51 protein-coding genes (2 of these 51 cut by a window edge) are annotated in these 56758 nt (G+C 72.7%); 31 read left to right on the top strand and 20 right to left on the bottom strand.

Features of this window, described 5'->3' with window-relative positions:
• From fmt to JSY14_RS01015, 7 genes are all read left to right on the top strand, one after another.
• Positions 1-600, top strand: partial view of a methionyl-tRNA formyltransferase gene (fmt, locus tag JSY14_RS01045; RefSeq protein WP_259556878.1) — the 3' portion only. It extends 351 nt beyond the left edge of the window; the window shows 600 of its 951 coding nt (coding positions 352-951); its start codon lies off the left edge, out of view; it ends in the stop codon at positions 598-600.
• A complete protein-coding gene (locus JSY14_RS01040) occupies positions 597-2267 on the top strand; it encodes an RsmB/NOP family class I SAM-dependent RNA methyltransferase (protein WP_259556877.1) in 1671 nt (556 codons plus the stop codon). Before fmt ends, JSY14_RS01040 begins: the two co-directional genes overlap by 4 nt.
• A complete protein-coding gene (gene rpe, locus JSY14_RS01035; RefSeq protein ID WP_259556876.1) occupies positions 2264-2938 on the top strand; it encodes a ribulose-phosphate 3-epimerase in 675 nt (224 codons plus the stop codon). The genes JSY14_RS01040 and rpe overlap by 4 nt, the downstream gene beginning before the upstream one ends.
• Positions 2939-2987: 49 nt before the next feature.
• A complete protein-coding gene (gene pnuC, locus JSY14_RS01030) occupies positions 2988-3689 on the top strand; it encodes a nicotinamide riboside transporter PnuC (protein ID WP_259556875.1) in 702 nt (233 codons plus the stop codon).
• 74 nt (positions 3690-3763) lie between these two features.
• The gene (locus JSY14_RS01025) at positions 3764-4027 is read left to right on the top strand and encodes a phosphoribosyl-ATP diphosphatase (RefSeq protein ID WP_259556874.1); all 264 of its coding nucleotides are present in this window, start codon (positions 3764-3766) and stop codon (positions 4025-4027) included.
• A 126-nt stretch (positions 4028-4153) separates the two neighbouring features.
• The gene (gene hisG / locus JSY14_RS01020) at positions 4154-5011 is read left to right on the top strand and encodes an ATP phosphoribosyltransferase (protein ID WP_259556873.1); all 858 of its coding nucleotides are present in this window, start codon (positions 4154-4156) and stop codon (positions 5009-5011) included.
• Positions 5011-5589: a PH domain-containing protein gene (locus JSY14_RS01015; RefSeq protein ID WP_259556872.1), complete on the top strand. Its 579-nt coding sequence runs from the start codon at positions 5011-5013 to the stop codon at positions 5587-5589. Before hisG ends, JSY14_RS01015 begins: the two co-directional genes overlap by 1 nt.
• 38 nt (positions 5590-5627) lie before the next feature.
• Here JSY14_RS01015 and JSY14_RS01010 read toward each other — a convergent pair whose 3' ends face one another.
• The gene (locus JSY14_RS01010) at positions 5628-6875 is read right to left on the bottom strand and encodes a DUF3866 family protein (protein WP_259556871.1); all 1248 of its coding nucleotides are present in this window, start codon (positions 6873-6875) and stop codon (positions 5628-5630) included.
• Positions 6876-6939: 64 nt separating this feature from the next.
• On the opposite strand from JSY14_RS01010, the gene JSY14_RS01005 reads away from it, so the two are divergent.
• The 9 genes from JSY14_RS01005 (at position 6940) to JSY14_RS00965 (ending at position 18448) form a co-directional block, all read left to right on the top strand.
• Positions 6940-9072 (top strand): WYL domain-containing protein, encoded by a 2133-nt coding sequence (locus JSY14_RS01005; RefSeq protein WP_259556870.1) that lies wholly within the window; start codon positions 6940-6942, stop codon positions 9070-9072.
• A 95-nt stretch (positions 9073-9167) separates the two neighbouring features.
• The gene (gene tatA, locus JSY14_RS01000; protein ID WP_259556869.1) at positions 9168-9563 is read left to right on the top strand and encodes a Sec-independent protein translocase subunit TatA; all 396 of its coding nucleotides are present in this window, start codon (positions 9168-9170) and stop codon (positions 9561-9563) included.
• A gap of 143 nt (positions 9564-9706) precedes the next feature.
• Positions 9707-10612: a twin-arginine translocase subunit TatC gene (gene tatC, locus JSY14_RS00995; protein ID WP_259556868.1), complete on the top strand. Its 906-nt coding sequence runs from the start codon at positions 9707-9709 to the stop codon at positions 10610-10612.
• Entirely contained in the window at positions 10609-11556 is a 948-nt protein-coding gene (locus JSY14_RS00990) for a diacylglycerol/lipid kinase family protein (RefSeq protein ID WP_259556867.1), read from the top strand. Before tatC ends, JSY14_RS00990 begins: the two co-directional genes overlap by 4 nt.
• A complete protein-coding gene (locus tag JSY14_RS00985) occupies positions 11553-14456 on the top strand; it encodes a DEAD/DEAH box helicase (protein ID WP_259556866.1) in 2904 nt (967 codons plus the stop codon). The genes JSY14_RS00990 and JSY14_RS00985 overlap by 4 nt, the downstream gene beginning before the upstream one ends.
• Positions 14457-14518: 62 nt before the next feature.
• On the top strand, positions 14519-15388 hold the full coding sequence (locus JSY14_RS00980; RefSeq protein WP_259556865.1) for a hypothetical protein: 870 nt from the start codon (positions 14519-14521) through the stop codon (positions 15386-15388).
• Positions 15385-17079, top strand: a complete 1695-nt coding sequence (lnt, locus tag JSY14_RS00975) for an apolipoprotein N-acyltransferase (protein ID WP_259556864.1) — start codon at positions 15385-15387, stop codon at positions 17077-17079. The genes JSY14_RS00980 and lnt overlap by 4 nt, the downstream gene beginning before the upstream one ends.
• Positions 17076-17891, top strand: a complete 816-nt coding sequence (locus JSY14_RS00970; protein WP_259556862.1) for a polyprenol monophosphomannose synthase — start codon at positions 17076-17078, stop codon at positions 17889-17891. The genes lnt and JSY14_RS00970 overlap by 4 nt, the downstream gene beginning before the upstream one ends.
• Complete coding sequence (locus JSY14_RS00965; protein WP_259556861.1) at positions 17888-18448, top strand: FxsA family protein; 561 nt, start codon at positions 17888-17890, stop codon at positions 18446-18448. The genes JSY14_RS00970 and JSY14_RS00965 overlap by 4 nt, the downstream gene beginning before the upstream one ends.
• Positions 18449-18586: 138 nt before the next feature.
• On the opposite strand, the gene JSY14_RS00960 is transcribed toward JSY14_RS00965, so the two are convergent.
• From JSY14_RS00960 to JSY14_RS00940, 5 genes are all read right to left on the bottom strand, one after another.
• Positions 18587-18934, bottom strand: coding sequence for an RNA polymerase-binding protein RbpA (locus JSY14_RS00960; protein ID WP_259556859.1), 348 nt, complete (start codon positions 18932-18934; stop codon positions 18587-18589).
• 111 nt (positions 18935-19045) lie between these two features.
• Positions 19046-19858 (bottom strand): glycerophosphodiester phosphodiesterase family protein, encoded by an 813-nt coding sequence (locus JSY14_RS00955; RefSeq protein WP_259556858.1) that lies wholly within the window; start codon positions 19856-19858, stop codon positions 19046-19048.
• Positions 19836-20738 carry an SURF1 family cytochrome oxidase biogenesis protein gene (locus tag JSY14_RS00950; protein WP_259556857.1) on the bottom strand — a complete coding sequence of 301 codons (903 nt, stop codon included), beginning with the start codon at positions 20736-20738 and terminating at the stop codon, positions 19836-19838. The genes JSY14_RS00955 and JSY14_RS00950 overlap by 23 nt, the downstream gene beginning before the upstream one ends.
• Positions 20738-21223, bottom strand: a complete 486-nt coding sequence (locus JSY14_RS00945) for a hypothetical protein (protein WP_259556856.1) — start codon at positions 21221-21223, stop codon at positions 20738-20740. Before JSY14_RS00945 ends, JSY14_RS00950 begins: the two co-directional genes overlap by 1 nt.
• A complete protein-coding gene (locus JSY14_RS00940) occupies positions 21220-22179 on the bottom strand; it encodes a hypothetical protein (protein ID WP_259556855.1) in 960 nt (319 codons plus the stop codon). Before JSY14_RS00940 ends, JSY14_RS00945 begins: the two co-directional genes overlap by 4 nt.
• A 158-nt stretch (positions 22180-22337) precedes the next feature.
• Here JSY14_RS00940 and JSY14_RS00935 point away from each other — a divergent pair, with 158 nt between their 5' ends.
• Entirely contained in the window at positions 22338-23066 is a 729-nt protein-coding gene (locus tag JSY14_RS00935) for a beta-ketoacyl-ACP reductase (RefSeq protein WP_259556854.1), read from the top strand.
• 72 nt (positions 23067-23138) lie between these two features.
• Complete coding sequence (locus tag JSY14_RS00930) at positions 23139-23663, top strand: SixA phosphatase family protein (protein WP_259556853.1); 525 nt, start codon at positions 23139-23141, stop codon at positions 23661-23663.
• A 43-nt stretch (positions 23664-23706) separates the two neighbouring features.
• Here the strand turns inward: JSY14_RS00930 and serB are convergent, their stop codons facing one another.
• Entirely contained in the window at positions 23707-24366 is a 660-nt protein-coding gene (serB, locus tag JSY14_RS00925) for a phosphoserine phosphatase SerB (RefSeq protein WP_259556852.1), read from the bottom strand.
• Positions 24363-25607, bottom strand: a complete 1245-nt coding sequence (gene glgC, locus JSY14_RS00920) for a glucose-1-phosphate adenylyltransferase (RefSeq protein WP_259556851.1) — start codon at positions 25605-25607, stop codon at positions 24363-24365. Before glgC ends, serB begins: the two co-directional genes overlap by 4 nt.
• Before the next feature lie 151 nt (positions 25608-25758).
• On the opposite strand from glgC, the gene glgA reads away from it, so the two are divergent.
• The gene (gene glgA / locus JSY14_RS00915; protein WP_259556850.1) at positions 25759-26955 is read left to right on the top strand and encodes a glycogen synthase; all 1197 of its coding nucleotides are present in this window, start codon (positions 25759-25761) and stop codon (positions 26953-26955) included.
• Between the two features lie 83 nt (positions 26956-27038).
• Here glgA and JSY14_RS00910 read toward each other — a convergent pair whose 3' ends face one another.
• Positions 27039-28526: an RNB domain-containing ribonuclease gene (locus tag JSY14_RS00910; protein ID WP_259556849.1), complete on the bottom strand. Its 1488-nt coding sequence runs from the start codon at positions 28524-28526 to the stop codon at positions 27039-27041.
• Between the two features lie 104 nt (positions 28527-28630).
• On the opposite strand from JSY14_RS00910, the gene JSY14_RS00905 reads away from it, so the two are divergent.
• The 6 genes from JSY14_RS00905 to JSY14_RS00880 all read left to right on the top strand — a co-directional run bounded on the left by JSY14_RS00905 (position 28631) and on the right by JSY14_RS00880 (position 37982).
• Positions 28631-29437, top strand: a complete 807-nt coding sequence (locus tag JSY14_RS00905; protein WP_259556847.1) for an ABC transporter ATP-binding protein — start codon at positions 28631-28633, stop codon at positions 29435-29437.
• A gap of 73 nt (positions 29438-29510) precedes the next feature.
• Entirely contained in the window at positions 29511-30329 is an 819-nt protein-coding gene (locus JSY14_RS00900) for a TrmH family RNA methyltransferase (protein WP_259556846.1), read from the top strand.
• Positions 30330-30334: 5 nt separating this feature from the next.
• The gene (locus JSY14_RS00895; protein ID WP_259556845.1) at positions 30335-31708 is read left to right on the top strand and encodes an MFS transporter; all 1374 of its coding nucleotides are present in this window, start codon (positions 30335-30337) and stop codon (positions 31706-31708) included.
• A gap of 176 nt (positions 31709-31884) precedes the next feature.
• The gene (imuA', locus tag JSY14_RS00890; protein ID WP_259556844.1) at positions 31885-32769 is read left to right on the top strand and encodes a DnaE2-dependent mutagenesis accessory factor ImuA'; all 885 of its coding nucleotides are present in this window, start codon (positions 31885-31887) and stop codon (positions 32767-32769) included.
• A complete protein-coding gene (locus JSY14_RS00885) occupies positions 32766-34451 on the top strand; it encodes a DNA polymerase Y family protein (RefSeq protein ID WP_259556843.1) in 1686 nt (561 codons plus the stop codon). The genes imuA' and JSY14_RS00885 overlap by 4 nt, the downstream gene beginning before the upstream one ends.
• Before the next feature lie 57 nt (positions 34452-34508).
• Positions 34509-37982: an error-prone DNA polymerase gene (locus tag JSY14_RS00880; protein ID WP_259556842.1), complete on the top strand. Its 3474-nt coding sequence runs from the start codon at positions 34509-34511 to the stop codon at positions 37980-37982.
• A 33-nt stretch (positions 37983-38015) separates the two neighbouring features.
• On the opposite strand, the gene JSY14_RS00875 is transcribed toward JSY14_RS00880, so the two are convergent.
• The 4 genes from JSY14_RS00875 to JSY14_RS00860 form a co-directional block, all read right to left on the bottom strand.
• The gene (locus JSY14_RS00875) at positions 38016-38531 is read right to left on the bottom strand and encodes a PKD domain-containing protein (RefSeq protein ID WP_259556841.1); all 516 of its coding nucleotides are present in this window, start codon (positions 38529-38531) and stop codon (positions 38016-38018) included.
• Between the two features lie 632 nt (positions 38532-39163).
• Positions 39164-39916: a DUF6318 family protein gene (locus tag JSY14_RS00870; protein ID WP_259556840.1), complete on the bottom strand. Its 753-nt coding sequence runs from the start codon at positions 39914-39916 to the stop codon at positions 39164-39166.
• Positions 39917-40054: 138 nt separating this feature from the next.
• On the bottom strand, positions 40055-43030 hold the full coding sequence (locus JSY14_RS00865) for a YhgE/Pip domain-containing protein (RefSeq protein ID WP_285892237.1): 2976 nt from the start codon (positions 43028-43030) through the stop codon (positions 40055-40057).
• Entirely contained in the window at positions 43027-45738 is a 2712-nt protein-coding gene (locus JSY14_RS00860; RefSeq protein WP_259556839.1) for an MMPL family transporter, read from the bottom strand. Before JSY14_RS00860 ends, JSY14_RS00865 begins: the two co-directional genes overlap by 4 nt.
• Positions 45739-45901: 163 nt before the next feature.
• Here JSY14_RS00860 and JSY14_RS00855 point away from each other — a divergent pair, with 163 nt between their 5' ends.
• The 3 genes from JSY14_RS00855 (at position 45902) to JSY14_RS00845 (ending at position 48311) form a co-directional block, all read left to right on the top strand.
• Positions 45902-46594 carry a TetR/AcrR family transcriptional regulator gene (locus JSY14_RS00855; RefSeq protein WP_259556838.1) on the top strand — a complete coding sequence of 231 codons (693 nt, stop codon included), beginning with the start codon at positions 45902-45904 and terminating at the stop codon, positions 46592-46594.
• A gap of 65 nt (positions 46595-46659) precedes the next feature.
• Entirely contained in the window at positions 46660-47490 is an 831-nt protein-coding gene (locus JSY14_RS00850; protein ID WP_259556837.1) for a GH25 family lysozyme, read from the top strand.
• 29 nt (positions 47491-47519) lie between these two features.
• Positions 47520-48311 (top strand): queuosine precursor transporter, encoded by a 792-nt coding sequence (locus tag JSY14_RS00845; RefSeq protein WP_259556836.1) that lies wholly within the window; start codon positions 47520-47522, stop codon positions 48309-48311.
• A 44-nt stretch (positions 48312-48355) separates the two neighbouring features.
• On the opposite strand, the gene JSY14_RS12430 is transcribed toward JSY14_RS00845, so the two are convergent.
• The 5 genes from JSY14_RS12430 to JSY14_RS00825 all read right to left on the bottom strand — a co-directional run bounded on the left by JSY14_RS12430 (position 48356) and on the right by JSY14_RS00825 (position 53013).
• Entirely contained in the window at positions 48356-49045 is a 690-nt protein-coding gene (locus JSY14_RS12430; protein ID WP_349773615.1) for an amidohydrolase family protein, read from the bottom strand.
• Positions 49046-49263: 218 nt separating this feature from the next.
• The gene (locus JSY14_RS12425) at positions 49264-49575 is read right to left on the bottom strand and encodes an amidohydrolase family protein (protein WP_349773572.1); all 312 of its coding nucleotides are present in this window, start codon (positions 49573-49575) and stop codon (positions 49264-49266) included.
• A 274-nt stretch (positions 49576-49849) separates the two neighbouring features.
• Positions 49850-51001 carry a winged helix DNA-binding domain-containing protein gene (locus JSY14_RS00835; protein ID WP_259556835.1) on the bottom strand — a complete coding sequence of 384 codons (1152 nt, stop codon included), beginning with the start codon at positions 50999-51001 and terminating at the stop codon, positions 49850-49852.
• A 44-nt stretch (positions 51002-51045) separates the two neighbouring features.
• Complete coding sequence (locus tag JSY14_RS00830) at positions 51046-51708, bottom strand: 4a-hydroxytetrahydrobiopterin dehydratase (protein ID WP_259556833.1); 663 nt, start codon at positions 51706-51708, stop codon at positions 51046-51048.
• Between the two features lie 57 nt (positions 51709-51765).
• Positions 51766-53013: an ATP-binding protein gene (locus JSY14_RS00825; RefSeq protein WP_259556832.1), complete on the bottom strand. Its 1248-nt coding sequence runs from the start codon at positions 53011-53013 to the stop codon at positions 51766-51768.
• 119 nt (positions 53014-53132) lie between these two features.
• On the opposite strand from JSY14_RS00825, the gene JSY14_RS00820 reads away from it, so the two are divergent.
• Entirely contained in the window at positions 53133-53975 is an 843-nt protein-coding gene (locus JSY14_RS00820) for a TSUP family transporter (protein WP_259556831.1), read from the top strand.
• A gap of 132 nt (positions 53976-54107) precedes the next feature.
• Entirely contained in the window at positions 54108-55058 is a 951-nt protein-coding gene (locus JSY14_RS00815) for a PAC2 family protein (RefSeq protein WP_259556830.1), read from the top strand.
• Positions 55059-55062: 4 nt separating this feature from the next.
• On the opposite strand, the gene JSY14_RS00810 is transcribed toward JSY14_RS00815, so the two are convergent.
• Positions 55063-55869: a transglutaminase-like domain-containing protein gene (locus tag JSY14_RS00810; protein WP_259556829.1), complete on the bottom strand. Its 807-nt coding sequence runs from the start codon at positions 55867-55869 to the stop codon at positions 55063-55065.
• 183 nt (positions 55870-56052) lie between these two features.
• On the opposite strand from JSY14_RS00810, the gene JSY14_RS00805 reads away from it, so the two are divergent.
• Positions 56053-56700 (top strand): TIGR03085 family metal-binding protein, encoded by a 648-nt coding sequence (locus JSY14_RS00805; protein WP_259556828.1) that lies wholly within the window; start codon positions 56053-56055, stop codon positions 56698-56700.
• Between the two features lie 56 nt (positions 56701-56756).
• Here JSY14_RS00805 and JSY14_RS00800 read toward each other — a convergent pair whose 3' ends face one another.
• Positions 56757-56758: a 2-nt sliver of a methyltransferase domain-containing protein gene (locus JSY14_RS00800; protein WP_259556827.1), read on the bottom strand. Its footprint extends 1060 nt past the window's final position; only 2 of the gene's 1062 nt are visible here; its start codon lies beyond the right edge, outside the window; only part of the stop codon is in view: it crosses the right edge, with 2 bases visible at positions 56757-56758.

Raw genomic sequence — 56758 nt, 5'->3', positions numbered from 1 at the left:
GCCCCCGTGCAGCACGCCGTCCTCGCCGGCCAGGACCACACCGGGGTGAGCGTGTTCCAGCTCGCCGAAGGACTCGACACCGGAGACGTGCTGGTGCAGGAGGAGACGCCGATCGGCCCGTTCGAGACCAGCGGGGACCTCTTGGAGCGCCTGGCCGAGCACGGCGCCGGAACGCTGCTGACGGCCCTGGCCCGGCTGGAGGACGGCACCGCCGATCCACGGCCCCAGGATGATGCGGCCGCCACCGCCGCCCCGAAGCTGACCACCGCCGGCGCCGCCTTGGACCCCCGTCGCCCCGCCGGAGAGGTCTCTGCCCACATCCGGGGCATGAGCCCCCGCCCCGGCGCGTGGGCGCTGTTGGACGGGCAGCGGATCAAGATCCTCGGTGTCGCACCACTGCCGACCGACGCCCCCGACGACCTGCCGCCCGGGGCACTGCACGCCACCCGGCGGGCTCTGCTGCTGGGCACCGGCACCACCCCGATCGCGCTGGGCACCATCGCCCCCGCCGGGAAACGGCCGATGCCCGCCGCCGACTGGGCCCGCGGCGCCTCCCTCGGCCCCGACGCCACCCTGACCCTCCCGGAGGAGACCCGATGAGCGAGCATCATTCCCGCCGCGGCGACGACCATCGCCGGTCCGAGGGCGGGTCCGAGCGTCGCCGGTCCGACGGCGGCGACCGCCGCCGGGGCGAGGGCGACGATCGCCGCCGCTCCGAGGGCGGCGACCGCCGCCGGGGCGCCTCGGGCCATGAGCGCTCGGGGTCCCGCGGCCGCGGAGAGCAGCGCCGCGGCTGGTCCTCCCAGCGCCCCTCGGAGCGTCGCCGCACCACCACCTCCAGCCGCGCCGTCGCCTTCGAGGCGCTCGAGGCGGTGCGGGAGGACGACGCCTACGCGAACCTGGTGCTGCCGCAGGTGCTGCGCCGCCACCGCCTGGCACCGCGCGACGCCGCCTTCGCCACCGAACTCTTCTACGGGTCCCTGCGGGCCCGCGGCCGCCTCGACGCGGTGCTCGCCGCCTGCGTGGACCGGCCGTTGGAGAAGATCGACCCGGCCGCGCTCGACGTGCTGCGCCTGGGCGCCTACCAGCTGCTGGACATGGCCGTCGCCCCACACGCCGCGACCAGCGAGACCGTGGCGCTGGCCCGTCAGCGTCTCGGTTCTGGCGCCGGCGGCTTCGTCAACGCCGTGCTGCGCCGCGTCGGGGAGCGGAGCCTTAAGGAGTGGCTGCAGGAGATCGCCCCGTCCCGCGAGAGCGACGAGGTCGGTCACCTCGCGGTCGTCCACTCCCACCCGCACTGGGTGGTGCGGGCCCTGGGGGATGCTCTCGTCGCCCACGGACGTGACCGGGCCGAGCTCGATGACCTGCTGGCGGCCCAGAACACCCCGCCGGCGGTGTCGCTGGTAATGCGACCGGGCCTGACGGACCTCGACGAGATGATCGACGCCGGGGCCACCGAGGGGCACCTGTCGGTGTTCGCCGCGTCGTGGCCCTCCGGGGACCCCGGCGGCGCCGACCCGGTGCGCGAGGGTCGCGCCGCCGTGCAGGACGAGGGCAGCCAACTCATGGCCCTCGCCCTGGGCCTCGGCGCCGACGACCTGGTGCAGGACGAGAACGGCCGCTGGCTGGACCTGTGCGCCGGGCCCGGCGGGAAGACCGCCCTGCTGGCGGGACTGACCATCGACCATGACGCCGAGCTGCTCGCCAACGAGGTGCAGGAGCATCGCACCCGCCTGGTGGAGCGGGCCGTGGCGTCCCTCGTGGACGCCGGCGCCGAGGTGGAGCTGCGCACCGGCGACGGCCGCGACATCGGCCGTGAGATGCCCGACACCTTCTCCCGCATCCTCGCCGATGTGCCCTGCACCGGGCTCGGGGCGCTGCGCCGACGGCCCGAATCCCGCTGGCGCCGCAGCCCCGCCGACGTCGGACAGCTCGGTGACCTGCAGCGGCAGCTGCTGCACAGCGCCCTGGATGCCACCGCCCCCGGTGGCGTCCTCGCCTACGTGACGTGCTCCCCGCATGTCGCCGAGACCCTGCTGGTGGTCAAGGACGTGCTGCGTCGTCGCGACGATGTCGAGCAGCTCGACGCCCGCGACGCCGTCCGCGCCGGGCTGCGCCCCGAAGCCGTCGACACCGACCTGGGGGACGGACCGAGCGTGCAGCTGTGGCCCCATGTGCACGGCACCGACGCCATGTTCCTGGCGCTGCTGCGCCGCCGCCCCGCCGAGGCATCTGCCACCCCCACCGAGGAGACCGGTCCGCGATGAGCACCACCCGCCCCGTCACCATCCACCCGAGCATCCTCAACGCCGATTTCCTGCGCATCGGCGCCGAGGTCGAACGCATCGCCGGTGCCGACGCCGTGCACGTCGACGTGATGGACAACCACTTCGTGCCGAACCTGACCTTCGGCGCCACGATGGTGGAGCAGATCGCCCGCCAGGGAACCCTGCCCGTCGATGCCCACCTCATGATCGAGAACGCCGACCGGGAGGCTCCCGCCTACGCCGAGGCCGGGGCCGCCTCGGTGACGTTCCACCTGGAGGCCGCCGCCGCCCCGATCCGCCTTGCCCGGGAGCTGCACCGGCTCGGCACCCGTGTCGGCGTGGCGCTGCGCCCCGCCACCCCGGTCGAACCGCTGCTGGACATCCTCGGCGAGTTCGACATGGTGCTGGTGATGACCGTGGAGCCGGGCTTCGGCGGGCAGAGCTTCCTGGAGGGGATGCTGCCGAAGATCCAGCGGGTGCGGCAGGCCGCCGCCAGCGCCGACGTCGACCTCAGCGTGCAGGTGGACGGCGGCGTCAGCCGCGAGACCATCGCCCGCGCCGCCGAGGCCGGGGCCGACTGCTTCGTCGCGGGATCCGCGGTGTATCGGGCCGACGACGCCGCCGCCGAGATCACCGCCCTGCGCGACCTCGCCGCCGCCCACCGCCACTGAGCGGCCTGATCTGCTTCCCCCTCCCATCCCCCCCCGGTAAGGACCTCCGATGCCCTGGTTGCAGTGGCTCTTCGATGCTCGCCTCGAGTTCGGCAACGGCCAGTTCCTGCTGTGGCGGGAGGTGCTCGGCAACCTGTTCGGGCTGCTCAGCGCCCTCGGGGGCATGCGGCGCAAGGTGTGGGCGTGGCCCGTCGGGATCCTGGGGAACCTGCTGCTGCTGACGGTGTTCCTCGGCACCGTGTTCGGGTCCCCGAACCCTGTGAACCTGCTCGGCCAGGCGGGGCGGCAGGTCATGTTCATCCTCACCAGCATCTACGGCTGGTACCGCTGGAGCCGCGCCCAGCACGAGGGCGGCACCGCGGTGGAGCCGCAGTGGGCGAGCTGGGGCACCCGCGCCCTGTTGGTGGTCGCGATGGTCGCCGGCACCGCGCTGCTCACCCCGCTGTTCTCCGCGCTGGGTTCCTTCCCGCCGGTGTGGGCCGACGCGTGGATCTTCATGGGGTCGCTGCTGGCCACCTACGGCATGGCCAAGGGCTGGGTGGAGTTCTGGTTGATCTGGGTGGCGGTGGACCTGGTCGGGGTGCCGTTGCTGATCTCCGCCGGATACTGGGCCAGCGCCTTCATGTACGTGTTCTACGGGGCGTTCACCCTCACGGGGTTCTTCGTGTGGTGGCGGGCCCGGTGGCGCCAGGACGGCGAGCATGTCGCGGTGGAGACCGCCCACCTGGACCCCACCATCAGCCGCCGCTGAGCACGCCGCGCTCGTCCACGCCCTCGCTGCGGACACTCACCCGCCCTCTCCGCGCTGCCGCGTAGGCTGGCGGGGTGAAGGATTTCGAAGCGCTGTACGCAGAGCTGTCCGAGAAGCTGCGCACCCGCCCCGAGGGGTCGGGCACGGTGGCGGAGGCCGATGCCGGTGTCCACGCGATCGGGAAGAAGATCGTGGAGGAGGCCGCCGAGGTGTGGATGGCCTGCGAGCACGAGTCGCATGACGACGCCGCCCTCGAGATCTCCCAGCTGCTGTACCACCTGCAGGTGATGATGCTGGTCAAGGGCATCACCCTGGAGGATGTTTACCGCCGCCTCTGAGGCGTCGCTGCCCGTCTCCCACGGGCGCCGGACGACGCCCCGGGAGCCCCGCGGCGCCCGACCCTGAGGACACCCCCGCCCCCTCCGATCCCACCCTGTCATCCCCCCGGCCACCGAGGACTCCCCATGCTGCGAATCGCCGTCCCCAACAAGGGCGCCCTGTCCGAACCCGCCGCCGAACTGCTGCAGGAGGCCGGGTACCGCCGCCGCGGCACCGCCAAGGAACTCGTGCTGGTCGATGAGGAGAACGGCGTCGAGCTGTTCTTCCTGCGCCCCCGCGACATCGCGGTGTACGTCGGCTCCGGCACCGTCGATGTCGGCATCACCGGGCAGGACATGCTGCTGGACTCCCGTACCCCCGCCGATGTGCTGCTGGAGCTCGGCTTCGCCCGTTCCACCTTCCGCTACGCCGCCGCGGCCGAGCAGCAGCGCGACCTCGCCTCCCTGCAGGGCAGCCGCATCGCCACCAGCTACGAGAACCTCGTCACCGATCATCTGGCGCAGCACGGCGTGTCCGCGACCGTGGTGCACCTGGACGGCGCGGTGGAGAGCGCCATCCGTCTGGGTGTCGCCGATGTGATCGCCGATGTGGTCGAAACCGGCACCACCCTGCGGCAGGCGGGCCTGGCGACCTTCGGCGAGCCGATCATGACCAGCCAGGCGGTGCTGTTCTCGCGCCCGGGACTGGAGCTCGACGCGGGGGCCACCCACACCCTCGAGGTGCTGATCCGGCGCCTGCGGGGAGTGCTGGTGGCCCGCCAGTACGTGCTGCTGGACTACGACATCCCCGCCGAGAAACTGGAGGCGGCCGTGGCGATCACCCCCGGATTCGAGGCACCGACGATCTCCCCGCTGCACGGCGGCACCTGGTCGGCGGTGCGCTCGATGGTGGAGCGCTCCCAGATGAACCGGGTGATGGACGAGCTGTACGAGGTGGGGGCCCGCGCCATCCTCGTCACCGCGATCCAGGCCTGCCGGATCTGATGCGCTCCCGGAACACGCCCGACGACATGCCGGAGAACCCGCCCGGGGAGGCACCGGGCACGCCCGGTGGCCCGACCCCCGGCAACCCGGCGCCCGGCCCATCAACCCCCGGCGGCCCCACCCCTGAGGACCCGGCACCCACGGAGCAGACCGTGGTGCTGCGACCGCGTCTCGCCCGGATCGCGGGGTACACGATCGGCACTCTGGTGCTGCTCGCCTCGATCGTGATGGCGCTGGTGGTCTCCGGCGGCCCCGTCAGCGCGCCCAACCGGGTCCTGTACGTGCTGTTCGGTGCCGCGATCTTCTGGTTCTGCCACCGCGAGGCCTCCGTCGCGGTCACCGCCCGACCCGACGAGCTGGTGGTGCGCAACCTGTTCACCACCCGGCGCCTGGCATGGGCGCAGGTGGTGGGTGTGAGCTTCCCCGCCGGGGATCCGTGGGCGCATCTCGACCTCGCCGACGGCGAGACCCTCTCCACCATGGCCCTGCAGCGCACCGACGGGGACCTCGGTATCACCCAGGCGCGACGTCTGGCGCGCCTGGTGCAGGAGCGCGGCACCGCCGCCGTCGACTCCTGAGCGGACACAACCCGGGGCGCGGCTGTGCGCGCCGCGGATCACGCGATCGTCGCCGCCCCCGAGGGCACGAGGTGCCGCGCCGCGAAGCGCCCGGCGGCTGCCGCCGTCACGAACGACTCGGGTTCCTGCGCGAGCCCGCGCCCCATCGTCGACAGTCGTACCGGCAGCGCCTCCAGGGCCGCGAGCAATCCGTCGTCCCCCACGTCGTGGACGCGATGGTCGACTCCCCGTCCCGCCGCTACCGCGACAACAGCACTATTCACCTGTTCACGGATCAACGCCCGAAAAACGGCGTTACCGGGTCGAGGGCCAGAGGTGTCGCGGGACTGGGGGCGCTCCGCCGCGTCGCCCGACACGGACCCCGCCCCCGCGGTGGGCAGCGGGATGTCCACGGGGCAGAACACCGCACGCCCCAGCACCGTCGCGCTGTGGTGGGAGAGCCCACGGTGCCGCTCCCGCGGATCCGCCTGGGACACCCGCAGTGCGGCGATCGACCGGCCGCCAAGGGCCGCGGCCGCATGGAGACACTCCGCCGCCTGCATCCCGGAGAACCCCCACGGGGTGCCGCTGCCCAGATTCCCCGGCCCCTGCACCGCCACCACCACATCGGCCCGGAGCACATGCCGCGCGGCGAGCAGACCGGAGTGGATGGTCACCGCCTCCGCATCGCCCCCGAAGGACTGCCCGACGGTCACCGTCGCCGCCATCAGACCGGCATCCCGCAGCTGCGCGGCGGTCCGGGAGTAGGCACCGGGCAGGGCCGCGGCATCGGTGTGCAGGTGCACGATCCGCGCCCCCGGGGACGTCGCGAGAATCCCCGCCACCACCGCCGGCAGGGCGGAGTGCAGGTCGGCCACCACCACCGGCATGCCCTCCAGTGACTCTTGCCGGGTGAGCACCTCGTGGGCGTCGGTGCCGGGTTCATCCACCGCGTCGACCATCACCTGCAGTGGGGAGTAGCGGGCCTTCACCAGATGCCCGGCGGCGGTCGGAGGCTCCGGGTCCGCATCGGGCCGCGCCACCACCAGCGCGTCACCACCGGTGCCGAGTCCGCGCCGCAGCGCATTGGTGTTCAGCAGCACGACCTCACCCTCGGCCGGCTCACCGACCAGATCGGTGTACGCAAGGGCGCTCACGCGCTCGAGCTCCGCCGCCGGGATGTCCTCCTCCGCGACCGGTGGCTCCGGGGGAGGAGTCTTCGCCGCCGCCATCTCCACCTCGACGCGCACGATTCCGCGCCGCCGCTCGAGGACCCGCCGCACCGTGCCCCGTTCCCACCTGACCATGCCCGTCAGCCTACGGGCCGTGCCGTTGCCACGGTCCGGGCCGCGCGGTGCCTACGCTGGCCCGGTGAGCACCCGTGAATCGGTCGAGCGTCTCCTCAACGTCATCATGACGGTCGGCTCCCGCCGTCGGATCGACCGGTCGGCCCTGTTCGCGGTGATCCCCGAATACCGCAACGCCACCAGCCCCGGTGCCGCGGAGCGGATGTTCGAACGGGACAAGGCCGCGATCATCGAGCTGGGTATCCCGCTGGTGTCCGAGGTCGACCCCTTCGACGACACGGTGGTGCAGTACCGGATCGACGCCGAGCTCGGCCGCCGTACCGCCTTGGATCTCACCCCGCAGGAGTACACGGTGGCGCTCGCGGCCTCCCGCGCGTGGGACGACACCGCCGGGGGCACCGCCCGCCGCCTGCGCGCGAAGCTGCTGGGCCTGGGCCAGGAGGCCGACCCCGACCTCGCGCGGCGCACCCCCCGTGCCGCCCTGGAGTCCCTGCCGGTGCTGAGCCCGTTGCTGGAGGCCGTCACCTCCGGCAGGGCCGTCTCCTTCAGCTACCGCACCGCGAGCGGCAGGGTGGGGGAGCGCCACGTGGAACCGTGGATCGTGGGCGTGCACCGCGGCGCCTGGTACGTGGGCGGATACGACCGGGACCGCGACGCCCCCCGAGTGTTCCGCGCCTCCCGCCTGGAGTCCTACCCCCGGGTGACCGGTGCGGCCGTCGCCGAACGCCCGGCGCAGCTGCGGCTCGCGGAGATGCTGGAGACCGACACGAGCGGCCGCGAGGAGCAGCCCGTGCTGCTGCAGATCGAGCCGTACAAGGCGCTCGGTCTGCGCCGTCGTGTCGGCGCCGACGCGCAACAGCGGGAGGTGCGGATCCCGCGGATGCGCCGCACGGACGCCCTGCGAGAGGTGCTCTCCGCCGCGGCCTGGGTCACCCTGCGTGAGCCCGAGACCTGGCGCACCGAACTCGCCAGCGTCCTGGAACGGATCGCCGACCGCCACGACGGCGCCCCGTCGGCCGACCCCGAGCAGCTGCGACGCACCGCGCCGCCGCGGGAGCGCGCCCGGATCCGCAACGCCAGCAGCGGGGCCGACCGGCTCTCCCGCCTCATCACCGAGGCCGCGTACGTCATGCGCCGCGGCGAGGTGCCCGTGGACGACATGGCCCAGGAGTTCGGGATCACCACCCGCGAGCTCATCGCCGACCTGCAGGTCCTGTTCCTGTGCGGAGACCTCGGCTCCGGCTGGGAGGACCTCATCGAGGCCGAATGGGAGGGCGGCATCGTGCGGGTGCGCAATGCCGCCCCGCTGCGCCAGCCGCTGCGGCTCAGCGCCGCCGAGGCCACCGCGCTGCTGGCGGGCCTGGCCGCCCTCGGGCCCGTCGAGCCGGCCGAGCAGAACCTGGTCGACGCGGTGCGCACCAAACTGGAACGCAGCCTGCGCGCCTCCGCCCGCACCACCGACACCGACAACGACACCGCCAACGACACCGGAGGCGCCGAAACCGCCGCCGACCCGTCGACGACGGCTCCCGACGCAGCGTCGACCCCCCTCGGGGCGGCATCTGCCGGGGGCCGGACCGGGACGATACTCACCGCTCCGGTCGAGGACGCCGGCGACCCCGCCACCCGGTTCGACACCGCCCTGGTGGCGGCCCTGCGCAGTGCCGTCGCCGAGGACCGATCGGTGGTCGTGCGGTACTCGCCCCCCGACCGGCCGGGTACCTCGGTGCGTCGGGTGCTGCCGCGGGAGATCACCTCGAAGGGCGACCGCTGGTACCTGCGGGCGCACTGGGTCGCCGCCGACCAGGAGCGCTCCTTCCGCCTGGATCGCATCGTCGAGGTCCTCGACGATCTGCCCCCCGGGGAGAGCGAACCCGAACCCCAGAGCGCTCCCGACCGCGCCCCGCTCGGCCCGGTCGACCTCCTGCTCGACGCCGCAGGCGCATGGATCGCCGACGTCTTCGACGACCCCGAGACCGCCGAGCTGCCCGGGGGCGGACTGCACGCCCGACTGGTCGACCCGGTGCCGCAGGCGCTGCTCGACGCGGTGCTGGAAGCGGGGGGTGCCGCGGAGGTGCTGGCCCCGGCCGGATTCAGAGACAGGATCGTGACCGTGGCGCGCGCCGCAGCCGGGCGTCACCGCGAGGGGTCGGGCGGTACCCTGGACGCACCCGATCCGATCGGCCCACCGTGCTGATCAGGTCCGGCTCCGCATGTTCTCATCGGACGCCGACCCGGATTATGGGACGATGGACCGGCCGCGAACGGCGGCCCTGAGGAAAGGACCTGCACATGGGTGCGATGAAGCCGTGGCACTGGGTCGTTCTCGTGCTGGTGGTGCTGCTGCTCTTCGGCGCGGGCAAGCTGCCGAGTCTCGCCCGGAACCTGGGCAAGTCGATGCGCATCTTCAAGAGCGAGGTCGAGGAGCTGCGTGCTGACGACCGCCGCCGCGACGAGGACGACGAGGCCGACTACCGCGACGAGCGCCCGCGCCGCCGCGACCGCGACGTCGATGAGCGCGATGTCGTGCGGACCCGCGAATACGACGTGCGCGACCGCCGCGACCGCGAGTACGACGTGCGGGACCGTGACGAGGATCTGCGGGACCGCAGCTACGAGGTGCGCGAGCGCGAGACGTACCGCGAGCCCGCGCGGGTGCGCGAGGACGACGGCTACCGCCGCGACTGACGGCACGGTCCCCGAGCACAGGTCCCCGCAGCGGGTGACGGTGCCCGGGGGAGCGGCCGCTGGGCCGCGTCGACAGAACTGACGGGAGGCGAGGGTCCGGGCGAGATCGTCCGGGCCCTCGCGCACGAAGGGTGAGGGCGCACGTGGCGCGTGAGAAGAAGCCGAAGAAGGTGAAGGACCCCGAGGGCCGTATGTCCCTGGGCGAGCACCTGGTGGAGCTGCGCAACCGCATGCTCATCTGTGCCCTCTCGGTGCTGCTGATGAGCATCGTCGGCTGGGTGTTCTACGACCAGATCTTCGCGTTCATCGACCAGCCCTTCCAGCGGGCCCGTGCCGACGGCGTCACCGCCTACATCAACCTCGGCACCGTCGGCTCCCCGCTCGACGTCCAGCTGCGGGTCTCCGCCTACGTCGGGCTGATCCTCGCGGCGCCGATCATCCTCTACCAGGCCTGGGCGTTCATCATGCCCGGCCTGCACAAGCACGAACGGCGCTACGCGCTCGGCTTCTTCTTCCCGGCGGTGTTCCTGTTCATCGTCGGCCTGCTGGCCGGGTACTGGGTGATGGACAAGGCCGTGCCGTTGCTGCTCGGTTTCGCACCCGACGGGCAGACCGTCCAGAACATCGACATCAACAAGTACCTGCAGCTGTTCGTGAAGACCATGCTGGCCTTCGGCATCGCCTTCGTGATGCCCGTGGTGCTGGTGCTGCTGAACTTCCTCGGGCTCATCACGGGTCGATCCATGCTGAAGGCGTGGCGCTGGGTGGTCTTCGTCTGCTTCCTGTTCACCGCGATCATGGTGCCGACGCCCGACCCGTTCACCATGATTTTCATGACGATCCCGATGGTGGCCCTGTACTTCATCGCCGTCGGCATCTCGATCTGGAACGATCGCCGCCGCGGCATCCGCGAGGGCGAGGACCTCGACGACGACGAGGCCAGCGTGATCGATGACGCCCCCGAGGCCATCGACGCCCCGGAACGTCTCGACAGCCTCCGCGGCGATGCCCTGGATCGCGACCTGCGGGACCGGGCGGAGGAGCGGTGAGCCGACTTCGCGTCGGCCTGCTCGTCAATCCCTCCGCAGCGCGCGGGAGCGCCCAACGCACCGGCCGACAGGTGGCGCATCTGCTGCGCCTCGCGGGCATCTCCGTGGTCGAGGTCTCCGGTTCCAGCGTGCACGTGGCCCGGGCCCGGGCCCAGCAGGTGCTCGACACCCTCACCGCACTGGTCGTCGTCGGCGGTGACGGCACCGTCTCCCTCGGCGCCGAACTGGTCGCGGGAACCCCGGTGCGGCTGGGTGTCGTCCCCGCCGGTTCCGGCAACGATTTCGCCCGCGCCCTCGGCATCCCGACGGACTCGCCCGAGGCGGCGGTGAAGCATCTGCTGCGCTCCCTGTCGCGTCCGGTGGTCACCGTCGACGCCCTGGAGATGACCTCCCTCGACGAGGACGTCCCGCCGCACCGGTCGCTCGCCCTCGGCAGTGTGGCCCTCGGGTTCGACGCCATGGTCAACGCCCGGGCGAACGCCTCCCGACGCGGCCCCCGCACCCGCTACGCCGTCGCCGCGCTGCGGGAGCTGCCGCACTTCACGCCGATCCCGTTCCGCCTCACCGTCGACGGCCAGGAACCCCGGGATGTCGATGCGACCGTCCTGACCGTCACCAACACCGGCATGTTCGGTGGGGGCATGCGACTGTCCCCGCAGTCCCGGCCCGATGACGGGGTGGCCGAACTGGTCACCGTCACCACCGCCCGCAAACGCGTCCTCGCCCGCAACCTGCGACGGGTCTTCCGGGGCGCCCACACCGGGGTGGAGGGGTTCCACGTCGAGCCTGTCCACGAGCTCACCGTGGAGCTGCGGGACACCCGCATGCTGCGCGCCCACTCCGACGGTGAGGGCCGGGCCCTGCTGCCGGTGCAGGTGCGGGTGCTGCCGGGGGTGGTGCGGGTGCTGACCCTGGCCCCGAGCATGGGAGCGAACGACCGATGACCTCACCGTCGGAGGCCTACGCCGCCTGGCAGCGGGAGAAGCGCCGCGCCGGCACCCCGCTGGCGTCCTTCCGACAGCGGTTCCCCTTCGAGCTCGACCCCTTCCAGCTGCGGGCCTGCGAGGCCCTGCAGGAGGGCCGGTCGGTGCTGGTCGCGGCCCCCACCGGCGCCGGGAAGACGGTGGTCGGGGAGTTCGCCGTGCACCTGGCGCTGACGGCCGGGAAGAAGGTGTTCTACACGGCACCGATCAAGGCCCTGTCGAACCAGAAGCACGCCGAACTCAGCCGCTGGCTGGGTGCGGAGCAGGTGGGGCTGCTCACCGGTGACCTCTCGGTGCGTCCCGACGCCCCCGTGGTGGTGATGACCACCGAGGTGCTGCGGAACATGCTGTACGCCGGGTCCGACACCCTCGAGGGCCTCGGCCACGTGGTGATGGACGAGGTCCACTACCTCGCCGACCGGCTGCGCGGGCCGGTGTGGGAGGAGGTCATCCTGCATCTGCCTCCGGAGGTGCGCCTGGTGGCGCTGTCGGCGACGGTCTCCAACGCCGAGGAGTTCGGGGCCTGGCTGCAGGAGGTCCGTGGCGAGACCGACACCATCGTCTCCGAGACCCGCCCGGTGCCCCTGTGGCAGCACGTCGCGATCGACGACGAGATCCTCGACCTGTTCGTCGACGAGGACGGTGACCCGGTCGTGCTGCACGGCCCCGGATCCCGCGGGGACCGGGAGATCAACCCGGTGCTGCTGGACCGACGCCGGGCCGCCCTCGACACCGTCCCGTCCTCGCACGGCCCCCGGGGCCGCGGACGTGGCCGCCGTGACCGCTCCGGCACCGGAGGCGCGCATCGGCCCCGCGGCGGCCACCGAGCACCGGACCCCGGTCGGCATGGCGGGCACCGGGATTCCCACCGCGGGGGCCACGGCGGATACCGATCCGGCGGGGGAGCCGGCGCGATCCGCCCGGTGCGCCGCACCGACCTGCTGCGCCACCTGGACCGTGAGGCGCTGCTCCCGGCGATCGTGTTCATCTTCTCCCGCAGTGGGTGCGAGAAGGCCGTCGCGCAGTGCCGCCAGGCCCGCCTGGAACTGACCACCCCGCAGGAGCGTCGGACCATCCGGGCGGTGCTCGATGAACGCCTGGCGGTGATCGGCGTCGAGGACGAGGACGTCCTCGGGATCCCCGCCTTCCGCGCCTCCGCCATGGCGGGGCTGGCCGCCCACCACGCCGGCATGCTGCCGCTGCTGAAGAGCGTGGTGGAGGAGCTGTTCGCCGAGGGCCTGATCAAGGCCGTGTTCGCCACCGAGACCCTCGCCCTGGGCATCAACATGCCGGCCCGGTCCGTGGTGCTCGAGCGGCTCGTGAAGTTCAACGGCGTCGAGCACGCGGACCTCACCCCCGGGGAGTACACGCAGCTGACGGGCCGGGCCGGTCGCCGCGGCATCGACACCGAGGGGCATGCGGTGGTCGTCGCCGGCCCCGGGTTCGATCCGGAGGCGGTCGCGTCCCTTGCCTCGAGGCGCACCTACCCGCTGCGCTCCGCCTTCCGGCCCACCGCCAATATGGCCGTCAATCTGCTGGGCCGCGTCGACGCCTCCCGCGCCCGGGAGATCCTCGAGATGAGCTTCGCGCAGTTCCAGTCGGACCGCTCCGTGGTGGGGCTCGCCCGCCGTGCCCGGGAGCTAGAGGACACCGCCGCTGACTATGCCTCCGCCGTGCACTGCGACCGCGGTGACGCCCACGAGTACGCGCAGCTACGGGACCGCATCGCCCAGCGGGAGAAGGAACTGTCGCGCCGCCGCGCCCAGCAGGACCGCGACCGCACCGGCGCCGCCCTGCGATCCCTGCGTCGCGGCGAGATCGTGGCCCTGCCCGGGGGGAAGCGTCAGGGGTACGGCGTGGTGATCGACGTCGACAAGGCGGTGCTGCACGGGCCACGGGTCACGCTGCTCGACGTGCAGGGACGACTGCGGACCGTGATGCCCGCGGACGTCCCCTCCCCGCCGGCGGTCATCGACCAGATGCGGCTGCCACGGCCGGATCGGTTGGGCAGCGCCAAGGTCCGCCGCGACACCGCCTCCGCTCTGCGGCAGCGCCTCGCGGGGCATGACGACGACCCCCGCCGCGAGGTGCGGCGCCGCGCCGAGCGAACCCCCTCGACCGCTGCGGAGGACCCGGAGCTGCAGCAGCTGCGGGCCGCCCTGCGGGAGCACCCCGTGCATTCCTGCCCGGACCTGGAGCAGCACCTGCGGTGGATCCGCCGCGAGGAATCCACCCGCAAGGAGCTGCGGCACCTGCAGCACCGCATCGAGGGGCGCACCTCCAGTCTGGCGCGGCGCTTCGACCGGCTGTGCGGCCTGCTCGTCGAGCTCGGCCACCTGCAGCGGGAGGGGGAGGACCTGGTGCCGACCGAGCGCGGACTGCGGCTGCGGCATCTGTTCTCCGAACGCGACCTGCTGATCTCCGAGTGCCTGGAGCACGGCGACTGGGCCGGCCTCGATGCCCCGGGGCTGGCCGCCGTGGTGTCCGCCGCCATCCACGAACCCCGCCGTGACGAACGCGGCGCCGCCGAGCTGCCGCCCGACCCGGCCGTCGCCCGGGCCCTGGATCGCACCCTGCAGCGGGCTGAGGCCCTGCACGCCGCCGAGGTGCGGCACGGCCTGGAGCCGACCGATCCGCCCGACCCGGGACTGTCAGCGATCATCCACCGTTGGGCCCGCGGCCTGCACGTCGCGGCGGCCCTCGGGGACAGCGACCTGCCCGCCGGGGACTTCGTGCGTCACTGCCGCCAGGTGATCGACCTGCTCGAACAGCTCACCGCACTGCCGGACATCGGCCCGGCCGCGCGGGAGGCCGTGCAAGCGGTGCGCCGCGGTATCGTCGCCCAGGACATCGACCGCTAGGCATCGCCTCACCGCGTCACAACCCATCCGACCGTCACCACCCCAGGGAGAGGACCAGCACCGTGACCAGCACCCCGCACGCCCAGGGACCGCACCAGCCGCAGCAGGCGCCGGGCACCGGGGGCGGCCGTTCGGGCGGGGACGCCGAGGGGTCGGGGGCCGTCCTCTACACCGGCGTGGTGCTGTACTCCACGCAGGACCCGGAGGCCTCCGCCGTGGTGGTGGAGGACGGCACCATCGTGTGGATCGGCCCCGAGGACTCCGCCGCGGTGCTGTTCCCCGAGGTGCCGCGGGTGGAGGCGACCGGCAGCCTTGTGACCCCCGGGTTCGTCGACGCCTGCGCCGGCACCGCCGGAGGCGTCACCACCGAGGATCCGACGCCGGAGGACGCCCGCCTCGGGATCATCGCCCGGTTGCCGTGGGAGCCCGGCACCCACGAGGGCATGCGGGTGGTCGCCCCTCTGCAGGGTGAGCCCGTGCCCTACCTCGACCTCGCCGGGCAGGGGGTCCCGATCGCCCTGGGCTCTGGCGGGGACCTCGCCCGCAGCCCCTGGGAGTGGGTGCGGGCCGTCGCTCACGAGGGGGATCCCGACCAGCGCCTGAGCGACCGCGCCGCGTTCCTCGCGGCCAGCCGCGCCGGTCAGCGCCTGCGCGGCCGCGCCCACCCGGGCTCGCTGCTGCCGGGGGTCGAGGCGACGTTCGTGGTGTGGGAGCCCTGGGATCTCACCGTCCGCGGGCAGGATGAGCGCATCCAGACCTGGTCCACCGACCCTCGATCCCGCACCCCGATGCTGCCGGACCTCACCGAGGGCGCCCCGGCGGCGCTGCGCACCGTCGTGCGCGGCCGCGTCGTGCACGACCTGCTCGGCAGCGATGCCCAGCCGGAGTCGACAGGCGGCCCGGACGCGACGACCCCCGGACAGCGCGGATGACCTCCCGCGTCACCGGCCGGGATGCCCGCAGCCGTCATCGTGAGCAGCGTCCTGCCCCCACGCCGGGCGGCCGCTTCGCCACGACCCCGGCGGGGCCGGCACTGCTGGCGGCCCTCGCCGCCGGGCTGTGCCTGCTGCTGGCGTTCCCCCCGTACGGGCTGTGGGCGCTGTTCCCCGTCGGACTCGCCCTGCTGACCCTCGCCGTGCACACTCGCACCGCCCCGGTCGCGCTGGCGGCCGGGGTGGTCGCCGGTCTGGCGTTCTTCCTGCCGCTCACGGAGTGGGCGAACATGTACGCCGGGGCCACCCCGTGGGTGGCCCTCGCGGTGTTCGAGGCCCTGTACCTGGTGGTGTACGCCGCCCTGGCCCACCTGGTGCTGCGCCGGCGCGGCCCTGGTCTGGTCAGTGCGCTGATGCTGGCACTGCTGTGGGGCGCAGTCGAGGTGCTCCGTTCCACGGTGCCGTGGGGCGGCCTGTCCTGGGGCATCGCCGCGTTCTCACAGTCCGCCTCACCGTTGCTGAACCTCGGCCCGTGGACGGGCGTCTTCGGCCTCGGAGTGGTGGTCGCCCTGCTCGGTCAACTGCTCGGGCTCGGTCTGTTCGCGCTGCTGGGGCGAGTCCGGGGCGGCGACCGGTTGCGGGGACTGTGGCCGGTGTCGGCGGTGATCGCTGTGGTGCTCGCCTGCCTGCTGGTGCCGCATCCGTCGCTGGAGCGCACCGGGAGCCTGCGGATCGCCGGGGTGCAGGGCAACGTGGATCCCATCGAGCCGCAGCAGCTGGTGATGCCGGAGACCACCTTCTCCCACCACCTCGACGTCACCGACCAGGTGATCGCTGAGGCGCGCGACGCCCGAGAGCCGCTGGATCTGATCGTGTGGCCGGAGGACTCCGTCGGCTGGGATCCCCGGCAGGACACCGCGCGGGGAGACGCCCTCGCACAGCGGGCGCGGGATGCCGGCGCTCCGTTGATCGTCGGCACCCAGTCCCTCGATGCGCAGGAGCGTCGCTGGAATCTCGCCCTGCAGTACGACGCGGACGGCCGCGTCGTCGACTCCTACGCCAAACGCCATCCGGTGCCGTTCGGGGAGTACATCCCGGCACGGGATGTCTTCCGGCGCCTGAGCGACAAGGTGGAACTGGTGCCGGTGGACATGAGCGCCGGCAGTGAGCCCGGGCTGATGCAGGTGCGGGGGCGGACCATCGGCGTGCTGATCTGCTTCGAGATCGCCTACGAGGAGCTGGTGCAGGACCTCGTCGACGGTGGCGCCGAGGTGATCGTCGTGCAGTCCAACAATGCTCTGTTCGGTGATTCGTACGAGTCGATCCAACAGCTGGCGCAGGCGCGGGTGATGGCGGTCGTCAGCGGACGCAGCATCGTGCACGTCTCCACCGTCGGGGAATCCGCGATCTACACCCCCGACGGTCGGCAGCTGGCCTTCGTGGACCACTGGGAGGCCGGGGCGGTGGCCGCGGACGTCCCGCTCATGAGCGGTCACACCCCCGCGATGCTCGCGGATCGCCTGATCCCGCTGGGTATCGTGGTGGGGGCGATGGCCGCGCTGGCGGCCACGCTCCTGCGGCGGCCCGTGCCGCGCAGCGGCGCCGGCAGCACACGCGGAGCGTCCGCCGCCGCGGACGGACGAGGCGGCATCGGCCCACGACGCACGACGGGGAGAGGCACACGAGGATGACCGGGCACGACATCACCCCGAGCGAGACGCCGGGGTCGGCCCCGATGGATGTGCTCGTGATCGTGCCCACCTACAACGAGGCGCAGACCCTGCCGGGCACCCTGGCGCGGCTGCGCGCGGCGGTGCCCGCCGCGCAGGTGCTGGTCGTCGACGACGGCTCCCCGGACGGGACCGCCGATCTGGCGGCCGAGCTGGGCCGCCGTGATGACCACATCCACCTGATGCGCCGCACCGCAAAGGAGGGCCTCGGACCCGCCTACCGCGCCGGGTTCCGCTGGGGCCTGGAGCGCGGCGCCGGATTGCTGGTGGAGATGGATGCGGATGCCTCCCATCGCCCCGAGCAGCTGCCGCGGCTGCTGACCGCTGCCGGGCCGCTGGATCAGGACGGCCCCGAGCTGGTGATCGGCTCCCGGTACGTCCCCGGTGGGGACGTCCACGACTGGTCCCGCCGCCGCGAACTGCTCTCCCGCGGGGCGAACCTGTACGTGCGTCTGCTCACCGGGTTGCCGGTGGCCGATTCCACCGCGGGGTTCCGTGCCTATCGGGCGGCGCTGCTGGAGCGTCTGCTGGAGCAGGACGTCGCCAGCCAGGGGTACTGCTTCCAGATCGATATGACGCGCCGCGCCCGCCGGGCGGGCGCCCGGATCGTCGAGGTGCCGATCGACTTCGACGAGCGCACCGAGGGAGCCAGCAAGATGACCGGCAGGATCGTGCGGGAGGCCCTGGTCGACGTCGCCGTCTGGGGCGTGCAGGACCGCTCCCGGCAGCTGCGTGAGAGCCTGCGCCGCAGGCGCGGAAGGAGCATCCGATGAGCACCACGATCCCCCCGATCCCCCCGTCGCCGAGCGGACCCCGTCGGCGGCGCCGCCTGCCCGGGTGGGCCTGGCCGTTGCTGGTGCTGCTGGTGGGCCTGGTGGAGCTGGCGGGCCTGGTGCTGCTGGGACGATGGGCCGGTGTGGCCTGGGCGCTGCTCGCGGTCGCCCTGGGGCTGATCATCGCCGTCGCCCTGGTGGTCGCGGCCGGACAGCAGTCGTACTCGCGCGTGCGATCTCTGATCCGCGCGGTGCGTGGACGCGGACGGGTGCAGGACCACCTCAGCCGACCTGCGTTCACCCTGCTCGCCGCGGCCCTCTTCGCGTTCCCCGGTCTGCTCACGGACGTGGCCGGCCTCGTGCTGCTGTTGACCCCGGTCCAGAAACGCACCGTCTCCCGGATCGCGGTGCCGACGGGTGTTCCGGGTGCCCGGCGGATGCTGTTCCGCGGCCCCGGCACCATCGACGGGGAGATCGTGGTGCGCCGCACCGACGACCCCTCTGATCCGTCCGGCGCCGCCTCCTCCCCGGAGACGCCACCGCAGCTGCGCCCCTGATCCGGACCCGCAGCCCCGACCGCCTGCGACCGCCGGCGGTGCCGCGCTCCGGGACACCCTCGGGGTGGCACCCGCGGCAGAAGCACGACGCCCCACCCGGGATCCCGGGTGGGGCGTCGTGCGGTTCGGGGGTGCGGGTCAGCCGCGGGTGCTGTGCAGCTTCCCGGCGCGCAGCAGCTCCAGACGCTGATCGAGCAGCACCTGCAGTTCCTCCTCACTGCGGCGCTCCAGCAGCATGTCCCAGTGGGTGCGCTGCGGCTTCTGCGGCTTCTCCTCGGGCTTCTCGGCATCGCGTAGCAGGGCGGTCGCGCCGCAGCGGCACTCCCACACGGCCGGGACATCGGCCTCGATGGAGAAGGGCAGCGAGAAGGTGTGCCCGTTGGGGCAGTCATAGACGGCGTCCTGACGGGGCGCGGCGAGCACACCCTCATCGGTCTCCATGCTGAGGGAGCCGAGGCGCGTTCCACGCAGGCTGCGGCTGTTCATCGGTGCGGACCTCCTGAGGTCGACGACGGGCTCAACGGTTCAACGCGGCGAGCGGCCCGGGCATTCCCGCAGGGAGGGGCGGCTGCTCGGCGGACGTTCAGAGCGGGGACGTCACCGCCGCGCCAGAAACCCGGCGAGCAGATCAGCCCGGTTGGTGACGATACCATCCACCCCCAACGCCAGGACCTCCCGCATGCCGGCCGGGGTGTCGATCGTCCACACGTGCACCTCACAGCCGGCGCGGTGCGCCGCCGCGACGGACCGGGGCGTGACGATCCGCCACCGACCGTGCCGCATCGGCACCTGCAGCGCCTGATACGGCCGCAGGGCACGCCGCAGCACCACCTCCGGTGCCTCGACCGACCACAGGGCGAGAGCCAGGGCGATCCCACCCCGCGAGGGGCTGCGCCGCGGCGTGCGGCCGGTGAGCCGTCGGATCTGCGCCACGGCCCGCAGCGCCACCCGATCATCGAAGGACGTGACGCACACCCTGTCGACAGCCCCCGTGCGGGCGATCGCCTGGGCGGCGGGGAGCACCGAGCGAGCGTCCTTGACATCGATGTTCACGATGACGTCACGGAAGGAACCGAGCACATCAGCGAGCGCGGCCGGAGGTTCGGCCCCGGCGATCCGCATCCGCGACAGCTGCGCGGCGGTGAGAGCGGCGACGGGCCGCGGATCACCCGCCACCCGCCGCATGGTCTCGTCATGCAGGGCGTACGCGGTGCCGTCGGAGCTGGCCCGGGTGTCGGTCTCCAGCATGTCGGCGCCGGCGGCGAGGGCGTCGGAGAAGGCCCGCAGGGTGTTCTCGGCGCCGTCGAGGGCGAGGCCCCGGTGGGCGATCACCCGCGGGCGCGGTCCCGGGCCGAACCGCGACCGGGGCGTGCGGGTGCCGTCGGTATCAGCGGCCGTCGAGAAGGGCATCCTCAGCCTCCTCGTCACTGGGGGTTCGACGGGTCGGGGCGCGCCGGCTCGGGGCTCGGTCGCGGTGGGCTGCGGAGGTGGGGGCGTCCTCCCGGTCACGGGCGTTGCGGCGGCGTGTGACGACCACCCCGACGGGGATGGCGAGAGCGAACAGCCACCACTGCACGGCGTAGGCGAGATGCGGGCCCAGCGAGGGCTCGGGCAGGGCGATCGGGCGCGGCCGGGAAGCCGGCTGCGGCGATTCCGCCTCGGCCACCAGATAGGCGTCCTCGCGGACGGGACCAGGCAGGGAGAGCCGGGAGGCGATGACCGGGGGTGTGACGGTCTGCGCCTGACCGGGAGGGTCGGAACGGGACGGCAGGGTGGGTTCGGCCGGGCGGATCCGTGCCGTAACGGTGACCTCGCCGCCGGGGATCGGCGGCGGGTCGGAGGGGATGGACCCGTCGGGGCCCTCCGGAACCCAGCCGCGCACCACCAGCACGGTGGTGCCCTGCTCGGTGCGCAACGGCACCAGTTGCCACAGGCCGACGTCGCCCTGCTCCACCCGACCACGCACATACAGCACACAGTCGGCGCTCGCGCAGTAGGTGCCACGCACCGCCACGGGCCGCCACGCCTGGTCCGTGGGCAGGGGAGCGGCGATCCGGTCCAGCGGCACGGGCGCGGCGCGGGCCATGGTCTCCAGCTGCCGGGCCTCGGCCAGGCGGTCCTGGAACCGGCCCCACTGCCACATACCCAGCAGCAGGCAGGCGATCACTGCCACGACGATCAGTGCGAGGGGACCCGCCGCGAACCGGCCGGCGGGGCGGGCGGCGCCAGAGGAACGGGCGGCATCGTCGGGAGGCACCGGCTCGTGGGCTCGGCGGGGGGTCTCGGCCATCACAGGGGGTCAGTTCCCGGCAGGGGAGCGACCGCGGCGGCGGAGGCACTGCTCGGGGTCTCCCCGGTGCCGTACCGGTAGAGCGCGCGGAAGCCCAGCACGGTCGCGGTGACCACGAGAGCCGCGAGCACGAGGACGGCGATGGAGACGGCGAGGCGCAACCGGGGACGTCGCCGCTCTTCCGGGGCGGGACCGAAACCGTGGTCCTCGGGCGGCGCGGGGGTGTCCTCCCAGCTGCCGGGCGCGGTGACCGCCACCGGGTACGACTCCGGTCGGGGCTCCGGACGGGCACCGCTGGCCGGAACTTCTGCGGAATCCCGCAGCGGGCCCTCCTCAGCGCCCACGACGTCCCCGGGGCGCGCGTACAGGCGCCACCCGGCGGGGACGTCCCCCCAGGCACGATCCGGCCGCCAGCCCTCGGGGGGTTCCCAATCGTCGGCCGGCGGCTCGGGCCAGTGCGGCGGCGGGTTGAACGTCCCGGTCACACCGACGCGACGCCCGGGATGGCGGCGGACTCGAGGACCACGCCGAGGGAGGAGGCCGCACCTTCGGAACCGCCGAGGAACAGTCCGGCCAGGGCCATCAGCGCGAGCAGCAGACCACCGAGCACCAGGCAGCCGACCCACCAGTAGCGGTTCATACCCGAGTCGTGTCCGCGCGGCGCCGGGCTGGGAGCGGGCGCCGGGCTGGCAGCGGGCGCCGGGCTGGCAGCGGGCGCCGGGCCGGGAGCGGGCGCCGGGCCGGGAGCGGGCGCCGGGCCGGGAGCGGGCGCCGGGGTCTGGGTGGTCCGCTCATCGGTGCGCACACCCGGCTCCGCGGCGATGCCCGCCTCGCGATGATCCTCCACGTGCACGCGGTCCTCGCGCGAGACAGCGGGGTGGGACTGATCGGCCCGCCGATCCTCGACGTGCACGCGATCCCGCGACGCATCGTCGACGGTCCGGCGGTCGTCGCGCAGATCGACACGGTCACCCTGAACCCCGACGGGCTCCGCCCGATGGGTGGGGCCGCTCTCGTGCACGGGCGCAGGCTCCGTGGGGACCGGCGCCTCGCGGGTCGTCTCAGGCCCGAGCACGGACTCACGGACTGGCTGCGTCCCGTGGATCGGCTCGGCATCCCGCACCGGCCCCGGCTCACGGACCGGTTCCTCCGGGCGCACCGGCTCCGGCTCACGCACGGGCTCCGGCTCACGGACCGGTTCCTCCGGGCGCACCGGCTGCGGTTCCCGCACGGGCTCGGGCTCACGGACCGGCTCGTTGGTCTGCACCGTCGGCTGGTCGGACGAGGCCGACGCGGGCGACGTCACGGTCTCGTCGTCGCGTGCCCAGAAGCTCCACCCGTCGGGGGCAGGGCCCCACTCCGGATCCGGCTGCCATCCCGGCGGCGGGGTGAAGCCCGGCTCGACCGGCCAGTTCGGCGGCGGGTTGAAGCGATACGCCATGGTGAGTTCCCCTCCGGAGTGGTCGGCTGGGGCGCCCGCGGCGCGGGCGCCCGGTCGCCCCGTATCGTAGATCACCGGACTGGTGCCGACCTGGGGCATCGTCGGCCCCGCGCACCGTCCCGACCACCGCCGAACGCCGCATCCCAGGAGCGCCCACCATGACCGATGCCCCCGCCACCGAGCCCCGCAGCGTCCTCGTCACCGGAGGCAACCGCGGCATCGGCCGCGCCATCGCCGAGGAGTTCCTGCGTCGGGGCGACAAGGTCGCCGTGACCTCCCGCTCCGGGCAGGGCGGCCCCGAGGGTGCCCTGACGGTCGCCGCCGACATCACCGACGGCGCCTCCCTCGACGCCGCCATCGCCGAGGTCGAGGCGGCGCACGGCCCCATCACTGTGCTGGTGGCGAACGCCGGCATCACCGACGATCAGCTGCTGCTGCGCATGAGTGACGAGTCCTTCGAGTCGGTCGTCGACACCAACCTCACCGGCGCCTTCCGCAGCGTCCGCCGCGTCATCAAGAGCATGATCCGCGCCCGCCGCGGCCGCATCGTCCTGATCTCCTCGGTGGTCGGCCTGTACGGGTCGCCGGGTCAGGTGAACTACGCCGCCTCCAAGGCGGGCCTGGTCGGTATCGCCCGTTCCGTCACCCGCGAGCTGGGTTCGCGCGGCATCACCGCCAACGTTGTCGCCCCCGGGTACATCGACACCGACATGACCGCGTCGCTGCCCGACGACCTCAAGGACTCCTACCGCAAGGCCATCCCGGCGGGCCGGTTCGCCGACCCCGCGGAGGTCGCCCGCGTGGTGGCGTTCCTCGCCGGCGAGGACGCCTCCTACATCAGCGGCGCCGTCATCCCTGTCGACGGCGGTCTCGGCATGGGACACTGAGCACGGACGCCCCGTGCGGGGCGCCCCTGCATCCCCACAGCTCGAGCTCCATGAAGGTGTGACCCCGGCGCCATGACCGCTTCCGACCCTGACAGTCGCCTCCTGCTCCTCATGCGCCACGGCAAGGCCGAGAGCGCCGCGGAGCAGGACCACGAGCGGGAACTCACCGACAAGGGCCGCAACCAGGCCCGGCTGATCGGCGAGTACCTCGAGTCACAGGGGGTGCGGCCGACGAGGGTGCTGGTCTCCACCGCGGCGCGCACCCGCGCCACCTGGGAGGCGGTGCTGTCGTCCATGCCGGGTTTCGACGGCCGCGTCACCTTCCACGACGACCTGTACGAGAGCGGCCCGCAGCCGGTGCTGGATCTGCTGCGGACCCGCAAGGACAAGCACCACGTGGTGATGGTGATCGGCCACGAGCCCACCATGTCGATGCTGTCGACGCTGCTGGCGGGGGAGGAGTCCGATTCCGGGTCCCTCGCGCAGGCGCGCATCGGTCTGCCGACCGGCGCGATGAGCGTCCTGTCCGGTCCCCTCGAGCAATGGTCCGATCTGCGCGAGGAGTGTCTCACCCTGCACACGGTCGTGCGCCCCTGAGCCCGGGCGGGGGTCTCCGGCGCCCGGCGTGACGGGCCCGGTGTCAGACGCTCTCCGCGCCCAGGACCGCCTCGATCTGGGGCCAGACCTCCACCAGGGAGTCCCCGTCGATGACGGCATCCGCCTCGGCGCGCAGCGCCGGCTTCGGACGGAAGCCGACACCTCGACCGGCGGCGCGGATCATCAGCACATCATTGGCGCCGTCACCGACGGCCACCGTCCGGGCCAGCGGCAGCCCATACCGCGCGGCGAGCTCCCGCAGTGCCGCGGCTTTGCCCTCCGCATCCACGATCGGCCCGTCGAGCTCGCCGGTGAGCAGGCCGTCCTGCACGCCGAAACGGTTGGCCACCACGTGGTCCACCCCGGCCCTCTGCGCGAGCGGGTCGACGACCTCGTGGAAGCCGCCGGAGACCAGGGCGGTGCGCACACCCGCGGCACGGCAGCGCTCCACCAGTTCCAGGGCCCCGGGGGTCGGTTCCAGCTGCGCCGTCACCTCCTGCAGCGCCGCGACCGGCACCCCGGCGAGGGTGCGCACCCGCTCCCGCAGGGAATGGGCGAAGTCGAGCTCCCCGCGCATGGCACGGTCGGTGATCTCCTCCACCCGCTCCCGGGTCCCGGCATGGTCGGCGACCAGTTCGATCACCTCCTGACGGATGAAGGTGGAATCGACATCACTGACCAGCAGGGCCCGGGGATCGCTCATGACGGCTCGATCACCGTTCCCTTGCCGAGCACGGTGATGCCGGAGTCGGTCACGGTGAACCCGCGGGCACGGTCGAACTCAGGGTCCAGCCCGATCTGGGTGCGCGGCGGCACGATCACGGACTTGTCGATGATCGCCCGATGGATGTGGCAGTGGCGGCCCACCTGCACCCCGTCCATCAGCACCGACTCCGAGACACTGCTCCACGAGTGCAGGCCGACACCGGGGGACAGGATCGAGTTCGACACCGAAGCCCCGGAAACGACCACCCCGGGCGAGACGATCGAGTTGACGGCCGAACCCATCCGGCCGTCGGCGGCGTGCACGAACTTCGCCGGCGGCACGTTCCGCACACCCGCGAACACCGGCCACTTGATGTTGTAGAGGTTGAACACCGGGTGGACGGAGATGAGGTCCATGTTCGCGTCGTAGAACGCATCGAGCGTGCCGACGTCGCGCCAGTAGTCGCGGTCGCGGTTGGTGGACCCGGGGACGTCATTGCGGATGAAGTCGTACACCCCGGCGGCGCCGCGGTCGACGAACCAGGGGACGATGTCGCCACCCATGTCGTGCGCGGAGTCCTCCCGCTCGGCGTCGCGGGTGACGGCGTCGACGAGCGCGTCCGCGGTGAAGACGTAGTTGCCCATGGAGGCGAGCACCTGCGAGGGATCGTCGGCCAGACCCTCGGTGTGCTTCGGCTTCTCCACGAAACGGGCGATGGTGGTGGGGTCCTCCGGCGTGGTCTCGATGACGCCGAACTGGTCGGACAGCTCGATCGGCTGCCGGATCGCGGCGACGGTGCACTCGGCGCCGGATTCGATGTGCGCCTCCACCATCTGGGAGAAGTCCATGCGGTACACGTGATCGGCGCCGACGACGACCACGTAGTCGGGCTTCTCCTCCTCGATGAGGTTCAGCGACTGGTAGATCGCATCGGCGGAGCCGAGGTACCAGTGCTTGCCCTTGCGCTGCTGCGCGGGCACGGGCGCGACGTAGTTCCCCAGCAGGGAGCTCATCCGCCAGGTCTGGGCGATGTGCTTGTCCAACGAGTGCGACTTGTACTGCGTCAGCACCACGATCCGGAGGTATCCGGAGTTGACGATGTTGGACAGGGCGAAGTCGATGAGTCGGTAGATGCCACCGAAGGGCACGGCGGGCTTCGCACGATCCAGGGTGAGGGGCATGAGGCGTTTGCCCTCGCCACCGGCGAGGACGATCGCGAGGACCTTCTTCGAGACCATGTATGGAGCATAATGCCTGCATGTGGACCGGCTCACACCCGGTCCACCGGGTTGGTCGGCCGCAGCGAGCAGTCACTCCCGGGCCAGCACGCCGACCACGTGAGACCGAGCACCGGACAGTGAACACCGGACACCGACCGAAGGGATGACCATGCGCGTGGACCTGCTGACCAAGGAGTACCCGCCGGAGGTGTACGGCGGCGCCGGGGTGCACGTGGCGGAGCTGACCCGCGTGCTGCGTCGCCACATCGACGTGCAGGTGCGCTGCTTCGGCGGCCCCCGCGACGAGGACGGCACCACCGCCTACCCCGAGCCCGCGGAGCTGGCCGACGCCAACGCCGCTCTGCGGACCTTCGGCACGGACCTCGCCATCGCCGCCGACTGCGCCGGTGCCGACCTGCTCCACTCGCACACCTGGTACGCGAACCTCGCGGGGCACCTGGGGTCGCTGCTGCACGGCGCCCCGCACGTGCTCTCGGCCCACTCGCTGGAGCCGCTGCGTCCGTGGAAGGCGGAGCAGCTCGGCGGCGGGTACGCCCTGAGCTCCTACGCCGAACGCACCGCCTATGAGGGGGCGGCCGGTCTGATCGCGGTGTCGGCCGGCATGCGCGAGGACATCCTGCGCTCCTACCCGCAGGTCGACCCGCAGCGGGTGCATGTGGTGCACAACGGCATCGATGTCGACGACTGGGCGCCGAACCCCGCCACCGATGCCCTCACCGCCCGTGGTATCGACCCGGAGGCCCCGACGGTGGTGTTCGTCGGCCGCATCACCCGCCAGAAGGGACTGCCCTACTTCCTGCGCGCCGCCCGGGAACTGCCCGCCGGGGTGCAGGTGGTGCTGTGCGCGGGCGCCCCCGACACCCCGGAGATCGCCGCCGAGGTCGATTCCCTGGTGCGGGAGCTCCAGAGCACCCGCACCGGGGTGCATCTGATCTCCGAGCATCTGCCGCGGCATGAACTCACCCAGGTGCTCTCGCACGCCACCACCTTCGTGTGCCCGAGCGTCTACGAGCCGCTGGGCATCGTGAACCTCGAGGCGATGGCCTGTGGGATCCCGGTGGTCGCCACCGCCACCGGCGGCATCCCGGAGGTCGTGGTCGACGGCGAGACCGGGGACCTGGTGCACCTGGATCAGGAGCAGGACGGCACCGGGACGCCCCGCGACCCGGACACCTTCGTGCGCGATCTGGCCGCCGCCCTGACGCGGATGGTGGCCGACCCGGAGCGCGCCCGGCGGATGGGGGAGGCCTCCCGCCGCCACGCCGCCGAGCACTTCTCCTGGGAGTCCATCGGCGAACGCACCCTCGAGGTGTACCGGACGGTGCTGGAGGCCGGTCGTCCCTGATCGGGGGCGTGCCACCCCCGCAGTGGGGACCGCCGGTGGGGACCGCCGGTGGGGATCGGCGCGACGTCCGGCGCGTGTCCGGGTCAGCCGGCGACGATCTCGAAGCGCACGCGGCGCCGCTCGAGGTCGGCCCGCGTCAGGCGCACCCGCAGCGCCGTGCCGAGCTCCGCGACACCCTCGGCCCAGGCGGTGATCGGCGGCTCCTGCAGCTGCACCTCCACCCGCGCCGGGCGGGCCTCACGGCCCTCCGCGGCCGCTGACGCCTCCCGCACATCGATCGCGACGGCGTCGAACTCCTCGCCCTCCCGACCCACCAGGGCGGCGATCTCCACCAGCTCCAGGGCCGCGCGCTCGAGCTTCCCGGCGGCACCGGCGGCGCTGTCCATCATCGTCGGCACGGCCGGCAGCACCTCCCGCAGGGGCCCCGGCAGCTCCTGCCCGCGCACCAGATGCCAGCAGGTGAGCAGCACGAACCGGTCGACCAGTCGGCGCAGCGGGGCGGTGGTGTGAGCGTACGGAGCGGCGATCGCGGCCTGACGCGGATCCTCGGGGGCCTCCTCCGGACGGGTGAACGCCGCATAACCGGCGCCGCGGAAGAGCGCCGTGGCCTGGTTCAGCAGCGCCAGGTGCCGGGGGTCCTCCCAGGTCAGGGAGCGCAGGAACTCGCCATAGGGCACGCCGTCCTCCCAGGGGGCGCCGAGCGCGCGGGCCTGGCGGCGGAACCGCTCCACGGCGCGATCCTCGGCCGGAGGCATGGTGCGCAGGATCCCGGCACCGTCATCGAGCATGATCCGGGCCGCCTGCATCCCGGTGAGCAGGGAGATCTGGGCGTTGGCGTCCTCGATCGGGCGGGGCGTGCGCCAGGTCAGTCGCACCCGGTCGTCCTCGGTGACGATCTCCTGCTCCGGAACGTTCAGGCTGGCGCCACCGCGTTCCGCCTCCAGGGCGGCCCGCAGACGTCCGATCTCCAGCAGCAGGTGCATCTGCTCATGGCCGCCCCCGGCATCGAGCTCGTCCTGCGCCTGGTCATAGGCGAGTTTCGCCACCGACCGGACCACCGCCCGTTCCAGCTGCACCTCGGAGGCCTCCCCGCGCGCGTCGAGGGCGATGGTCCACACGAAGGCGGGGGTGCCCTTCCCGGGCAACAGGCTGACGGCCCCCTCGGAGAGCACTTCGGGATGCAGGGGGATGCGCCGGTCGGGAAGGTAGACCGTGGCGCCGCGGCGGCGGGCCTCATGATCCACGGGGCCGTCGTGGTCGACGACGAAGGGCACATCGGCGATGGCGTACCGCACCCGGTAGCCATCGGCGACGCGCTCCAGGTGCATCGCCTGGTCGAGGTCGGTGGAGGAGGCCGGGTCGAGGGTGACGAAGGGGATGTCGGTGAGGTCGGCCCGGTCGGCCTCGGCGTGGGGGTCCTGTCCGGCAGCCTCCTCGGCGGCGGCGAGGACCTCCGGCGGGAACTCCACGGGGATGCCGGAGTCGGCCACCAGGGTGTCGATCTCCGCGCGGATCCGGTCGGCGGTGAGGGACCCGGCGTCGGGTGCGAGATGGACGGGACGGTGCGGCACGGTGACCTCCTGCGGCGGCGTCGTCGGCGCGCGCCAGTCTACGAGCCGCCGCAGTGCGGCCGGCCGCGACCCTCGCGGACGCCTCCCGGCGCTAGGCTCGGAGCATGGTCGAAGCCGCTGCCGCCCCTGCCGCCGCCCTGCACGATGTGGTCGTGCGCCGTTCCGGGAAGAACCTGCTGGATTCCGTGTCGCTGACGATCGGCGAGGGGGAGCGGTGGGTGGTCCTCGGCCCCAACGGTGCCGGGAAGTCCACCCTGGTGCGGCTGCTCGCCACCCGTCTGCACCCGACGTCCGGGCAGGTCGATGTGCTCGGTGAGCGCCTGGGCCGCACTGATGTGTTCGAGCTGCGACCCCTGATCGGCCTGGCCAGCCAGGAGCTCGCCGAGACCGTGCCGGTGGAGGAGACCGCCCTGGATGTGGTCGTCACCGCCGGGTACTCACGGGTGGGTCGCTGGGCCGAGGACTATGACCCGCAGGACGAGGATCGCGCCCGGGAGCTGCTGGCGGCTTTCGGTGTCGGCGACCTCGCGGACCGCATGTTCGGCACCCTCTCCACCGGCGAGCGCAAGCGGGTGCTCTCCGCCCGGGCCCTCATGACCGACCCGGAGCTTCTGCTGCTGGATGAACCGGCCTCCGGTCTGGATCTCGGCGGCCGCGAGGAGCTTGTGCGGACCCTCGGCCAGCTCGCGTCGGACCCGGCGACCCCGGTGACCGTGCTGGTGACTCACCATGTGGAGGAGATCCCGCCGGGGTACACCCACGCCCTGCTGCTGCGCCGCGGCACGGTGGTGGCCGCCGGTCCGATCGAGCAGACCCTCACCTCGCAGAACCTCACCCGCACCTTCGGGCTGCCGCTGGTGGTGGAGCGGCACGACGGGCGATTCACGGCTCGCGCCGTGCGTCTGGGCTGAGCGGCGGTCCCCACCGGTGCCACTGGTCCCGATCGACTCCGTCGAGGATCCCCGACTCGACGACTATCTGCGCATGACCGACGTGCGCCTGCGCTCCCGCCTGGAGCCGGAGCGCGGGGTGTTCATGGCGGAGAGCTACGAGGTGATCTCCCGAGCGCTCGACGCGGGCATGCGGCCGCTGTCGTTCCTCATGGCGCCGAAGTGGGTGGAGCGTTTCGCGCCGCTGGTGGACCGCTTCCCCGAGGTCCCCGTGTACGTCGGGGAGGAGGGGCTGCTGGAGGAGCTCACCGGGTTCCATCTGCATCGCGGGGCCCTCGCGGCGATGCAGCGACCGGAGCTGCCCGACCCCCGCACGCTGCTGGAGCGCGCCCGCACCGTGGCGGTGCTGGAGGACATCGTCGACCACACGAACGTGGGGGCCATGTTCCGCTCGGCGGCGGCGCTCGGGGTGGATGCGGTGCTGGTGACGCCACGGTGCGCGGACCCGCTGTACCGGCGGTCGATCCGGGTGTCGATGGGCACCGTGTTCCAGGTGCCGTGGGCGCGCCTGGGGGCCTGGCCGCACGCGCCGCACGCTCCCGGGGAACCGGCACCGGTCGACGGGGTGGAGCTGCTGCATGAGGCCGGGTTCGATGTGCTCGCCCTCGCGCTCACGCCGGGGGCGGTGGCGCTGGATGCGGCGGATCTGGGGCCGGATCGGAAGGTCGCACTGGTGCTCGGCGCCGAGGGGCACGGCCTGACCCCCGCCACGTTGAGGGCCGCCGATCAGCACGTCATCATCCCCATGGCCGGGGGCGTGGACTCCCTGAACGTGGCGGCGGCGAGCGCCGTCGTGTTCTGGCAGCGGCGCCTGATGCTGGGCGGGGCCGGGGCGGCCGCCGCGCCACGGTGACGCCGATGCCCGCCCCGGCGCTGCGCCTGGGCACCGCCGCTGGGCGGCGTCTGCTGGTGACGGCCGTGCTGGCCTCGGGGATGGTGTTCCTCGACGGGACCATCGCGAACGTGGCGCTGCCCCGCCTGGGGGAGGACCTCGATGCCTCCCTGGCGGAGCTGCAGTGGGTGATCAACGGCTATGCCCTCTCGCTCGCCTCGTTCCTGCTGGTCGGCGGGTCCGTCGGGGATCGGCTGGGGCGCCGTCGGGTGATGACCTGGGGGGTGGCGGCCTTCACCCTCACCTCGGTGTTCGTGGCCATCGCGCCCACCATGCCGTTGCTGATCGCGGCCCGGGTGCTGCAGGGCTGCACGGCGGCGCTGCTCACCCCCGGCAGTCTGGCGCTGCTGCAGGCGTCGTTCGTCGCGGAGGATCGGATGCGGGCGATCGGCGCGTGGAGCGGGACACTGGGGGTGGCCACCGCGGCGGGGCCGATCGTCGGCGGATTCCTGGTCGGCCTCGACTGGCGCATCGGGTTCTGGGTGAACCTGCCTCTGGGGGCGCTGGTGCTGTGGCTGCTGCGTGCGGCGCCGGAGTCCTCCGACCCGGAGGCCGCCCGGACCTGGGATGTCCCGGCGATCGTGCTGACACCGGTGGCGCTGGCCGGTCTCACCTGGGCCCTGACGGTGGGGGTGCGGGCCGGTGGGCTGGTCGCCGCGGCGGTGGGTCTGCTGGCCCTGGCCGCGCTGGTGGTGGTGGAGCGGCGCTCGGCGGCGCCGATGGTGCCGCCGTCACTGTTCGCCGACCGGGTCTTCACCGGGATCAATCTGGCCACGCTCGTGGTGTATGCGGCATTCCCCGGTTCGATGCTGTTCCTCACGCTGTTCCTGCAGGTGGCGCAGGGGTGGTCTCCGCTGGCGGCGGGGGCGGCGACGGTGCCGGTATCCCTGGTGATGCTGCTGCTGTCCTCACGGTTCGGGGCGGTGGCCACGCGTCGCGGCCCGCTGCTTCCGATGTCCGGGGGCATGCTGCTGGTCGCGGTGGCGTTCGCGATGATGGCGCTCGCCCCGGCGGACGGCTCCTACCTGACGCGGCTGCTGCCGTGGATCGTGCTGCAGGGGCTGGGGATGGCGATGCTGGTGGCACCACTGACCGGGACGGTGCTCGCCGCGGCACCGGAGTCCCGCTCCGGGGTGGCCAGCGGTGTGAACAATGCGGTCTCCCGCACCGCCGGGCTGCTGGCGGTGGCGGCGCTGCCGCCGCTGGTGGGGCTCGGTGGCGATGACTACCGGGACGCCGCCCTGGTCGCACAGGGTTTCACCCGGGCGATGCTGGTGTGCGCGGCCCTGATGGTGCTGGGCGCGGTGATCACGGCGGTCTCCCTGCGCGGACGCGACTGAGGGCCCCGCACGCTTCGTTTGTCGGACCCCTCCTCCACGATGGGGAACACGTGTTCGAGAGCATGACCGGCACACCTTGACGGCCTCGGAACACCTAGGCGTAGAGTTCGAACATCTGTTCGAGTCTGCTGGGTGCTCCGGTGCCCGGCTGTGCAGGTCGGAACGGAGGGGAAGCCATGACGACCGCGCAGCAGGCGCAGACTCCGCAGGACCGGCTCGCCCACGCCCGGGCGGTGCTCGATGCTGCGGAGCGCCGCGCCGCCCGCCACGGCGGCCGGATCGACCGCACGGCCCTGCGCCCTGCGGGGGGATCCGGTGCGCCGCTGAGCCTCGTCCCCACCCCCGGGCGGGAGGACGGGGCCACCACCTCCGCTCCCGACCCGGGGGACGGGACGCGCCTGCCCGTGCCCTCCGCCCTCGCGGCGCTGGTGCCGCACGGCAGCCTGCGCGCGGGCAGCACCGTGGCCGTGAGCGGGGAGGCCTCGACATCCCTGCTGCTGGCGCTGGCGGTGGCCGCGGCCGGGGAGGACGCCTGGTGCGCGATCGCGGGTCTGCCGGATCTGGGGCTGCGCGCGGCCCTCGACGCCGGTCTGGATCCGACTCGTCTGGCGCTGATCACCGGTTGCTCGGTGGAGGAGCGGCCGCAGCTGCCGCAGGTGCTCTCCGCGGTGGTCGACGGGGTGGGGGTGGTGGTGCTCGGCCCCCGGCTGCAGCTGCCCCCGGCGCTGTGGCGGTCCCTGACCTCCCGTGCCCGCGCCCAGGATTCGCTGGTGCTGGCCGCGACCCCGCCGGGGCGGGCGGATCTGCATCTGAGCACCGCCGCCGGGCAGTGGGAGGGGCTGGGCAGCGGCAGCGGGCGGCTGCGGCGGCGCCACCTGGAGGTGGAGGCCACCGGCCGCGGCATCGCCGGTCGGCGTCGCGCCTCGGTGCTGCTGCCGCAGGTGCAGGGGCTGCTGCAGGCCGATGCCTCCCGGACCGATCCGGCGGGGATCTCTTCTGCCGCGGCATCCGGTCTCGACGCGGCGGCGAGGTCTCTGCACGTGGTGCGGAGGGCCGGATGAGCGCCACCCGCACCGCCGCCGTGGTGGTGCCCGACTGGCCGCTGCTGGCGGCGCGGGATCGGGAGGAGCGCCGCGCCGAGGCCGCCGGGCAGGCGCTCCCCGCGGGGCCGATGATCCTGCTGGAGCAGCATCGGGTCACGCATGCCGATGCCGCGGCGCGAGCCGCCGGGATCGTCCCGGGGATGCGCCGCCGGGCGGCCCGGGCCGCCTGCCCCGAGGCCCTCGTGCTGGAGGCCGATGCCGAGTACGTGCGCAGCACCTTCGAGCTGGTCGCCGCGGCGGTCGACACCGTCGCCTCGGGTGTGGATGTGCTGCGCCCGGGGGTGCTGCTGTTCGCGGCGCGTGGGCCCGCCCGCCATGCCGGTGGGGAAGCCCGCCTGGCGGAGAGGATCGTCGACGCCGTCGCCGACCTCACCGGCTGGGATTGCTCGGTGGGGGTGGCCGATGGTCCCTTCGCGGCCCTGCTGGCCGCGCGCAGCGGCCGGATCGTGCACCCCGGGGACAGTGCCCGCTACCTCGCTCCGCATCCGATCGCCGCGCTGGTCCACGCCCCGGTGGGGGAGGGATGGGGGCATCGCGACCAGCCGGCTGCCGTCCATGCGCCCCGGCGTCAGCGCACCGATCTGCAGGAGGTGGCCCTGTTGCTGGGCCGGTTGGGTCTGGCCACTCTGGGGGATTTCGCCGCCCTGGACCCGGGGGTGGTGGCGGACCGGTTCGGCCCGGACGTCGCCGCGGTGCATCTGCTGTGCCGGGGCCTGGAGGCGTCCCCACCGGCGGCGCACCACCCGCCGCAGCCGGTGGAGGCGGTGCAGGTGCTGGAGACACCGCTGGTGCGCACCGACCAGGCGGCCTTCGTCGCCCGCCCCCTGGCGGAATCCCTACAGGAGCAGCTGACCTCCCGCGGTCTGGTGTGCACGCGACTGCGGATCGTCGCCCGCTGCGAGGACGGCACCGAGAAGGAACGCACCTGGCGGCACGACGGCGCCCTGTCGGTGGCGGATGTGGTCGACCGTATCCGCTGGCAGTGCGACGGCTGGATCACCGCGTCCCGGCTCGGGCAGGGGCAGGGCGGGGCGATCGTCGCGTTGGGTCTGCACCCGGTGCAGCTGATGCCGGCGGGGGAGTGGGCCCCGGCGCTGTGGGGCAGCGCCGGGGAGAGCGCCCGGCGCGCGGCCCGGGCACTCGCCCGAGCGCAGGGCCTGGGTGGGGAGGACGCCGTGCTGGTGCCCGCGCCCGTCGGCGGGCGGCTGCTGGGGGAGCAGGTGGAGCTGGTGCCGTGGCGCTCGGAACGGCCCGCCCCGCGTCCCGGTCCGTGGCCCGGCGCCCTGCCGCAGCCGCTGCCCGCGACGGTGTTCCGCACTCCGCCGCCGGTGGAGCTGCTGACCGGGCAGGGGGAGCCGGTGGTGGTCACCGCGCGGGGGTTGCTGTCGGGGGTGCCGCAGGTGCTGCGACTGTCCGCCGACAGCGCCCGGGCCCTGCACGCCCACGACGGGGCGGTCTCCCCCGGGGAGCTGACGGTCAGCGCCCACAGCGCCCCCACCGTGCTGGATGTGCGCTGGTGGTCGCCGCAGGCCCGGCGGGGAGCCCGACTGCAGCTGGTGGCGCGCACCGCCGCGCACAGCCTCGCCCTGGTGCTGCTGTCCGACGGGGGCCGCTGGGCGGTGGAGGGGATGTATGACTGAGCCGTGCACGCTCCCGCGGGAACGGCGCGCCCGGGGCCCACACGATCGGGGGCCACGATGAGCCGCTGGTTCCTGGGGCCCGCCGCCTGGTCGGACCTCGAGGCGGTGTTGTCGGACCGGCCGGTGACCGTGGCCGCACCCGTGCACGTCCACCGCACCGGGGTGCCGGAGACCCAGGACCCCTACCGGCCGGACCGGGACGTCCCCTACGCGGAGCTGCATGCCCACTCCCACTTCAGCTTCCTCGACGGCGCCTCCAGCCCGGAGGACATGGTCGAGCAGGCAGCACGACTGGGGCTGCGGGCCCTCGCCCTGGTGGACCACGACGGCCTGCCCGGGGCGGTGCGCTTCGCCCGGGCGGGGCGGGAGCACGGGGTCGCCACCGTCTTCGGGGCGGAGCTCACCCTGGGGCTGGAACCCGGGGCGCAGCAGGCGTCGGCCACACCGGTGCGGTCGGCGCCCCGCACCCAGGTGCCGGACCCGGTGGGGGAGCACCTGGTGGTGCTGGTGCGGGACGTCGACGGGTACCGCGCCCTGTCCGCCGCGATCGCCCGCGCCCACCTGGACAGTGAGGAGAAGGGACGCCCCCGGTACCGCCTGCGGGACCTCTCCCGCGCCGCCCGCGAGGGCCACTGGCTGATCCTCACCGGGTGCCGGAAGGGAGCGGTGCCGGCGGCGGTGCGGCCTCTGATCGCCCAGGGTCTCCTCCAGGAGGCCGCCGAGGCCGCCGCCACCGGGATCGAGCGTCTGCTGGACCTGTTCGGACGCGGCAACGTCGCGGTGGAGCTGCAGACCACCGGGGATCTGCTGGACGACGAGATCCACGACGCCCTGGTGCAGGGCGCCCGCCTGGTGCGGGAGCGCCACGGCCTGGACGAGCGGACCCTGCCGGTGCTCGCCACCACCGGCGCCCACTACGCCCACCCCGGGCACAAACGCCTGGCGGACACCCACGCCGCCCTGCGCGCCGGACTCAGCCTGTCCGAGGCCGACCCGTATCTCGCGGGACGTCTGGCGCATCTGCGCAGCGGCGAGGAGATGCGGGCCCTGCTGCCGCGCTACCCGCAGGCGGTGGCGACCGCCGCCCGCCTGGGGCAGGAGTGCGCCCTGGACCTCAGCCTGCTGGCGCCGGACCTGCCGCCGTACCCGGTGCCCGCCGGGCATGACGAGGCCTCGTGGCTGCGGGAGCTCACCGAGCGCGGTGCCCGGGAGCGGTACGGACCCCGCCCCGGCAGCGCCGACGCCCCCGCCGACGGCACCGAACGGGTGCCGGGGGCGTGGGCGCAGATCGACAGGGAGCTGCAGGTCATCATCGACCTGCATTTCCCCGGTTACTTCCTGGTGGTGCATGACCTGGTGGCCTTCTGCCGCCGTGAGGGCATCCTGTGCCAGGGCCGCGGCTCCGCCGCCAACAGCGCCGTGTGCTACGCCCTGGGCATCACCGCCGTGGAACCGGTGGGACACCACCTGCTGTTCGAACGCTTCCTCGCCCCGGAACGCGACGGCCCGCCGGATATCGACCTCGACATCGCCTCCGATCGCCGCGAGGAGGTCATCCAGTACGTGTACGAGCGGCATGGGCGGGAGTGCGCTGCGCAGGTCGCCAACGTCATCACCTACCGGGCACGCCTGGCGGTGCGGGACGCCGCCCGCGCCCTCGGGTATGACGTGGGGGCGCAGGATGCCTTCTCCCGGCAGATCGAGCGTTCCTTCACCTCGCTGCAGGACGCCACCGGTATCCCCGAGGACGTGGTGCAGCTGGCCCACCAACTGCGGGATGCCCCGCGCCACCTGGGCATCCACTCCGGGGGCATGGTGCTGTGCGACCGGCCGGTGATCGAGGTGTGCCCGGTGCAGTGGGCCGCCATGCCCGGCCGCACCGTGCTGCAGTGGGACAAGGACGACTGTGCCGACGCCGGGCTGGTGAAGTTCGATCTGCTGGGGCTGGGGATGCTCACCGCCCTGGATCACTGCCTGCGGCTGGTCGAGGAGTTCCACGGGCAGGAGTTCGCGCTGCACTCCCTGCCGCAGGAGGACACCGCCGTGTACGACATGCTGTGCGCCGCCGACAGCGTCGGGGTGTTCCAGGTGGAGTCCCGAGCGCAGATCTCCACCCTGCCGCGGCTCAAGCCGCGCTGCTTCTACGACCTGGTGGTGGAGGTGGCGCTGATCCGTCCCGGCCCGATCCAGGGCGGCAGCGTCCACCCGTACATCCGCCGCCGCAACGGGGAGGAACCCGTCACCTACATCCACCCGCTGCTGGAGAAGTCCCTGGGCCGCACCCTCGGGGTGCCGCTGTTCCAGGAGCAGCTGATGCAGATGGTGGTGGACGTCGCCGACTTCACCCCCGCCCAGGCCGACCAGCTGCGGCGGGCGATGGGCGCCAAACGCTCCACGGAGAAGATGCTGGCGCTGTCGGACGAGCTGTTCTCCGGGATGGCCCGGCACGGGATCGTGGGGGAGGACGCCCAACTGATCCACCGCAAACTGCTGGCGTTCGCGAACTACGGCTTCCCGGAGTCCCACGCCTACTCCTTCGCGTACCTGGTGTACGCCAGCGCCTACCTGAAATGCCACTACCCGGCGGCGTTCACCGCGGCGCTGCTGCGCTCCCAACCGATGGGGTTCTACTCCCCGCAGTCGCTGGTGGCCGATGCCCGCCGTCACGGGGTCCTCACCCGCGGGGTGGACATCCTGCACAGCGACGTGGAGACCACCCTGGAGCTGGATCCCGAGCACCGCCCGTACACCGTCCCCACTGATGAGCAGATCCGGGCCGAGCAGCTGCCCGCGCGCACCCAGGTGCAGGGGGAGCGAGCCGCCGCCGGGCCGGCGATCCGCCTGGGCCTGACCCAGGTGCGGGGGGTCGGGGAGGAGGCCGCCGAACGGATCGTCGCCGAACGGGAACGCGGCGGTGCGTATCGGTCGGTCCCGGACCTCGCCCGGCGGGTGCGTCTGACGGCCCGGCAGCTCGAGGCCCTTGCCACCAGTGGGGCGCTCGATGCTCTCGCGGGGTCGCGCCGGCAGGCCCTGTGGGCGGCCGGGGCGGCGGCGCAGGAATCCCCCGACACCCTCCCGCACCTGGCGGTGGGGGCGCGAGCCCCGATGCTGCCGGGCATGAGCGACGCGGAGCTCGCGGCGGCCGACGCCTGGGCCACCGGCATCACCCCCGGGGATCATCCGCTGTCGCTGCTGCGGGCGCAGCTGGGGGAGCGGGGCGTGCTGCCGATCAGCGCCCTGCGTGACGTGGAGGACGGCACCCGACACCAGGCGGCTGGGGTGATCACCCACCGTCAGCGGCCCGCGACCGCCAGTGGCATCACCTTCCTGGGCCTGGAGGATGAGACCGGGATGCTCAACGTGGTGTGCTCGAAGGGTTTCTGGTCCCGCCACCGCGCCGTGCTGCGCACCGCTCGCGCGGTGGTGCTGCGCGGCGTGGTGGAGAACAGCACGGGCGCGGTGAACCTGGTGGCCGACGGCGTGCAGGTGCAGCCCCTCGACGTCGCCTCCACCTCCCGTGACTTCTGCTGACCACGTCGGACGCCCGCCACACCTCGTACGGCGTCAGCGGGTTTCGTGTCCGGCTCGGGGGTTGGGGTGGCCTTCGGTGTCGGGGGTGCGGTCGGGGACGATGGGTTCGGGGGGCTCGGTGGAGTTCGGGTTCACGAGCCGGGATTCGAGGGAGTTGGAGTAGAGGGGGACGGGGGTGGAGTCGATGGTGATGGTGCCGTCGATGTCCTGCCAGGGGCCACCGTTGACGGAGTACTGTCCGGCGAACGTGGTGGTCAGGGTGATGTCATACCAGCCCTCGGTCTCGTAGTAGTAGGCGACCTCTTCAGACGGGTAGGGCTTGCCGCGTTTGGTGGTGGTGATGGTGGCGCCATCACCCATCGACCAGGTGTAGGAGACGGGGATCGCTCGGACCTGGACGGGAGTGCCCAGCAGCGTGGTGTCGAGAATCTGATCGGTGGGTTCGACGTACAGGACGGTGGGGGAGTTGACCGGGATCCACCCGGCCTCCGGGCCCGCATGCGGCACCAACGGTTCGACGGGCAGGCGAGCGAAGTCCTCCTGTGTCACCGTGATCACCACCGGCGCCCCCGCCCCCGCCACACCGCCAGTGCTGCCGGGTTGTCCGGGGGTGACACACCGAAACCCCAGGTCACTGGTCGCGCCAGTCGCGACCTCCGTCCGCGTCCCCCTTTGCGAATACGCATCCGCCGCGGCCCCCGAGGCACCGGGCTGCGGGATGCCCACGACATCGGTGCCGGTCAGCCGCCACCGGGCCTGGCCCTGCGCCTCACAACTCCCCGGCGCGAACCCACACTCCCCGGCCTCCGAACACTCCGGAGTCACCGCCTCCTCACGCTCCCACCACGTCGTAAACGCCGGAGGACGACGCGCCGCGGTGGACGCCGACGCCGAGTCGGATCGTTCACTATGTGCTGGCGCCGAGGAAGGCTTCTGCAGGTCGATGTCCTGATAAACGTTGACTGCAACCCGCCGCCCATCGATGTGGGATGAGATCCCGCTTGATCCTGTTCCGGATTCACGAAGATCGCTCGGAACAGATTCTACGCCAAAGGGGTTGATTGCTGGCCTAGGGGCAGCGGAAGCCCAAGGTAAGTAACCTGATACCGCCAGATAAGGCGTCGCACAGAGAAGGGTGGCGGTGATCAATGCCAGCCGTGGCAACAGGAAACATCGAGTGGTCATAGATCGCGCACCTCGGCACCTCCACCCGACACCATCCAGGACCCATCCACCCACTTCAAGGCAGTGAGGAACGTATATTCCTCTCGCGTTGCCTCACTCCCAGGGTTGGGCTCCGAGGCGAGGTGCACAATTTCTACCACGTATGTCGCCTGAAAATCGTCGATGTCGCGCGTAGGTTCGCCGATATCACTAGAGATTGGTCGGATTTCGACGGCCCGCCAGAGCTCGTCTGCCCCCCTGGTCTTCTCGATGTCCTGAAACACACCCGCACAATTCAGACATGACTCCAGCGCCAGTGCTTCAGCATCCTCGGTCTGGCCGGTCTGGTAGCCCCAGAGGATCAGGTCCCAGTAGTACTTCGAAACCTGCTCCGCGCCTTCCTGGGTGTGTTGGTCCATGCCCGGGTAGTCCTTGGGGTCGGGCTTGGGGATGTTCGCGACGACGGTTCCGCCGCCATCGGATGCACCACCGCTGGTAGTGCCGCCGCTATCGCTCGGTGCGCCCGGGGTCGTCTCTACGTCGCCGTCAGAGGTGGCGGGGAAGTCCGAGACCACCGTCGGGGGAAACGTGGCAGCGTCCCTCGAGCTCTCCCCACCACAGGCCGCAACACCCAGCATCACGACCCCCGCCAGCGCAACAGCCCCCAGACGGCGCACCCCACCCTGCCGACGCCGGTCGGCCCACGTCGGGAGAGGCGTCTCCTGGGCAGAGACAGCGGCCATGGTCGTTTCAACGCTCAGCGGGGGCATCACGAAGTCCTCGAGATCGGCGACGGGTCCGCTCAGCAGCCTAGCCAGACCTGACCCCCGGCACATCGGCCGAAGGTGCTCTGTGGACAACCACGGCCGAGACCGGCCCCGGCGCGTTCACCGGGGCCGATCATCGTCTCATGCCACCGCGGGCTCGCCGACTCCCACATCGGCCGGCAGCATCCGCCGACGCGAGACCATCATGCTCGTCGCGAGGAATGCTCCCAGGCCCCACGCCGCCATGCCCAGCAGGACCGGCACCAGCGGCACCGACGCCCCACCGAGCAGGCCGTGGCCCAGACCGCGCGCCACCACGGACAACGGCAGCAGATCCGCCACCACCCGCAGCGCCGCGGGGGCCGTCTCCACCGGCAGCACCCCCACGAGGGTCACCAGCTGCAGCATGAGCAACAGCAAGGCGAGGATTCGGCCCAACCGGGCCCCGGCCACCACCAACATCGCCTGGTGCAGGGCAGTGAGCATCACCGCCCCGGCCATGGCGACCAGTAGCGTCGCCGCCACAGAGGACGGGCGCACATCCACGGCGCTGAGCACGGCCACCGCGAGGGCGGCCTGGACCAGGCCCAGGAGTGCTGCGGGAGCCAAAGACCGCAGCGCCGCCATGGGCGCCGACACCGCCGTGTCGAGGTCACGCCGGGCCAGCGCCGGCAGCAGCAGGAACGTCGTGAACGCGCCGACCCACAGCGCCAGAGGCGCCACCGCAGCGAAGATCCCGGTGGCCGGGCCCTCGACGGCGTTCGCCCTGCTCGACAGGGTCGTGACGGGACGGGCGGCCATCTGCGCCATGCGTTCCCGTTCGGCGGCATCCGCCGTGGGCACCTGGTCGGCACCCTGATGGAGTCCGTCGGCGAGCTGACCGGCACCATCGGCCAACTCGTCGGTGCCATCGGCGAGCTGCTGGCCGCCGTCGGCCAGCTGCTGCGATCCCTCTGCCAGCTGATCGGAGCCGTCCGCCAGCTGGTCGGAACCGTCCACCAGCTGATCTGCGCCGTCGGCCAGGCCCTCCGCCCCGGTGGTCAGTTCACCGCTGCCGGCGGCGAGCTGGTCGGTGCCCTCGGCGAGACGGTCCGCCCCGTCGGCGGAGGCACGGGTGCCCTGCGCGAGCTGATCGGCACCCGTGGCGAGCTGCCCGGCTCCGGTGGCGGCGTCGTCGGCCCCCTGGGCGAGGTCTCGGGCACCGCCCGCGAGCTGCTGGGCGCCGTCATCGAGTTGGACGACGCCCCCGGACAGCTGCCTGGCACCACCCGCGAGCTGGCGGGCACCGTCGGCCGACTGGGAGGTGCCGTCGGCGAGCTGCTGGGCGCCGTCCGCGAGGGGACCCGCGCCCTGCTCCAGGGCCACCAGGCCGTCCCGCAGGCCGGTGATGCCGTCGACCAGCTGCGGGGCGGCTTCCGCGCTGGCGCGTGCCCCGGTGGCGAGCTGCTCGGACCCCTCGACCAACCCTGGGGTGTCCCCGCCGCCGTTCAGGGCCTGATCGAGCCCCTGGGCGTAGGCGGCGGTGCCGTCGGCACCGGCGATCAGCCCGGGTTGATCCGCGCTGCCCAGCGCCGTCTCCAGCCCACCCGTGTACTGGGTCAGAGCCTGCACCTGCGCGCAGTAGGCCGGGTCGGCGCCGCTGGTGGCGCACGTGGCGGCCAGCTGTTCCGCCAGGGGGGCGAGGCCCGGGTTCAGGGCGGTGCCGTCACCGTGCACCAGGCCGTCGACCTGGTGGAGACCATCGGCGACCTGCCCGGAGGTGGCGACCAGGCCGGGGTTCTCCCCGGCCCCGTCACCGCTGACGATCTGCTGATCGACGGCGGCGATCCCGTCACGCAACTGCTCAGCCCCGGTGGCGAGCTGGTCGGCGCCGGCCACCAGGCCGGGGTTCTGGGCGGTGCCGTCCCCGGCGACACCCTCGGCGAGCTGCTGGGCACCGGGCACCAGGCCCGGCTGGTCCTCGGTGCCGCTGAGGCCGTCGCGCACCTCGGCGGTCCCGGAGGCGACCTGGTCGGCCCCGGTCGACAGCTGATCGAGACCGGTCGCGAGCTGGTCGGCGCCGGTGGCCAGGTCGGAGGCTCCGGTCCGCAGGCGGGCGGTGCCGTCGGCGAGACCGCCCGCACCACCGGCGACCTGGTCGGCGCCGCCGGCCACCGCAGCGAGACCCCCGGAGAGGTCACGGGTCCCGGTGGCGAGCTCGTCACCACCGTCGGCGAGCTGGTCGAGGCCACCGGCGAGCTGGCCGGTACCGTCGGCGGTCTGCTGCACCCCGTCGTCGAACCGGCGCATGCCGTCCGCGTACTGGTCGGCACCATCGGCGTACTGGTCCACGCCGTCGGCGTACTGGTCCGCACCCTCGGCGTACTGGCCGACGCCGTCGGCGAGATCCTGCGCTCCATCAGCGGACTGCCGGGCCCCCTGGGAGAGGTCATCCGCGCCGCCGGTGAGGTCGTCGGCGCCGTCGGCGGCCTGCTGGTATCCGGCCTGGATGTCGTTGAACCCGACGTACACCCCGTCGAGATACTGCTCGGTGAGACCGGTGCCGAGGGTGCGGGTGGCGGCCTCGGCGATCACCGTGCCGATCACCCCGTCGAGGGCGCCGGAGGAGTCGTCGGTGAGGACCTCGATACGGGCCTGGCGGGCATCGGGGGTGCCGAGGGTGCCGAGGCGGTCGCTGAAGTCGGCGGGGATGATGATCACCGCGGCGTATCGACCCGAGCGCAGACCGGCACGGGCCTCCGTCTCATCGGTGAGCGTCCAGTCGAAACCGGCGGTCTCACCGTCGGCGACCTGCTCCTCGAGGTCCTGCCCGGCGTCGCCGTCACGTCCGCCCGCGTCGGAGGCCCCGCCGGCGTCGGAGGCCCCGGAGGTGCCGGCCGTCATCGCGGAGGCGTCGGCGGGGCGGGTGAGCCCGGCGGTGAGCAGACGACCGAACGGCACGAACTGCTCCTCGCCGTCGGGGGTGGTGAGGGTGGTGCCGCGGTCGAGGTTCACCACGGCGGCGGGAACCCGGTCGAGGGCGTCGGCACGGCCGGACAGGCCCCACACCCCGATCCCGGCGACGAGCAGCGGGACCAGAGCGGCGAGGATGACCAGCGGGGACCGCAGGCGGTTCATGCGCGGACTCCTTCTGCAGAGGCGATCGGGATGGGGGAGGAGGCATCAGCGGGCCGGTGGCGGAGCACCGGGAGGGTCTGCACCGGGATCCGCAGCTCCCGCAGGGCATCGACAAGCGCCGCGGCGGATCCCGTGTCACCGCCGACGACGACCGTCGCGCCATGGTCGAGGGCGCGCTGCAGCGCGGCGGCGAGTTCCGGTGCCTGCGCACTGTCTCCGGGGCCGGTGAGGAGGACCGTGCGGCCGCGCAGCTGCGCCGGCCGCAACCGCTCCAGCTGGGCCGCGGTGGGGTCACTGACCCAGTGGGTGCGGGCGCGCAGGCGGTTCGCGTCGACGGGGGAGAGGCGGTCGGCCACGGCCACCATGCCGCCCTGCGGGAGCACGCGGCCGGCGAGCAGTCCCAGGGCGGTGCGGCGCGCGGAGACGTCGTCCCCGGTGAGCACCAGGACGGTGCCCTCATCGACCCGGGCGTCCAGGGGCGCGAGGCCGGGGGCGCGCACCCCCTCGAGGCGGATGCCGACGCCCGGGTTCTCCCGCCGCCACCGGTCGTGCTCCAGCAGCCCGACGAGACCCTCACCCTCCACGTCCACAGACGGCAGCACCCGATCCAGGGCGCGCGGCATGTGCCAGGCGCGGTCGCCCAGCAGCGCCAGGACCGCCGGCACCAGGGTCATGCGCACGACGAAGGCGTCGACCGCGATGCCGACGGCGAGCGCCAGCGCGATCGGCTGGATCATGAAGGTGCTCTCGGGGATGAACGAGGTGAACACCGAGATCATGATCAGGGCCGCGGCCACCACCACGGAGGCACTGGCGGTGAAGCCCTTCTCCACCGCCTCGCGGGCACCGGCCCCGTGCACGTACTCCTCGCGCATGCGGGTCACGAGGAACACCTCGTAGTCCATGGCGAGACCGAAGAGCACACCCATGGTGATGATCGGCATGAACGCGATGACCGGGCCGATCACGTGGACGTTCAGGGTCTCGTTGCCCCAGCCGTGGAGGAACACCAGGCTGACGGCACCGAAGGCCGCCCCGAGGGACAGCAGGAAACCGAGGGTGGCCTTCAGCGGCACCCACAGAGACCGGAACACGATCGTCAGCAGCACCAGCGACAGCCCGACCACGAACAGCACGAACGGCAGCATCGCCGCCGTCAGCTTCTGCGTGATGTCGATGCCGGCGGCGGCCTGCCCGGTGACGGTGAGGTCAGTGACGCCGAGCTCCTCCTCCCAGGCGGGGCGGTCGGCGCGGATCCGGTCGACCAGCTGCGTGGTGGCGGGGTCGTTCGGACCGGTCGTGGGGATCACGACGACCACCGCCATGTCGGCGCCGCGGTTGGGGGTGGCCAACTGCACCTCCTGGACTCCATCCAGGGCCTCCAGGCGGGAGGACAGATCGTCGACGGTGCCGAGGGGGTCGGTGGAGGTGATGATGTCCGCGGTGACCAGGAGCGGCCCGTTGTATCCGGCCCCGAAGCGCTCGGTGATGAGGTCGTAGGTCTGGCGGGCGCGGGTGTCGGGCCGTTCGGTGCCGTTGTCGGGCAGGGCCAGACGCAGATCCTTCGCCGGCACGGCGAGGGCACCGAGCCCCACCAGCACCAGGACGATGGTGAGGGTCGGCACCGCGGTGACGAGCCGCACCCAGCGGGAGGCGAGGCCGCGCCGGCCCGGATCGGGGGACGCGGCGTGGGTGCGGCGGGCGCGCGGGCGCATCCGCTTGCCGGCCAGCCCGAAGAGCGCCGGCAGCAGCGTGACCGCCAGGGCCACGGCCACGGCCACGGTGAAGGCGGAGGCCAGACCCATCACGGTCAGGAAGGGGATGCCGGTGAGAAACAGACCCACCAGCGCGATGATCACCGTGAGGCCGGCGAAGATGACGGCGCTGCCGCTGGTGGCGACGGCGCGGGCGGCGGCCTCCTGCGGTTCCAGACCGTCACCCAGCCCGTCGCGGTGGCGGGTGACGAGGAACATGGCGTAGTCGATGCCGACGGCGAGGCCGAGCATGATCGCGAGGGTGGTGGTCACCGAGGGGATCGCCACCCCGGCGGCGAGGGCCAGCACCGCGCTCATCGCCACGACGATGCCGGTGAGGGCGGTGACCACCGGCAGCGCGGCGGGAAGGATCGCGCGGAAGGTCACGGTGAGGATGACGATCGCGGCGATCAGACCGATCACCTCGGCGATGCTGAACGGCAACGTGGTCGCCTGCAGCAGCTGCCCCCCGAGATGGGCCTGGAGCGGGGCGTCGACGCCGTCGACGATCTCCTCGAGCTGCGGCACGGTGGTGGTGGGGAACTCCCCGAGGCCGCCCTCCAGCTGCACGTTCGCGATGATCGCTGTGCCGTCGGAGGAGACGGTGCCGGGGGTGAGGTCATCGAAGGGATCGGGGGCGGCGACCACGCCCTCGACCTCCGCGGCGCGGCCCATGATCGCGCCGACCTCCTCGGCGTGATCCGCGATGGGACTGCCGTCCGTGGTGGTCAGCACCATCTGGCCGCTGGTGCCGCTCATCTCCGGCAGACGCACGGCGAGGGTGTCCAGACCCTGCTGTGCCTCCGTGCCGGGGATCTCCAGGGCCTCCTCGAACCGACCACCGAGCCCCAGGGCCAGCGCGCCGAGGATCAGGGCGATCAGTGTCCAGACGCCGATCACCCGCCATGGCCGCGCGGCGGCGGCGCGTCCGAGCCGGTACAGGGTGGAGGACATGCTTCCCCTTCGTGGTCGTAACCGGTGCAGCCGGACCGGAGGTCGGGCCTCCAGGGACGAGTCCGGCTCACCGGGTCGATGCATTCCCGCATCGCCGATGCACGAATGTATCCTACGATGCAGTCCTGTATCGAGGGGTCTGCTGGGATGTGAGGAGAGAGCCGTGACCGACATCTTCGAGGCGGCGGGGCAGGAGAGCCCGCGGGGTCGGGCCGCCACCCGGATGCGGTTGGTCCGCGCGTCCCTGCCGGTGTTCGTGGAGAAGGGCCTGGATGCCGCGACGATCGATGACCTCGTCTCCGCCGCCGGGTTCACACGGGGCGCTTTCTACTCGAACTTCTCCTCCAAGGAGGAGCTGTTCGACGCCCTGTTCGAGACCGTCACCGACGAGGTCTGCGCTCTGGTGCGCGACAGTGTGCCGCAGGAGCCGCGCGGCCTGTCCGATCAGCCGTCGGGGCTGCGGGCCGACCAACCGATGGTCGATGTCTTCGCCGCCATCCGCCCCTTCGGCCGGCAGTGGTACCTGCTGTATTCCGAGGCCGTCTCCCATGCGCTGCGTTCCGACAGCGCCCGCGAGCGCCTGGCGGCGCAACGCGGTCGCCTGCAGGCGGAGATCGCGCACACCCTGGAGCGCGGCATGGCGGCAACAGGGGACCGCCCACTCATTCCGCTGCCGTCGCTCGCCGAGCTCGTCATCGGCATCTACGTGGATCTGATGGTGCGCGAGCACCTGCAGGGCGAGGACGTCACCGACATCGCCCCGGAGCTGATCCTCGGGAGCCTGCGGGCCTTCGTCGACGGCCCCGGGCCCTGCACCCGACACGCCGAGGGCACCGCTGCACCGGCAGGGGAGTGACGGGCACCACTATCCTGAGGGCGCGCAAGGCTCCCCGCGCGTCTTCCCCTTCCCCAGGAGCCCGTATGCCCCGCTACGCCCCCCGGCATCTCGCCCCCGCCCCCTCGCTTCCCGACCCCCGCCGTCGTCATCTCTTCCGCACCGGTGCCGCCGCCACGACGGTCGCACTCGGTCTCGGCGCGACCCTCGCCGCCTCGGCCGCGCAGGCGACCCCCGCCCCGGTCCATCCGACGGTCGGTCCGCGCGATGGCCGCATCCACGGTCAGGACGTCTCCGGCTGGCAGGGTTCGGTTGACTGGCGGGCCGAGGTGGATAAGGGTTCCCGGTTCGCGTATGTCAAGGCGACCGAGGGACGCACCTGGGTCTCCGACGCCTTCCGGGAGCAGTACCGGGGAGCCGGCCGCGCCGGTCTCGTCCGCGGCGCCTACCACTTCGCTCGGCCCGATTCCGGCGATCCCGTCGCGCAGGCCGACCATTTCCTCGAGGTCAGCGGGGGATGGGAGCCCGACGGCCGGACCCTGCCCGGCGTTGTGGACCTCGAGGCCTTCCCGGGCCTGCCCGCGAATTACGGTCTCAGCCGTCAGGAGATGCGGCAGTGGATCGCGGACTTCTCCGAGCGCTACCGCTCCCAGACGCATCGCCGCCCGGTGCTGTACACCAACCGGTACTGGTGGGCCGACTGCGTGGGGGAGTGGACCCTGAAGAACTCCCCGCTGTTCCTCGCCGCCTACAGTCGGCGCGAGCCCACGGCGCTGCCGGGCACCTGGTGGGGCTGGGAACTGTGGCAGTACTCCGACCGCGGTCCCTTCGCCGGCGATTCGAACGTCTTCTTCGGCACTGAGGAGCAGTTCGAGCGGTTCGTCGGTGAGGTCGACTACGGCGCCGTCGGCATCTGAGGTCCGTTACTGTCCGTTAGGGTTCGGGCATGACCATGCACCACCCTGCCCCTTCCGTCCCCGCGCCCGGGTCTGGACGCCCGGTCGGCGCCGTCTACGCCGACCGGGGGCACTCGAACCTGGACATCCTCACCGCGCTGTTGTCGGTCGTCGTGATCCTCTCGGGGATCGGCGGCGGCAAGGCCGTCGATTTCGGCACCATCCCCGGCACCGGGATCCACCTGCTCACCGACGGCGCGTTCTTCCTCTTCCCCCTGGCCTACATCCTCGGCGACATCATCACCGAGCTGTACGGGCCCCGTGCCGCCCGCCGCGCCGTGCTCACCGGCTTCGTCATGAGCGTGCTGGCTGTCGTCGTGTACTGGGTCGTCATCGCCCTGCCCGGGCTGGATGACGACTTCGGCCGCGCCAAGCAGTCGGCACTCGAACTCGCCGTCGGCCCGCTGTGGCAGATCGTCCTCGCCGGCGTCGTCGCCTACCTCGTGGGTCAGTTTCTGAACTCCACCGTCCTGGCCCGGATGAAGGAGCGCCGCGGGGAGCGCGGCCTGATCGCCCGCCTGTTCACCTCCAGCGGCCTCGGCGAATTCGTCGACACCGCGATCTTCTGCACCATCGCCGCACCCGTCATCGGCATCACCACGGTCGGCGGCTGGCTCACCTACACCCTGTTGGGCTTCGTGTGGAAGGTGGCCGTGCAGTACCTCGCGATCCCGGTGACGGCCACCGTCATCCGTGTCCTCAAGCGTCTGGATCCCAGCTACCAGCGGCGCCTGGCCGAGCAGCAGGGGAGTGGCACACCGGCGCCGGCGGCCACGGCCTGACCCACCGCACCTCTACGCTCCGGCGACCCGTCGCACCGACCCCCTCAGGCGGCCCCCGCCTCCAGCAGCCGCAGGTCGCGCGCCACCACACGTCCTCGATGCAGCACGATGCGATCCTCGGGGCGGTCCATCACGGCGGCCGTGAGGTGCTCCGCACCGATCAGCACCAGGTCGGCGCGATCACCGGGGGAGAGGCCCGGTCGGTCCGAGGTGCCCCGAAGCCGCTCCAGCCCACGGTCCATGATGCTCGCGCCGCCCCGCGTGGCGATCGCCAGGCAGTGGGCGATCAGCTCATCGGCTCGATACCCATGGGTGAAGGCGAGCTGCCAGGTGCGATCCAGCAGATCGGCGTTGCCGTAGGGGGACCAGTAGTCCCGCTGGCCGTCCTCGCCGAGGCCGACGCGGATCCCCGCCTGTGCCATCTCCTCCAGCGGCAACGTCTGCCGTCCGCCGGGGGCGACGGTGGCGGTGGCGATGTCGGCCTCCGCCATCTTCTCGATCACCGCGGAGGTCTGGACCGCCGTGCCGTCCCACAGTCCATATCCGTGGGAGATCACCACCTGTCCCTGCATTCCCAGAGCTTTCGTGCGTTCGATGATCAGCTCGGCGGAGAAGCGCCCGAGATCTCCGGGTTCATGCAGGGGGATGTCGATCGGCCGGTAGTATTTCTCGGCCAGGCCGAACACGATGTCGAGGTGGCGGACAGGATCGCGATCCAGGGCGCACGGGTCGATCCCGCCGACGACGTCGGCGCCGCCGCGGATCGCCTGCTCCAGGATGGCGGGGGAGCCGTCCTCCCGCAGGAGCCCGGCCTACGGGAACGCGACGATCTGCAGGTCGCACTGGTCACGGTGATTCTCGCGGGCGGCGAGTACCGCCTCGAAGCGCTCCCACCGGGCATCCACATCCACCTGGGCGAAGGAGCGCACGCGGGTGGTGCCGCGGGCGATCATCAGCGAGAGGTGTGATCGACCCGCTCGGCGATCGGATTCCCGGCGTCGCGCCAGTTCTCGCGGTCGTTCAGCATCATGCCCCAGACGCCCGGGCGGCCCGTGTGCTCACGGAACGGCAGTCCGAGACGTGTGGAATCCAGGTGGACGTGCACGTCGGAGAACGCGGGGATCAGCAGGCGATCCTCGCCGTCGAGATCCTCGGAGCCGATCTGGCGGGCTGGATCGTGCGCGAGAACCTCTGCGATGCACTCGCCGTCGAGCCGCAGATCCACCGACTCCTGACCCCAAGGACGAACACGCGTGATCCACATGGCTCCACCGTCGATCACCCCGGACACGCCGCGCAACCCACACTGCGTGGTCCGGGCACGGGTCGGCGGTCGAGCCGCGGCTGACCCGGCACCACCCCCGTAGCGCCGATAATGTACGTTATGTCAAGTATACCGGAGGGAGCGGCGCGCGGGACACGCTCACCCGCCGCCCCCACGATCCCCCGGCTCCTGGTCGCCGACGACCCCGGTCGGTGCGGAGTCACAGATCCACGCCATGCGGGCCCGGCAGTTCCTCACCTCGGCCCGTCGCACGTCACGCCGTGGCGAACGGGAATCGCGCGAAGGCTCGGTCGGCGTCGCGCTGCGCGACGGCGGGCCACCGCCCGAACGGTTCCACGACCAGTCGGCGTCTTCCGGTGGATCCGGCGCGGTTCCAGCGGCCGACGATCTCACCGCGTCGCACGATGCTGCGCTGGAACACCCCGTTGTTCCCGGGCACCAGCAGCGGATGATGCTCCGCCTGCACATGATCGGTGCGGTCGCGGTAGCCGAGCACGAACTCATCGAAACCCGGCAGCAGGAACAGACGGTCCGCCTGGCTGCCGAGCTGCTGCACCCGCTGCGTGAGACCCGGCGCCTGGAAACGCATCTCCCCCGCTGCATCCGGCCCGGCGTCCTCGACGTCATCGCGGATCAGCGAGAACGCCCGCCGCAGCAGCGTGAGCGGCAGTTTCGTGAACCATGCCGCATCACGCAGGGTCGCGGGGCCGCGGCTGAGAAGGTACCGGCGCAGCAGCTCCGCCGCGGCGGCGGTGCGGTCCCCGTCGAACCGCCCCTCGAGGTCGCTGCCGGTGGGCAGCCACTGCGCGGCGAGGACCACATGGTGATCGCGGCCATCGGTCGGCCCGTACGCGGCGACGCCGGTGGAGATGAGGTGGACCAGCAGGTGGTACCCGCATCCACCGGCCACGGGCACACCGCCCTCCTCCCAGGCGGCGAACAGGTCGGTGCGGGAGATCACCCCGGCGCCACTCCCCTGCGTCTCCCTCTCGCGGGCCGGCTCACCGGTCAGTGCTGTCTCCAGGATCTCCCGGGCGCGGTGCACATGCTCGTCGGTGAGACCGAGGCCGGGGCGGCGGGCGATCGCCGCCCGGATCGGCCCGTCCGCGCACAGCTGCGTCATCCAGGCGAGGTCCTCTGCGGCGACCACGAACACGGTGCCGCGCATCGGGTAGCCGCGCACGATTCGCCCGGCGGCGAACTCCTCCACGACGGCGCCGACCCCACCGTCCGCCGGCTCCCCGCTCTCCAGGGAGCACCGCAGGGCGAGTGAGGCGATCACCCCGGGCAGGTCCTGTCCCTGTGACGCCCCGAACGCCCGCGCCACCTCCAGCGGGGTGCGGAAGGGCCGGTCCACCAGCCCCTGGGCGACGAGGCGTGTGCGCGCCAGCTCCCGGTTCACCATGTCGCGATCGTCATGTCGTCGTCAGCCCTGCCGGTGGTGGGCCGTCAGTCGGGCTCGGCGACGGTGCAGAGGCACACCCGATTGCCCTGCGCGTCCGCGAGCACGGTGAAGCTCGGTGCGGAGGAGTCGTCCTCGATCGTGCCACCGGCGGCCACGGCGGCGCGGATCCGCTCGGGGACCTCCTGCGGGCCGAGCCACAGATCCAGGTGGAAGCGCTGCGGTGGGACGCCCTTGTCCTCGCTGGGCTGGAACCACAGCGTCGGCAGCTGCCCGGTGGGGTCGACGATCTGGTCCCCGTCGATGGCACCGGCATCACCGGTGAGCACGGCGGCCCAGAAGGGGGCGATGGCGTCCTGGTCGTGGGTGTCGAGGGACAGCTCGACGGTGCGCACCTGGTCCGGCTGCGCACTCACGTCCCTCTCCCGCGCCAGCTCGCTGATGCGCTCTGCGGCCCGCAGGTCGCGCTCGGTCACCCCACCGGCGTCATGGCTGATGAGCGTGACGCCCACGTGGGTGAAGGTGAGGGTGATGTCCGGGTGGTGGTTCATCTCCTCGGCGATCTCGCCGATGGCGTCGACCAGGTCGAGGCCGCGGCGGAAGGTGCGGGTGCGGAAGCGGGCGTGCAGCCCGGTGGGGGCACCACGCCAGTGGTCGAGTCCGGCGCGGTCGAGGGCCTCACGCAGTGCCTGTCCGGAGAGCGTCGTCATGGGGCCACTCTTCCACCCGCCGCCGAGTGCGTCCATGGGGCCTGTGGCCTGCGACGATCAGCGGCGCGGCCGCCGCACTCGGGTGACGCGCGCGGTCGTCGCCTCCGGATCCTGCACGGCCACGGCACCCTCGTCCTGCGCGATCACGGCCTCCCGCAGGTACGGCATGGCGAACTCGACGTAACCACGTCCGGCGGGGCGGATCACGCCCTCCCGGATCAGGCGATCGCGGTGGACGCCCTGGTTGTTGCCGTCCACCCCGATGCGCTGGGCGATGTCGGAGACCTGACTGGGTCCGTCGTCCTCGGCCATGGCGCGCAGGTACGCGCGCTTGAGCCCGACGATGCCCCGAAGCACCGGGGCGTGGACGTTGCGTCCCATCTCCGCGATCACCTCGTCACGCACGGCGGTGACGTCCTCGAGGGCGATCTCCTGTTCCGTTCCGGCGTGGTCCCAGGCGCGGGCCCCGACGAGCTGGATCAGGTACGGGTAGCCCTGGGAGATCTCCCCCGCCGCCACGGCGGCCTCCGGGGAGATGGTGCGGGAGGTGGAGGCGACGGTCTCGCGGATCACCTCACTGGCGGCGCCGACATCCACACTGTGCAGTTCGTTGCGGCGAGCGCGCCGCAGGAAGGTGGTGCCGTCGTCCTGCAGCAGCGCATCGATGCCCTTGGACAGCCCCGCCGCCGCGAACGCGACGTGACGCCCACGGGAGATCTGATGCTGCAGGCGCTGCGCGAGCTCATACAGCTGCGGGGCGGAGACGGCCTGGATCTCATCGGCGACCAGCAGCAGTCCCCGTCCCGCCTCGGTGAGCAGCTGGGCGGCGCGGTCGAGCAGCACCCCCCAGGGTTCGTCCGACCAGGGGTAACGGTCGATGACATCCCGACGGGCGTTCACCCCGACCGGGCCGACGGTGCCGCCGGCGCCCGTGATCCGGCCGACGGTCGCCGAGGGATCCAGGGAGCGCAGCTCCCCCACCAGCCGGTCGCGCAGCTCATCGGTGAAGGACTGCGAGCTGGTGTACAGCGGGATCGTCAGCCAGCCGAGGTCCTCCGCGACGGCCGCGAGCTGGTTGAGCAGCACCGTCTTGCCGGTGCCGCGGGCCCCGGAGATGAGCACCACGCGGTCCCCCGTCCGACCCTCCCGCAGGGCGCGCTCGAAGTCCTCCACCGGGGTCCCCGCAACCGCGACCACCAGCGGCGTCTGACCGAAACCCGGGGTAAAGGGGTTCAGCTCCGCCGGGTCGGTCGAGCGCGGAGCGCGGTCGTTCCCGGTGGATGCGGGGCGTCGGGCAGCGGCCATGCCCCCACTCTAAGTCTTGTTATGTTTTGTTAGCAAGGTGGTGGGGTGTCGTCCGGTCCCCATGCGGTGGGCGGAGGAGCCTGCCGCGCCACCGCCCGCACATCGTGTTCACTGGTGCGGTGCCCCCACTCCCCTCCCCTCTGCTCGACCTGCTCTCCTCCGTCGGACCGGGCACGCTGGCACTGCTGCTGCTCGCGACCCTCGTCGCCGGTTGGGTCGATGCGGTGGTCGGAGGCGGAGGTCTGGTGCAGCTCCCCGCGCTGCTCATGGGCCTTCCCGCGCAGGCGTCGACCGCTGCGGTACTCGGCACCAACAAGCTCGCCAGCGCCGCCGGCACCAGCGTCGCGACCGTCTCCTACCTGCGGCGGGTGCGGCCCGTCGCCGTGGTCGCGATCCCCCTGGTGATCTGCGCGGGCGTCGGCAGCGCGGCCGGGGCGGCCCTTGCGAGCCTCATCCCCCGCGCCGCCATGTCCCCGGTGGTGCTGGTGGTGCTGATCGGGGTCGGCGCGTACACGCTGCGTCGCCCCGCCCTCGGTCTGGTGCACGCCCCGAGCGTCCACGGCCGCGAGGCCGCCCTCCGGGCCGCGGCGATCGGCGGCGGCGTCGGCCTGTATGACGGGGCGCTCGGTCCCGGCACCGGCAGTTTCCTCATCCTGGCGATGGTGGCGCTGCTCGGGTTCGGGTTCCTCGAGGCCAGCGTCCACGCGAAACTCGCGAACCTCACCACGAACCTCGCCGCGTTGGCCGTCTTCGGTGTATCCGGCGAGATCCTGTGGCTGCTCGGCGCTCTGCTCGCCGCCGCCAACATCACCGGTGGTCTGCTCGGTGCGCGCCTGGCCCTGCGTCTCGGCTCTGGGTTCGTGCGCACGGTGTTCCTCGTGGTGGTGGCGGTGCTGGCGCTGCGTCTCGCGGCCGACTCCGCCGCCCTGCTGCCCGACGGCCTCGCCCCCTGGCGCGCCTGACCGCGATCCGACGACTCCCGGTCCGTGCCTGCGGCGCGGTCGCGGACCTACCCGGAATAATCGGGGGCCTCGGGCGGTTGACCCCTGCGGAAGGCCCGCCCGAGGGACGGCGGTGACGACCCAGGAGGAGACATGACCGATCCCACCACCCTCTTCAGCTACGAGAAGCACGTGGACTCCCGCACCCTGCGCGGTGAGACCCTCGTCGTGACCCTCGGGGCCTTCGGCGACACCGGCGCCGCACGCGCCCTGCTGGATGATCACGTCCTGAACACCCTGCCGAACCGGGTGGTGGGCCGCCTCGACATGGACCAGGTGTTCGACTACACCGGTCACCGGCCGCAGGTGGTGCTCGCCAGGGACCGCTTCACCGACTACGAGAAGCCGGAGGTGCTGCTGCACGAGGTGACCGCTCCCGATGGCCAGCCCTTCTTCCTGCTCACCGGCCCCGAGCCGTCCTTCCAGTGGGAGCGCATCGCCTCCGCGATGCGGATCGTCACCGAGCAGATCGGCATCCGCCGCACCCTGCTGGTGAGCGCGTTCCCCGCCCCCGTGCCGCACACCCGCGACCTGCACGTGACCCGCTGGGCCGGCGATCCCGCCGACATCGTCGTGCACCGCCCCATGCCCACGGATTTCCGCCTGCGCAGCAGCTTCAACGCCGTCCTGACCATGCGTCTGGCCGAAGCGGGCCATGACGTGGTCGGCGTCCTCGCCCACGTCCCGCAGTACCTGGCCGACATCGCCTACCCCGACGCCGCGATCGCGCTGCTGCGGGCCCTCGGCGAGGAGGGCGGCCCCGACATCCCCGTCGGGGCGCTGGAGCAGGCCGCTCAGGCCGTCCGGGAGAACATCGACCAGCAAGTGGCGCAGGCCCCGCAGCTCCAGCAGCTGGTGGCCGGGCTCGAGGAGAACCACGACCGCACGCTCACCGCCGGTCCCGGGTTCGACGAGAGCGACATGCCCAGCGCCGAGGAACTCGCCGCAGAGGTCGAGCAGTACCTGGCGGGACTCGGCGACGACGAGGGCGGCCGCGACGAGCCCGACACCGATGAGCGCGGGACCGACACCGACGAGGACTAAGCCGTCAGCGCAGAGGCACCGCCTGCGCCCACACCTCGCGGGGCAGTTCCGGATCGACCGTGGCGAGCACCCGCAGCGAGGTCAGCCGCAGGTCTCCGTGCAGGGTGGTCGAGAAGGCGGTGTCGGCGGCGTCGAAGCCGGTGGCGATCCGCACCATCGACTCCCGCGGCGCCATATGCGTCGCATCCACCACCTGCCAGGCCCCGTCGACCAGCGCCTCCACCACCAGGTGGAAGTCCATCGGCGACAGCCCCGGCGCGTACACCGACACGCAGCGGGCGGGGATGCCGGCGGCACGCAGTAGCGTCGCGGTCACGTGCGCGTAATCGCGGCATACACCCTTGCGTGACAGCCACGTGCTGCGCGCGGAATCGGTGATGGTACTGGAGCCCGGCACATACGACAGGTGCTCGTACACCCACGCGACCACGGCATCCACCGCCGCCTGACCCTCACGGCCCCCGACGATCTCCGCAGCCGGCGCGGCGAACTTGTCGACCTCGCAGTAGCGCGAGGGGCGCAGATACACGGCGTCGTCCCCCGCCTCGACGGGCGCCGGGGCCGCCTGGCCGGCCCGTTGCGCCTCGTACTCGACGTCGAGGTCCCCCGCCGGCAGATCCCGCAGGATGTGCAGTCGGTTCCCGAAGGGGTCGGTGGTCTCCTCCACCGGGACGTCCTCGCCGTTCAGACGGGCCTCGAAGCGCTCCTCCCCCACCGGGGTGCTGGCGGAGACGGCGATCAGGAGGGCGACCGAGGTGCCCTCGGCGACGCGGGCTCCCAGACGGGCATACAGATGACGCTGTTGATCCACGCGTCCAGTCTGCGACATCGGTCGCGGACTCTCGTACCACCGGCGCCATCCCCCGCCTGTCGGAGGCGACCCTCTGCCCGACCGACCGGACCGCCCGGGCTCCCGGGCGCCCCACCTCCACGTCACGCGCTTCTGCCCGGCCTCGACCAGGGCATGCTCGGCTGCCCGCGCTACGGTGCCCCCATGGACACCGGTCAGCATCAGTCCCTGGTCCAGCGCGAGCGCCGGGCGCTCGCCGACGACTTCGACCGACTCGGACCCGACGCCCCGACGATCCTGCCCGGATGGGACGCCGAGGATCTCCTGGAGCACCTCATCGTGCGGGAGACCCGGCCCGACCTCGCCCTCGGGGAGGCGGTGCCGGTGCCTCCCGTCGCGGAGCGCACCCGCCGTGCCCTGGAGCGCCGCCGGGAGACCTCGTGGACCCGCCGTGTCGAGGAGTTCCGCTCAGGCCCGGCACGGCTGTCGCCCCTGAGGCCGATCGACCAGCTCGTGAACACCGGTGAGTATCTCGTCCACCACGAGGATCTGCTGCGCGCCCAGCCGGGCTGGGAGCCCCGCCCCCTCGGGGCCGAGGCCGAGCGGGAACTGTGGGCGCTCGTGCGCCGCGCCGCACGGGTCCTGGTGCGGGTGCCGGTCGACGTCACGCTGGTCTCCCCGCACGGCGGGGTGAGGGTGCGGACGCGCCACCCTGAGGGGACCGTCCGGGTGCACGGCCCCGCCTCAGAGCTGCTGCTGTGGATCTTCGGTCGCGATGAGGTCACCCAGGTCGAGGTGATCGGAGACGAGGACACCCTGGCGGCGCTGCAGCGGGGCCGGCGCGGCGTCTGAGACCGGCAGGGCCGCCGGGCAGTTCACGGGGGCGCGCTGCCGCCGGTGACGGATCCTC

This window comes from Brachybacterium sillae (assembly GCF_025028335.1).
Lineage (GTDB): Bacteria > Actinomycetota > Actinomycetes > Actinomycetales > Dermabacteraceae > Brachybacterium > Brachybacterium sillae.
This window is presented reverse-complemented; position numbering and strand designations above follow the sequence as displayed.

What these genes read in the sequence shown, in the direction of transcription:
- JSY14_RS00845 (WP_259556836.1), top strand. Translation starts at nt 47,520, where the DNA reads ATGACCATGCACCACCCTGCCCCTTCCGTCCCCGCGCCCGGGTCTGGA.
- JSY14_RS00895 (WP_259556845.1), top strand. Translation starts at nt 30,335, where the DNA reads ATGCCCGCCCCGGCGCTGCGCCTGGGCACCGCCGCTGGGCGGCGTCTG.
- JSY14_RS00935 (WP_259556854.1), top strand. Translation starts at nt 22,338, where the DNA reads ATGACCGATGCCCCCGCCACCGAGCCCCGCAGCGTCCTCGTCACCGGA.
- JSY14_RS00865 (WP_285892237.1), bottom strand. Translation starts at nt 43,030, where the DNA reads ATGAACCGCCTGCGGTCCCCGCTGGTCATCCTCGCCGCTCTGGTCCCG.
- JSY14_RS00815 (WP_259556830.1), top strand. Translation starts at nt 54,108, where the DNA reads ATGACCGATCCCACCACCCTCTTCAGCTACGAGAAGCACGTGGACTCC.
- JSY14_RS00880 (WP_259556842.1), top strand. Translation starts at nt 34,509, where the DNA reads ATGAGCCGCTGGTTCCTGGGGCCCGCCGCCTGGTCGGACCTCGAGGCG.
- JSY14_RS00860 (WP_259556839.1), bottom strand. Translation starts at nt 45,738, where the DNA reads ATGTCCTCCACCCTGTACCGGCTCGGACGCGCCGCCGCCGCGCGGCCA.
- JSY14_RS00950 (WP_259556857.1), bottom strand. Translation starts at nt 20,738, where the DNA reads ATGGCCGAGACCCCCCGCCGAGCCCACGAGCCGGTGCCTCCCGACGAT.
- JSY14_RS00930 (WP_259556853.1), top strand. Translation starts at nt 23,139, where the DNA reads ATGACCGCTTCCGACCCTGACAGTCGCCTCCTGCTCCTCATGCGCCAC.
- lnt (WP_259556864.1), top strand. Translation starts at nt 15,385, where the DNA reads ATGACCTCCCGCGTCACCGGCCGGGATGCCCGCAGCCGTCATCGTGAG.
- tatA (WP_259556869.1), top strand. Translation starts at nt 9,168, where the DNA reads ATGGGTGCGATGAAGCCGTGGCACTGGGTCGTTCTCGTGCTGGTGGTG.
- hisG (WP_259556873.1), top strand. Translation starts at nt 4,154, where the DNA reads ATGCTGCGAATCGCCGTCCCCAACAAGGGCGCCCTGTCCGAACCCGCC.
- glgA (WP_259556850.1), top strand. Translation starts at nt 25,759, where the DNA reads ATGCGCGTGGACCTGCTGACCAAGGAGTACCCGCCGGAGGTGTACGGC.
- JSY14_RS00940 (WP_259556855.1), bottom strand. Translation starts at nt 22,179, where the DNA reads ATGGCGTATCGCTTCAACCCGCCGCCGAACTGGCCGGTCGAGCCGGGC.
- JSY14_RS12425 (WP_349773572.1), bottom strand. Translation starts at nt 49,575, where the DNA reads ATGTGGATCACGCGTGTTCGTCCTTGGGGTCAGGAGTCGGTGGATCTG.
- JSY14_RS00985 (WP_259556866.1), top strand. Translation starts at nt 11,553, where the DNA reads ATGACCTCACCGTCGGAGGCCTACGCCGCCTGGCAGCGGGAGAAGCGC.
- JSY14_RS00960 (WP_259556859.1), bottom strand. Translation starts at nt 18,934, where the DNA reads ATGAACAGCCGCAGCCTGCGTGGAACGCGCCTCGGCTCCCTCAGCATG.
- rpe (WP_259556876.1), top strand. Translation starts at nt 2,264, where the DNA reads ATGAGCACCACCCGCCCCGTCACCATCCACCCGAGCATCCTCAACGCC.
- serB (WP_259556852.1), bottom strand. Translation starts at nt 24,366, where the DNA reads ATGAGCGATCCCCGGGCCCTGCTGGTCAGTGATGTCGATTCCACCTTC.
- JSY14_RS00900 (WP_259556846.1), top strand. Translation starts at nt 29,511, where the DNA reads ATGACCGACGTGCGCCTGCGCTCCCGCCTGGAGCCGGAGCGCGGGGTG.
- imuA' (WP_259556844.1), top strand. Translation starts at nt 31,885, where the DNA reads ATGACGACCGCGCAGCAGGCGCAGACTCCGCAGGACCGGCTCGCCCAC.
- glgC (WP_259556851.1), bottom strand. Translation starts at nt 25,607, where the DNA reads ATGGTCTCGAAGAAGGTCCTCGCGATCGTCCTCGCCGGTGGCGAGGGC.
- JSY14_RS00805 (WP_259556828.1), top strand. Translation starts at nt 56,053, where the DNA reads ATGGACACCGGTCAGCATCAGTCCCTGGTCCAGCGCGAGCGCCGGGCG.
- JSY14_RS00830 (WP_259556833.1), bottom strand. Translation starts at nt 51,708, where the DNA reads ATGACGACGCTCTCCGGACAGGCACTGCGTGAGGCCCTCGACCGCGCC.
- pnuC (WP_259556875.1), top strand. Translation starts at nt 2,988, where the DNA reads ATGCCCTGGTTGCAGTGGCTCTTCGATGCTCGCCTCGAGTTCGGCAAC.
- JSY14_RS00905 (WP_259556847.1), top strand. Translation starts at nt 28,631, where the DNA reads ATGGTCGAAGCCGCTGCCGCCCCTGCCGCCGCCCTGCACGATGTGGTC.
- JSY14_RS00835 (WP_259556835.1), bottom strand. Translation starts at nt 51,001, where the DNA reads ATGGTGAACCGGGAGCTGGCGCGCACACGCCTCGTCGCCCAGGGGCTG.
- JSY14_RS00850 (WP_259556837.1), top strand. Translation starts at nt 46,660, where the DNA reads ATGCCCCGCTACGCCCCCCGGCATCTCGCCCCCGCCCCCTCGCTTCCC.
- JSY14_RS00970 (WP_259556862.1), top strand. Translation starts at nt 17,076, where the DNA reads ATGACCGGGCACGACATCACCCCGAGCGAGACGCCGGGGTCGGCCCCG.
- JSY14_RS00885 (WP_259556843.1), top strand. Translation starts at nt 32,766, where the DNA reads ATGAGCGCCACCCGCACCGCCGCCGTGGTGGTGCCCGACTGGCCGCTG.
- JSY14_RS01015 (WP_259556872.1), top strand. Translation starts at nt 5,011, where the DNA reads ATGCGCTCCCGGAACACGCCCGACGACATGCCGGAGAACCCGCCCGGG.
- JSY14_RS01040 (WP_259556877.1), top strand. Translation starts at nt 597, where the DNA reads ATGAGCGAGCATCATTCCCGCCGCGGCGACGACCATCGCCGGTCCGAG.
- JSY14_RS00965 (WP_259556861.1), top strand. Translation starts at nt 17,888, where the DNA reads ATGAGCACCACGATCCCCCCGATCCCCCCGTCGCCGAGCGGACCCCGT.
- JSY14_RS00955 (WP_259556858.1), bottom strand. Translation starts at nt 19,858, where the DNA reads ATGCCCTTCTCGACGGCCGCTGATACCGACGGCACCCGCACGCCCCGG.
- JSY14_RS01010 (WP_259556871.1), bottom strand. Translation starts at nt 6,875, where the DNA reads ATGGTCAGGTGGGAACGGGGCACGGTGCGGCGGGTCCTCGAGCGGCGG.
- JSY14_RS00825 (WP_259556832.1), bottom strand. Translation starts at nt 53,013, where the DNA reads ATGGCCGCTGCCCGACGCCCCGCATCCACCGGGAACGACCGCGCTCCG.
- JSY14_RS00870 (WP_259556840.1), bottom strand. Translation starts at nt 39,916, where the DNA reads ATGCCCCCGCTGAGCGTTGAAACGACCATGGCCGCTGTCTCTGCCCAG.